Annotated in this window: 59 protein-coding genes and 1 riboswitch (2 of these 60 only partly in view); of the genes, 18 read left to right on the plus strand and 41 right to left on the minus strand. The window is 72.9% G+C overall.

Translation table 11 applies throughout. The annotated features are described in order from the left end of the window. On the minus strand, positions 1-998 hold the 5' portion of the coding sequence (locus tag ACH5HR_RS01280; RefSeq protein ID WP_416475829.1) for an ATP-grasp domain-containing protein. It extends 256 nt beyond the left edge of the window; the window shows 998 of its 1254 coding nt (coding positions 1-998); the start codon lies at positions 996-998; its stop codon lies beyond the left edge, outside the window. A 293-nt stretch (positions 999-1291) separates the two neighbouring features. Between ACH5HR_RS01280 and galE the strand changes: the two genes are divergently transcribed. The 3 genes from galE to ACH5HR_RS01295 are packed head-to-tail and all read left to right on the plus strand — an operon-like array spanning position 1292 to position 2922. Beyond that, positions 1292-2314 carry a UDP-glucose 4-epimerase GalE gene (gene galE / locus ACH5HR_RS01285; protein ID WP_402371849.1) on the plus strand — a complete coding sequence of 341 codons (1023 nt, stop codon included), beginning with the start codon at positions 1292-1294 and terminating at the stop codon, positions 2312-2314. 53 nt (positions 2315-2367) lie between these two features. Next, positions 2368-2670 (plus strand): hypothetical protein, encoded by a 303-nt coding sequence (locus tag ACH5HR_RS01290; protein WP_402371847.1) that lies wholly within the window; start codon positions 2368-2370, stop codon positions 2668-2670. 51 nt (positions 2671-2721) lie between these two features. After that, positions 2722-2922 (plus strand): hypothetical protein, encoded by a 201-nt coding sequence (locus ACH5HR_RS01295; protein WP_416475831.1) that lies wholly within the window; start codon positions 2722-2724, stop codon positions 2920-2922. Here ACH5HR_RS01295 and ald read toward each other — a convergent pair. Then, positions 2906-4018: an alanine dehydrogenase gene (gene ald, locus ACH5HR_RS01300; RefSeq protein ID WP_416475833.1), complete on the minus strand. Its 1113-nt coding sequence runs from the start codon at positions 4016-4018 to the stop codon at positions 2906-2908. The two genes, ACH5HR_RS01295 and ald, sit on opposite strands and share 17 nt — an antisense overlap. Before the next feature lie 171 nt (positions 4019-4189). Between ald and ACH5HR_RS01305 the strand changes: the two genes are divergently transcribed. After that, entirely contained in the window at positions 4190-4711 is a 522-nt protein-coding gene (locus ACH5HR_RS01305; protein WP_402371843.1) for an Lrp/AsnC family transcriptional regulator, read from the plus strand. A 21-nt stretch (positions 4712-4732) separates the two neighbouring features. Here the strand turns inward: ACH5HR_RS01305 and ACH5HR_RS01310 are convergent, their stop codons facing one another. From ACH5HR_RS01310 to ACH5HR_RS01335, 6 genes are all read right to left on the minus strand, one after another. Further along, a complete protein-coding gene (locus ACH5HR_RS01310; RefSeq protein ID WP_416475836.1) occupies positions 4733-5587 on the minus strand; it encodes an alpha/beta fold hydrolase in 855 nt (284 codons plus the stop codon). Continuing rightward, complete coding sequence (locus ACH5HR_RS01315; protein WP_416475838.1) at positions 5587-6615, minus strand: DNA-binding protein; 1029 nt, start codon at positions 6613-6615, stop codon at positions 5587-5589. The genes ACH5HR_RS01310 and ACH5HR_RS01315 overlap by 1 nt, the downstream gene beginning before the upstream one ends. A gap of 140 nt (positions 6616-6755) precedes the next feature. Further along, the gene (locus ACH5HR_RS01320; RefSeq protein ID WP_416475840.1) at positions 6756-8210 is read right to left on the minus strand and encodes a tyrosine-type recombinase/integrase; all 1455 of its coding nucleotides are present in this window, start codon (positions 8208-8210) and stop codon (positions 6756-6758) included. An 88-nt stretch (positions 8211-8298) separates the two neighbouring features. After that, a complete protein-coding gene (locus ACH5HR_RS01325) occupies positions 8299-9039 on the minus strand; it encodes a CPBP family intramembrane glutamic endopeptidase (RefSeq protein WP_416475842.1) in 741 nt (246 codons plus the stop codon). A gap of 136 nt (positions 9040-9175) precedes the next feature. Further along, on the minus strand, positions 9176-9670 hold the full coding sequence (locus ACH5HR_RS01330; RefSeq protein WP_416475844.1) for an Rv1443c family protein: 495 nt from the start codon (positions 9668-9670) through the stop codon (positions 9176-9178). Positions 9671-9691: 21 nt separating this feature from the next. Beyond that, complete coding sequence (locus ACH5HR_RS01335; protein WP_416475846.1) at positions 9692-10171, minus strand: GNAT family N-acetyltransferase; 480 nt, start codon at positions 10169-10171, stop codon at positions 9692-9694. Positions 10172-10343: 172 nt separating this feature from the next. On the opposite strand from ACH5HR_RS01335, the gene ACH5HR_RS01340 reads away from it, so the two are divergent. Further along, complete coding sequence (locus ACH5HR_RS01340; RefSeq protein ID WP_416475849.1) at positions 10344-11093, plus strand: alpha/beta hydrolase family protein; 750 nt, start codon at positions 10344-10346, stop codon at positions 11091-11093. Positions 11094-11164: 71 nt separating this feature from the next. On the opposite strand, the gene ACH5HR_RS01345 is transcribed toward ACH5HR_RS01340, so the two are convergent. Further along, positions 11165-11941, minus strand: coding sequence for an alpha/beta fold hydrolase (locus ACH5HR_RS01345; protein ID WP_416475850.1), 777 nt, complete (start codon positions 11939-11941; stop codon positions 11165-11167). A gap of 61 nt (positions 11942-12002) precedes the next feature. On the opposite strand from ACH5HR_RS01345, the gene ACH5HR_RS01350 reads away from it, so the two are divergent. Both ACH5HR_RS01350 and ACH5HR_RS01355 read left to right on the plus strand, forming a co-directional pair. Then, positions 12003-12530, plus strand: coding sequence for a DinB family protein (locus tag ACH5HR_RS01350; protein WP_402371829.1), 528 nt, complete (start codon positions 12003-12005; stop codon positions 12528-12530). 7 nt (positions 12531-12537) lie between these two features. Then, entirely contained in the window at positions 12538-13557 is a 1020-nt protein-coding gene (locus tag ACH5HR_RS01355; RefSeq protein ID WP_402371828.1) for an LLM class flavin-dependent oxidoreductase, read from the plus strand. Positions 13558-13601: 44 nt separating this feature from the next. Here the strand turns inward: ACH5HR_RS01355 and ACH5HR_RS01360 are convergent, their stop codons facing one another. Then, on the minus strand, positions 13602-14456 hold the full coding sequence (locus ACH5HR_RS01360) for a phosphotransferase (protein ID WP_416475852.1): 855 nt from the start codon (positions 14454-14456) through the stop codon (positions 13602-13604). An 87-nt stretch (positions 14457-14543) separates the two neighbouring features. Between ACH5HR_RS01360 and ACH5HR_RS01365 the strand changes: the two genes are divergently transcribed. The 7 genes from ACH5HR_RS01365 (at position 14544) to ACH5HR_RS01395 (ending at position 21189) form a co-directional block, all read left to right on the plus strand. After that, on the plus strand, positions 14544-15926 hold the full coding sequence (locus ACH5HR_RS01365) for an NAD-dependent malic enzyme (protein WP_402371825.1): 1383 nt from the start codon (positions 14544-14546) through the stop codon (positions 15924-15926). Between the two features lie 85 nt (positions 15927-16011). Continuing rightward, a complete protein-coding gene (locus tag ACH5HR_RS01370) occupies positions 16012-16440 on the plus strand; it encodes an META domain-containing protein (protein WP_402371823.1) in 429 nt (142 codons plus the stop codon). Between the two features lie 55 nt (positions 16441-16495). Continuing rightward, on the plus strand, positions 16496-17431 hold the full coding sequence (locus tag ACH5HR_RS01375) for a methylenetetrahydrofolate reductase (protein ID WP_416475854.1): 936 nt from the start codon (positions 16496-16498) through the stop codon (positions 17429-17431). Beyond that, positions 17428-17871 (plus strand): helix-turn-helix domain-containing protein, encoded by a 444-nt coding sequence (locus ACH5HR_RS01380; protein ID WP_416475856.1) that lies wholly within the window; start codon positions 17428-17430, stop codon positions 17869-17871. The genes ACH5HR_RS01375 and ACH5HR_RS01380 overlap by 4 nt, the downstream gene beginning before the upstream one ends. A gap of 5 nt (positions 17872-17876) precedes the next feature. Further along, on the plus strand, positions 17877-18287 hold the full coding sequence (locus ACH5HR_RS01385) for a VOC family protein (RefSeq protein WP_416475857.1): 411 nt from the start codon (positions 17877-17879) through the stop codon (positions 18285-18287). A gap of 5 nt (positions 18288-18292) precedes the next feature. Further along, the gene (locus ACH5HR_RS01390) at positions 18293-18739 is read left to right on the plus strand and encodes a nitroreductase family deazaflavin-dependent oxidoreductase (protein WP_416475858.1); all 447 of its coding nucleotides are present in this window, start codon (positions 18293-18295) and stop codon (positions 18737-18739) included. Between the two features lie 62 nt (positions 18740-18801). Further along, positions 18802-21189 carry an ATP-binding cassette domain-containing protein gene (locus ACH5HR_RS01395; protein ID WP_416475860.1) on the plus strand — a complete coding sequence of 796 codons (2388 nt, stop codon included), beginning with the start codon at positions 18802-18804 and terminating at the stop codon, positions 21187-21189. Positions 21190-21258: 69 nt separating this feature from the next. On the opposite strand, the gene ACH5HR_RS01400 is transcribed toward ACH5HR_RS01395, so the two are convergent. After that, on the minus strand, positions 21259-23841 hold the full coding sequence (locus tag ACH5HR_RS01400; RefSeq protein ID WP_416475862.1) for a PEP/pyruvate-binding domain-containing protein: 2583 nt from the start codon (positions 23839-23841) through the stop codon (positions 21259-21261). A gap of 122 nt (positions 23842-23963) precedes the next feature. Then, complete coding sequence (locus tag ACH5HR_RS01405; protein WP_402371812.1) at positions 23964-24281, minus strand: DMT family transporter; 318 nt, start codon at positions 24279-24281, stop codon at positions 23964-23966. Between the two features lie 12 nt (positions 24282-24293). After that, positions 24294-24357: riboswitch (guanidine-III (ykkC-III) riboswitch) on the minus strand. A gap of 178 nt (positions 24358-24535) precedes the next feature. On the opposite strand from ACH5HR_RS01405, the gene ACH5HR_RS01410 reads away from it, so the two are divergent. Together ACH5HR_RS01410 and ACH5HR_RS01415 are read left to right on the plus strand one after the other, a co-directional pair. After that, the gene (locus tag ACH5HR_RS01410) at positions 24536-25711 is read left to right on the plus strand and encodes a tyrosine-type recombinase/integrase (RefSeq protein WP_416475864.1); all 1176 of its coding nucleotides are present in this window, start codon (positions 24536-24538) and stop codon (positions 25709-25711) included. A 4-nt stretch (positions 25712-25715) separates the two neighbouring features. Then, the gene (locus ACH5HR_RS01415) at positions 25716-26999 is read left to right on the plus strand and encodes a phospholipase D-like domain-containing protein (RefSeq protein ID WP_402371809.1); all 1284 of its coding nucleotides are present in this window, start codon (positions 25716-25718) and stop codon (positions 26997-26999) included. Here ACH5HR_RS01415 and ACH5HR_RS01420 read toward each other — a convergent pair. The 9 genes from ACH5HR_RS01420 to clsA form a co-directional block, all read right to left on the minus strand. Further along, positions 26921-27643, minus strand: a complete 723-nt coding sequence (locus ACH5HR_RS01420; RefSeq protein ID WP_416475865.1) for an MBL fold metallo-hydrolase — start codon at positions 27641-27643, stop codon at positions 26921-26923. The two genes, ACH5HR_RS01415 and ACH5HR_RS01420, sit on opposite strands and share 79 nt — an antisense overlap. 3 nt (positions 27644-27646) lie before the next feature. After that, the gene (locus tag ACH5HR_RS01425; RefSeq protein ID WP_402371805.1) at positions 27647-28234 is read right to left on the minus strand and encodes a MerR family transcriptional regulator; all 588 of its coding nucleotides are present in this window, start codon (positions 28232-28234) and stop codon (positions 27647-27649) included. A gap of 176 nt (positions 28235-28410) precedes the next feature. After that, the gene (locus ACH5HR_RS01430; RefSeq protein ID WP_416476402.1) at positions 28411-28935 is read right to left on the minus strand and encodes a bifunctional nuclease family protein; all 525 of its coding nucleotides are present in this window, start codon (positions 28933-28935) and stop codon (positions 28411-28413) included. Between the two features lie 90 nt (positions 28936-29025). Next, positions 29026-29772 carry a transcriptional regulator FtsR gene (ftsR, locus tag ACH5HR_RS01435; RefSeq protein WP_416475867.1) on the minus strand — a complete coding sequence of 249 codons (747 nt, stop codon included), beginning with the start codon at positions 29770-29772 and terminating at the stop codon, positions 29026-29028. Beyond that, on the minus strand, positions 29769-30242 hold the full coding sequence (locus ACH5HR_RS01440) for an FHA domain-containing protein (RefSeq protein ID WP_416475869.1): 474 nt from the start codon (positions 30240-30242) through the stop codon (positions 29769-29771). The genes ftsR and ACH5HR_RS01440 overlap by 4 nt, the downstream gene beginning before the upstream one ends. A 104-nt stretch (positions 30243-30346) precedes the next feature. After that, positions 30347-31510, minus strand: a complete 1164-nt coding sequence (locus tag ACH5HR_RS01445) for a DUF881 domain-containing protein (RefSeq protein WP_416475871.1) — start codon at positions 31508-31510, stop codon at positions 30347-30349. Positions 31511-31512: 2 nt separating this feature from the next. Beyond that, positions 31513-31845, minus strand: coding sequence for a small basic family protein (locus ACH5HR_RS01450; protein ID WP_402371798.1), 333 nt, complete (start codon positions 31843-31845; stop codon positions 31513-31515). Continuing rightward, complete coding sequence (locus tag ACH5HR_RS01455; protein WP_402371797.1) at positions 31842-32708, minus strand: DUF881 domain-containing protein; 867 nt, start codon at positions 32706-32708, stop codon at positions 31842-31844. The genes ACH5HR_RS01450 and ACH5HR_RS01455 overlap by 4 nt, the downstream gene beginning before the upstream one ends. Further along, positions 32705-33298 (minus strand): cardiolipin synthase ClsA, encoded by a 594-nt coding sequence (gene clsA / locus ACH5HR_RS01460; RefSeq protein WP_402372086.1) that lies wholly within the window; start codon positions 33296-33298, stop codon positions 32705-32707. The genes ACH5HR_RS01455 and clsA overlap by 4 nt, the downstream gene beginning before the upstream one ends. A 289-nt stretch (positions 33299-33587) precedes the next feature. On the opposite strand from clsA, the gene ACH5HR_RS01465 reads away from it, so the two are divergent. Further along, positions 33588-35408: a DEAD/DEAH box helicase gene (locus ACH5HR_RS01465; RefSeq protein ID WP_416475873.1), complete on the plus strand. Its 1821-nt coding sequence runs from the start codon at positions 33588-33590 to the stop codon at positions 35406-35408. 10 nt (positions 35409-35418) lie between these two features. On the opposite strand, the gene ACH5HR_RS01470 is transcribed toward ACH5HR_RS01465, so the two are convergent. From ACH5HR_RS01470 to ACH5HR_RS01495, 6 genes are all read right to left on the minus strand, one after another. Continuing rightward, complete coding sequence (locus ACH5HR_RS01470) at positions 35419-35883, minus strand: PH domain-containing protein (RefSeq protein WP_416475875.1); 465 nt, start codon at positions 35881-35883, stop codon at positions 35419-35421. A gap of 3 nt (positions 35884-35886) precedes the next feature. Next, positions 35887-36735, minus strand: a complete 849-nt coding sequence (gene hisG / locus ACH5HR_RS01475) for an ATP phosphoribosyltransferase (protein WP_402371792.1) — start codon at positions 36733-36735, stop codon at positions 35887-35889. A gap of 94 nt (positions 36736-36829) precedes the next feature. Beyond that, a complete protein-coding gene (locus ACH5HR_RS01480; protein ID WP_402371790.1) occupies positions 36830-37093 on the minus strand; it encodes a phosphoribosyl-ATP diphosphatase in 264 nt (87 codons plus the stop codon). Between the two features lie 149 nt (positions 37094-37242). Beyond that, the gene (rpe, locus tag ACH5HR_RS01485) at positions 37243-37905 is read right to left on the minus strand and encodes a ribulose-phosphate 3-epimerase (RefSeq protein ID WP_402371788.1); all 663 of its coding nucleotides are present in this window, start codon (positions 37903-37905) and stop codon (positions 37243-37245) included. A 50-nt stretch (positions 37906-37955) separates the two neighbouring features. Continuing rightward, a complete protein-coding gene (locus ACH5HR_RS01490; RefSeq protein WP_416475877.1) occupies positions 37956-39101 on the minus strand; it encodes an RNA polymerase sigma factor in 1146 nt (381 codons plus the stop codon). A gap of 4 nt (positions 39102-39105) precedes the next feature. Beyond that, positions 39106-39513 (minus strand): YciI family protein, encoded by a 408-nt coding sequence (locus tag ACH5HR_RS01495; protein WP_402371784.1) that lies wholly within the window; start codon positions 39511-39513, stop codon positions 39106-39108. A 119-nt stretch (positions 39514-39632) separates the two neighbouring features. Between ACH5HR_RS01495 and ACH5HR_RS01500 the strand changes: the two genes are divergently transcribed. Further along, on the plus strand, positions 39633-40151 hold the full coding sequence (locus ACH5HR_RS01500) for a GNAT family N-acetyltransferase (protein WP_416475879.1): 519 nt from the start codon (positions 39633-39635) through the stop codon (positions 40149-40151). 3 nt (positions 40152-40154) lie between these two features. Here ACH5HR_RS01500 and ACH5HR_RS01505 read toward each other — a convergent pair whose 3' ends face one another. The 14 genes from ACH5HR_RS01505 to carA all read right to left on the minus strand — a co-directional run. Beyond that, positions 40155-41435, minus strand: a complete 1281-nt coding sequence (locus ACH5HR_RS01505) for a HipA domain-containing protein (RefSeq protein WP_416475880.1) — start codon at positions 41433-41435, stop codon at positions 40155-40157. Beyond that, positions 41422-41673 (minus strand): type II toxin-antitoxin system RelB family anti-toxin, encoded by a 252-nt coding sequence (gene relB / locus ACH5HR_RS01510; protein ID WP_402371780.1) that lies wholly within the window; start codon positions 41671-41673, stop codon positions 41422-41424. The genes ACH5HR_RS01505 and relB overlap by 14 nt, the downstream gene beginning before the upstream one ends. An 81-nt stretch (positions 41674-41754) precedes the next feature. Next, positions 41755-43296 carry an RsmB/NOP family class I SAM-dependent RNA methyltransferase gene (locus ACH5HR_RS01515; protein ID WP_416475881.1) on the minus strand — a complete coding sequence of 514 codons (1542 nt, stop codon included), beginning with the start codon at positions 43294-43296 and terminating at the stop codon, positions 41755-41757. Continuing rightward, a complete protein-coding gene (gene fmt / locus ACH5HR_RS01520; protein ID WP_402371777.1) occupies positions 43293-44252 on the minus strand; it encodes a methionyl-tRNA formyltransferase in 960 nt (319 codons plus the stop codon). Before fmt ends, ACH5HR_RS01515 begins: the two co-directional genes overlap by 4 nt. 9 nt (positions 44253-44261) lie before the next feature. Then, entirely contained in the window at positions 44262-44903 is a 642-nt protein-coding gene (locus ACH5HR_RS01525) for an HAD family hydrolase (protein WP_416475882.1), read from the minus strand. Beyond that, complete coding sequence (locus tag ACH5HR_RS01530; RefSeq protein ID WP_416475884.1) at positions 44903-47032, minus strand: primosomal protein N' family DNA-binding protein; 2130 nt, start codon at positions 47030-47032, stop codon at positions 44903-44905. Before ACH5HR_RS01530 ends, ACH5HR_RS01525 begins: the two co-directional genes overlap by 1 nt. A gap of 26 nt (positions 47033-47058) precedes the next feature. Beyond that, positions 47059-48273 carry a methionine adenosyltransferase gene (gene metK, locus ACH5HR_RS01535; protein WP_416475885.1) on the minus strand — a complete coding sequence of 405 codons (1215 nt, stop codon included), beginning with the start codon at positions 48271-48273 and terminating at the stop codon, positions 47059-47061. 75 nt (positions 48274-48348) lie between these two features. Further along, on the minus strand, positions 48349-49584 hold the full coding sequence (gene coaBC, locus ACH5HR_RS01540) for a bifunctional phosphopantothenoylcysteine decarboxylase/phosphopantothenate--cysteine ligase CoaBC (protein WP_416475887.1): 1236 nt from the start codon (positions 49582-49584) through the stop codon (positions 48349-48351). A 22-nt stretch (positions 49585-49606) separates the two neighbouring features. Next, positions 49607-49942 (minus strand): DNA-directed RNA polymerase subunit omega, encoded by a 336-nt coding sequence (gene rpoZ / locus ACH5HR_RS01545; protein WP_402371771.1) that lies wholly within the window; start codon positions 49940-49942, stop codon positions 49607-49609. 100 nt (positions 49943-50042) lie between these two features. Beyond that, positions 50043-50690 carry a guanylate kinase gene (gmk, locus tag ACH5HR_RS01550; RefSeq protein ID WP_402371769.1) on the minus strand — a complete coding sequence of 216 codons (648 nt, stop codon included), beginning with the start codon at positions 50688-50690 and terminating at the stop codon, positions 50043-50045. Between the two features lie 22 nt (positions 50691-50712). Continuing rightward, positions 50713-51024 (minus strand): integration host factor, actinobacterial type, encoded by a 312-nt coding sequence (gene mihF, locus ACH5HR_RS01555; RefSeq protein ID WP_402371768.1) that lies wholly within the window; start codon positions 51022-51024, stop codon positions 50713-50715. Positions 51025-51205: 181 nt separating this feature from the next. Beyond that, positions 51206-52099 (minus strand): orotidine-5'-phosphate decarboxylase, encoded by an 894-nt coding sequence (gene pyrF, locus ACH5HR_RS01560; protein ID WP_416475889.1) that lies wholly within the window; start codon positions 52097-52099, stop codon positions 51206-51208. Then, positions 52096-55476: a carbamoyl-phosphate synthase large subunit gene (carB, locus tag ACH5HR_RS01565; protein WP_416475890.1), complete on the minus strand. Its 3381-nt coding sequence runs from the start codon at positions 55474-55476 to the stop codon at positions 52096-52098. Before carB ends, pyrF begins: the two co-directional genes overlap by 4 nt. Next, positions 55476-55828, minus strand: partial view of a glutamine-hydrolyzing carbamoyl-phosphate synthase small subunit gene (gene carA, locus ACH5HR_RS01570; protein ID WP_402371764.1) — the 3' portion only. It continues 928 nt past the right edge of the window; 353 of the gene's 1281 nt are visible here — the last part of the coding sequence; its start codon lies beyond the right edge, outside the window — the gene reads right to left on this strand; the stop codon is at positions 55476-55478. The genes carB and carA overlap by 1 nt, the downstream gene beginning before the upstream one ends.

The raw sequence follows: 55828 nt of genomic DNA on the forward strand, positions 1-55828 counted from the left end.
TCGGGCTCCGGTGCGAGCAGTTCTGCCTGGAGGGCGAGGTTGACCTCCTCCAGGTTCAAGCCGGCATGCAGCCGGGCCAGCTCGGACACCAGGGCGCCGGGAGCGCGGGCGGCCACCTCGACGACCACCATCTCGTCCTCGCCGATGACGGCGAACTCTGTGTGCACCACGAACGCCCCCTCGCCCCCGAGCGCGGCCACCACGGCGCGGTTGAGGTCCTGGGCGCGCCGGGCCAGTGTGCTGTCGTGCGCGACGGTCCACCCTCCGAGGCGGCGCCCGGCGGGCAGGTCGAGCAGTGGCCCAAGATAGCTGCCCGTCTGGACCGGAGTCGTCGTACCCTCGGTCACCAGGCTGTTCACGTGGTGGAAGGTCCCGTCGAGGAACTCCTCGACCTGCCAGCCGGACTCCCCACGATGCTCGGACAGCCAGTCCCGCAGCTCTGCCTCGGTGCGCAGGATGCTCACACCCCGGGAGTTGGCCTCCCTGCGTGGCTTCGCCACCGCCGGCAGTCCCAGGCGCGCCAGGATTTCCCCGTACACCGTCTCGAATTCCCGCGCTCCGTCGTCGGGAATGGCCAGGAACCGCGGCACGCGAATCCCGGCCGCATCGAGACGCTCCTTCATGACGACCTTGTCGATGTATCGCTCAGGGCATGCAGGGTGCCGGGCGGTCAACCCGAGCTCGCGGCGCAGCTCTGCGCAGGTGAGCAGGCAGTATTCGTCGTTGGTGACGATCTGCACCGGCCGAGTGCCGGCAACGTCCCTGATGACGTCGGCCCACGCGGTATGCGGAGCGCGGTGCACCCGCGGAGGCGGGCCCGGCGCGTCCTCACGCATCACGGCCTCGGCGTCCGCATCGGTGAGAACCACCGTGTCCCACTGCTCCACCGGAAAGACCGCCGTGAGATCGGTTGTGAGCGGTTGACGGGAATGCAGGACCACCGCGAGGGGATGAGTGGATGCCGGGGGCGTCTGCCGAGGAGCTTCGATGCTTGTCATGCCCTACCAATCGTCGACGCCGCAGACAGCGGCACGTGCCTTCTGGCCTGGGGTTCGAGCCTCCCATGTCCCGAACCGCGAAGTAGGAGCCCGCGACGCCCCCGGGATGCCGGGGACGACCGCACGTCGTCAGGGCATGTCACCGTCCGATGCACACCCGCGCGGCGCCGGTCGCGCCATCTAGCTGGGCTTAAGCAACCTACCTGCAAGAATCGACAAACTAGGCTGCACGTCGACAACGTGACCTGCCCGGTCGTCGAGGACGGCGCCAGGCGCGCGATAGGCTCGGCGCCATGCGCGTTCTCGTCTCCGGCGGCGCCGGCTACATCGGCTCCCACACCGTCCTCTCCCTGGTCGCCTCCGGTCACGACGTCGTCGTCGTCGACGACTTCTCCAACGCCAAGCCGGCCGTGATCGGCCGGCTCGAGGCGCTGTCCGGCACTCACGTGCCCGTGCACGCGATCGACCTCACCGACGCCGAGAAGACCGACCTGCTGTTCGCCCACGAGCGCTTCGACGCGGTGGTGCACTTCGCGGGACTCAAGGCCGTGGGGGAGTCGGTCGCCAAGCCGCTGGAGTACTACCGGAACAACCTCGACTCGACGCTGTCGCTGCTGGCGGCGATGCGCCGCCACGACGTGCACCGGCTCGTGTTCTCCTCCTCGGCCACGGTCTACGGCGAGCGGGCTCCCGTGCCCTACCGCGAGGACTGGGAGCACCTGTCGTCCTCGTCGCCGTACGGGCAGACGAAGGTGATGATCGAGCGCATCATGACCGACGTCGCCGCCGCGACCGACGGGCTGCGGATCGCGCTGCTGCGCTACTTCAACCCCGTCGGCGCCCACCCGTCGGGAGAGATCGGCGAGGACCCGCAGGGCATCCCGAACAACCTCATGCCCTTCATCGCCCAGGTCGCTGTCGGGCGTCGCGAGAAGCTGACGGTGTTCGGCGACGACTACCCCACGGCCGACGGCACCTGCGAGCGCGACTACCTGCACGTGGAGGATCTCGCCGCCGGGCACGTCGCCGCCCTGGAGCACCTGGACGCGATGGCCACGCCCGTGCGCGCGTTCAACCTCGGCACCGGTACCGGCACGTCGGTGCTGCAGATGATCAAGGCGTTCGAACGGGCTGTAGGCCGCGAGCTGCCCTACGAGGTCGGTCCGCGCCGGGCCGGTGACCTGCCGGCGTTCTGGGCGGACCCGAGCCGGGCGAACACCGAGCTCGGCTGGCACGCCCGCAAGACCATCGACGACATGTGCGCCGACACCTGGCGCTGGCAGTCGGCGAACCCCCAGGGCTTCCCGGACTCCTGAGCCGGCCGTCCGACCGCTTGCGCGGCGTCATCCCGGGGCGCAAGGATGGTGCCATGACCGACGACGGCCGCACCCGCCCTGACCAGCGCTGGAACCCTGGCGCGCGGTACCGGGCGCCCATGCCGGCACGTCGGCAGGTAGCGGCCACCGCCACGGTCCAGCCCTTGGCCGGGCGTCTGCGCCGCGGCCCGGCACGCCGCACCGCCGTGTTCGACCGCGACGTGTGGCGTCCCGACCTCGCCGGAGTGCGGCCTCAGGTCGCCGAGGCCCTGTCCGTGGCGGCCGACCGATACCGCCGAGGTGCCGTGAGCACCAGCGGCCTGGTCCGCGCCGTGGGGCACGCCCTGGCGTCCTGAGCCGGCGACGACGTCAAGCACACGATCCTGACGTGCCGGCAGGCGGCGTCGGTGGCCGCGAGCGCCGAGGTCCGCCACCTCGTGCCGACGCCCTTCTCCCAGCGGTACGCCGAGCCGGCCGAGCTGCCGCTCGCCTTCGAGCGCGAGGCCCGCAAGGTGTTCGACGGTGAGGTAGCGGTGTCCGCCGACCTGGACCGCGTACCGCTGCCGCCGCGACGTCGGCACGCAGGGGTCGTCACAGCACGTCGCTGAGCGGCACCTGCTCGAGCCCGTGGGCCTCGGCGACGCCCGGGTGAGTGACGACGCCGTCGTGCGTGGTGAGCCCGTGGGCGAGCGTCGCGTCGGCGCGCAGCGCGTCGCGCCATCCGTGGTCGGCGAGAGCAGCGACGTAGGGCAGGGTGACGTTGGTCAGGGCGTAGGTGGAGGTGCGCGGGACGGCGCCAGGCATGTTGGCGACGCAGTAGAAGACGCAGTCGTGCACGCCGTAGGTGGGGTGCTCGTGCGTCGTGGGGCGCGAGTCCTCGAAGCAGCCGCCCTGGTCGATGGCGATGTCGACGAGCACGGCGCCGGGGCGCATGCGGGCCACGACGTCGTCGGGCACGAGCACGGGAGCCCTGGCGCCGGCGACCAGGACGGCACCGATGACCAGGTCGGCCTCCAGCACGGCATGAGTGAGGGTGAGCCGGTTCGAGGAGAGCGTCTGCACGCGCCCGCCGAGCTCGCGGTCCGCGGCGCGCAGCGCGTCGGCGTCGGTGTCCAGCAGGGTGACCCGTGCCCCCATGCCGACCGCGATGCGGGCGGCGTTCATGCCCGACACCCCGGCGCCGATGATGACGGCGTGCCCGGCGGCGACGCTCGGCACGCCGCCGAGCAGGACCCCGCGCCCGCCGGCCGCCTTGAGCAGGGTGGCCGCGCCGACCTGTGTGGCGAGCCGGCCGGCGACCTCGGACATGGGGGCGAGCAGCGGCAGCGATCCGGTGGCCGTCTGGACCGTCTCGTAGGCGACGGCGGTGACGCGGCGCGCCAGGAGCTCCTCGGTGAGCACCTTGTCGGCCGCCAGGTGGAGGTAGGTGAACAGCAGCTGGTCCTCGCGCAGCCGGTGGTACTCCTCGGCCACGGGTTCCTTGACCTTGAGCACCATGTCGCCCGCGGCCCACGTGGCGTCGGCGTCGCCGATGATGTCGGCGCCTGCGTCCGCGTACTCCTCGTCGCTCACGCCGGCCCCGAGTCCAGCGCCCGACTGCACGTGCACGGTGTGGTGGTGCGCGGTGAGCTCGTGGACCCCGGCCGGGGTGATCGCCACCCGGTACTCGTGGTTCTTGACTTCCTTCGGAACCGCGATGCGCATGGTGTGCCGCCTTCAGGTGTGGCTCCGGTCGGAGCGTGCTGGTGCGCGTCGGGGTGTGACGGCGCTCACGTCCAGTGTGAGGCAGAAGTTCGACTGCACGCCACAGATTCGGTGATCGTTCGGTAGGTTGGCGAGATGGTGTCGGATGCTTCAGGAGGCAGGCCGGACAGGGTGGTCGGCCCGAACGATCTTCGGACGCGCGTCGGCGGCCAGTCGGGTCTCGAACGCCGCTCGGCGGCGCCCCTGCGGCTCGACGACGTCGACCACCGCCTGCTCGCGGCGCTGGCCGAGGACGCCCGCCTGGCGAACAACGCGCTGGCCCGGCGGGTCGGGATCGCGCCGTCGACGTGCCTGACCCGGGTGCGACGACTGCGCGAGGAGGGGGTGGTGCGGGGTTTCCACGCCGACGTCGACCCGGCGCTGGCCGGCCGGCCGCTGCAGGCGATCGTCGCGGTGCGGATGCACGGCACCGCCAGGTCGCGGCTCAAGGCGTTCCTGCGCGAGCTCGCCGAGCTACCGGGCGTGATGAACGTCTACCTGCTGGGCGGGGCGCACGACTTCTTCATCCATGTCGCCGCGCCGGACTCGGACGGACTCAACGACTTCGTCATCGAGAACCTGTCCACCAACCCCGGCGTCGCACTGACCGAGACGAACCTGATCTTCGAGCACGCCCGGGCGAGCTGGTACTGATCCCGGCTCGCGGGCAGCAGGTCAGCGAGCGCCCGCGGTGGCGGCGGTCAGCCAGCGGTGCAGCTCGGTGGCGAGCGCGACCGGGGCGTCGAGCTGGATCAGGTGCCCGGCGTCGGGCACGATCGTGAGCGTGCTGCCGTCGATGGCCGCAGCCAGGTGCTCGGCGCGGTCCGGCGGGATCCAGGTGTCCTGCTCGCCCCAGACGATGTGGGTGGGCGCGGTGATCTCGCCGAGGTGCGGCTCGAGCTCGGCGGTGAAGCGCTCGTCGGCCTCGGCGACCTGCCGGTAGAACGCGGCCTGCCCGACGGCGTCGAGCCAGGGGGCGAGGATCGCTGCGGTCTCGTCGGGGCGCAGGCCGCGGTGGCTCGCGCCGGCGACATAGGCCTCGAGCGCGCCGCGGTGCACGGGTTCCGGGAGGCGGGCGAAGGTGTCGGCGTGCTCGGCCACGAGGGTGAAGAACACCGATCCCCACGGACGCAGCGCGACCACGTCGACCAGGCACAAGGACGCGTAGTCCCGGCCGTGCAGCAGGTGGGCACGCAGGGACACCGCGCCGCCGGAGTCGTGGGCGATCACGTGCGGTGCGTCGAGGCCGCAGTGCTCCAGCAGCGCGGCGAAGGCCTCGCCCTGCGTGCCGAGGTCGACCTCGTGCCCGGGGTCCTTGGACGAGACGCCGTACCCGGGCATGTCCCACAGGTGCACGGTGAACTCGGCGGCCAGGGCACGGGCGAACGGCGCCCACAGCCAGGAGGACCACGGGGTGCCGTGGCACATGACCAGCGGCGGCCCCGACCCGACGGCCGTCCAGGCGATCTCGCGTCCACGCCAGGCGAACCGGCGCTCGAGCTCCAGCCCGGTGCCGGGCGCGACGGCCATCAGTCCTGGCTCCCGGACTCGGAGGTACTCGCGTCGGCGCCGCGTGCCTCGAGGGCGAGGCGTAGCCCGGCTGCCTCACCCTCGGCCTGAGCCCGCGCCGCGGCCTCGGTGGCACGTTCGCGCTCCGCCCGGCGGGCCTGATCCCGGGCCTCCTGGAGCTCACCGCGCAAGGTGCTGGTCTCGCCCTCGAGACGCGCGACCGCGGCCTGCGCGGCCGTGCGGTCGGCATCGGCCTGGGCCCGGTCCTCCTGGGCCCGCAGGCTCGCGGCCCGCGCGCGCTCCAGGGCGGTCCGGGCCTCGGCCAGGGCTTCGCGGGTGCCCTCCGCGGATCCTTGCGCCTGGGCGCGGGCCTCGGCCTGCTCGGCCCGGCCGCGCTCCGCGTCGGCGAGGCGGCCGCGCAGGTCGGCGATCTGGGAGCGAGTCTGTTCGAGCTCGGTGCCCCACGTCGCGGCCTGCCCGACGGCCTGGGCGGCCTCGGCCCGCGCCTCGTCGCGCGCGGCGGTCGTCTCGTCCAGCCGCGCTGCCAAGGTTTCCACTTCCGCGTGCGCCGCCAGCAGGTCGGCACGAGTGGCCGCGTGCTCGGCCTCGGCGCCGTCCAGCAGTGCGGCGACCCGGTCGGCGTCTTCGCGGGCGGCGTCCAGCTGCTCGCGCGCCTGGGTCAGCTCGGCGGTGTGGGCGGCCCGGGCGGTGCGTACGGCCTCGGACCACAGCGCCGTGACGCCCCGCTCGACGAGCAGCCCGACGCCGCGGGGCAGCTCGGGCAGCCGTGCCGCCTCCGCCTCGGCCGCCGAACAGTCGGCGCGCCACCGGCGCAGGTAGGTCGTCGCGACAGCGTTGGAGCAGCCCGCGCGCTCGCGCACCGTCGTGACGGTGACGGCGGCGTCCTCGGCCAGGAGCGCGTCGGCGGCGGCGTACACCCGGTCTCGGGCGGTGACCGGCGGCGGCTCGGCGTCCGGGCGGTCCTCGTGCCCGGGGGAGTCGTGCACCGGCCTGTCCGCCGGGGCTGCCGCGGCGATCGTCTCGGTCATCATCACGTCCTGCCGTGGGAGGAATAGGAGAAGTGCGGTCAAACTACTACTACTCTTGGCATTCTTCTACCGACACCCGCTTTTCCAAAGCGGGTGCGCAACGATCCGGTCGTCAGTCCGTCGAGACGTATCAGTGCAGGTCAGCGCGCTGCAATGCGAGGCAGCTGACGGACGCCGGGCGTCGCTTCAGTGGCCTCCATGAGCACATGGTGAGCACCAGATGCAAAGTCCTGCGCTGCGAACTGCGCGGACATCGCCTCGCCCAACCGGTCGAGATCGTCCTCGAACAGGCCGGCGTAGGTGCGCAGCGTGAGCACGGGAGACTCGTGGCCGAGCATGCGCTGGACGGCCTTGACGCTCGCGCCGCCGGCGATCGCCAGCGAGGCGGCCGTGTGGCGCAGGTCGTGCAGGGTCAAGGGCGCGAAGTCCTCCGCCCCGGCACCGAGGGTGAGCCGGGCCGCGACCTCCAGCCGGTGGGTCCGAGCGATCTTCGCGGCGCGGGACAGGTCGTCGCGCCGCCGGCGGTCCGCCTCGACGAGCACCTCCCAGGTGGCGGCGTCGACCACACCCGTGGCCGGGAGCCCGGCCTGCTCCTGGACGCGGCGGACCTGCTCGAGGGTGGCCGCGTCCACCAGGCGGGTGGCCCGCAGCCCGAGCAGCTCCTGCAGCGTCGTGACCGCCGCGCCCGCGGCACGCACCGCCGGGCGGAACGCGTTGCGGTCGAAGCTCTCGCGGCGCAACGCTCCGCCGTCGCGCCCGACGAACAGCAGGCCGGAGCCCCGGGCGGCCAGCAGCACGGACAGGTCCGCGACGAGGACGCCGGGCACCGGCACCTCACGGCGGGCGTGCGTCTTGGTGTCGCCGAGCAGCAGCGTGCCGTCGTCGAGCCGGGTGTAGGCGCGCTCGATCACGACGCGCCCGCGCAGCAGGTCGACGTCACCGGTGCGCAGCGCGGAGAGCTCGCCCCAGCGCAGGCCGGTCAGGCCGGCCAGCAGCACCAGGGTCCGGCCCTGGTGGGTGCGTGCGGCGTCCGCGACGCGGCGCAGCTGTTCGTGGCTCAGGTAGCGGTGCGCCTTGGTCTTCGGCGCCCGGGGGAGTCCGGAGACCTTGCCGGACGGCGTGCGAGCGGGGTTCGCGGTCAGGCGCCGTGAGTCGACGGCCGCGTCGAGCAGCGCCACGAGCAGCCGGACGGCGTCGCGCCGCCTGGCCGGGGAGGCCACCTCGCCGCTGCGCGGTGCCCGCATGCCGGCCGCCCAGCGGGTGACGTCGTCGTGCGTGATGCGGCGCAGCGGTACCTCGCCGAAGGTCGGCGCCACCAGGGAGCGGAACCGCTCACGCTCCGCCTCCAGCGTGCGAGGTGCGCGGTCGGCCCTCGTGGCCTGCCAGTCGTCGAACCACTCGGCCACCGCGATCGCCGACCCGCGCGGGTCCACCCAGGCGCCGAGCTTGCCGGCCTCCTCGGCCCGGCGCGCCTCGGCCAGCGCGTCACGGCGCGAGCGGAACGCACGGGTGCTGCGCAGCCGCCCGTCGACGCGGAACCGGCCCACGTAGGAGGCCGCGCCACCGCGAGTACCGCGCTTCTCCGTGTAGGCCATGGGCCGACCCTACTGGGAGTCGGGCCGCCCTGACCTGCGAGGACTCTCGCCAGACCGCACCCGGCACGACCTCGACCGTGCAGTGGTCTCACTCGGGCTCAGGACGGGACCAGTTCACCGCACGCGGCGACCAGAACGCCATGAGCGTCGTCGCCAGCACGAACGCGCTGACGAACGCCGACAGCATCAGGGCATCGCTGCTGCTCGTGCTCATCCGGTCGCTGAGCAGGCTCTGCGCGACCCCCTGGAACGCCAGAGGGAACCCGATCGGTGTCCACACGCTGCCGGTCTGGAGCCGGAGCAGGCCGAGCACGACGCCGAACCCGAAGAACAGCAGACCCCGCTCGGCCAGGACTCCCCACCCGGCGCTGGCGACCCACAGCGCCACACCGAACACGGTGAAGAGCGCTGCCTGCACCATGGCGGCGGCCCACGGCGCCATCGCGGTCATCAGGTTGCGCTGGAGGTAGCCGCGGAAGATCAGCTCCTCCGGCAGCGCCTCGAAGAAGAAGACGAGCACGACGAGCAGGCCCGCCCATCCGACGATCGTGGACCACGGCACCTGAGGTCGCAGGTCGGTCCATCCGGTCAGCAGAGCCACCGTCAGCCCGATCGCGGACGGCACGAGGAAGGCGGCGACGCCCACCAGGAACGGGCGGGCCGCCCGGGACAGCCGATCCAGTCCGAGCCCCGCCCAGGGGCGACGATCCAGACGACGCCGGGCGACGACCACGAGCGGCACGGCGAGCGCACTGATCAGCACGGCGTTCATCGCACGGACCGGGACCGTCAGGTCGCCGGTGACGACAGTGTCGTTAGGCCAGCTCATCAGGGCCCAGACGGACATCGCACCGAGCAGCACGACGAGGAGGCGAACGGTCAGCGGTGGTCGACGCACCGCGAGGGCGGTGCGATGCCGCCCGGTGCCAGCGCGGCGTCCGTGTCGAGGGCGGAAGACCCCCCGGTCAGGCCGTCTCCGGGACACCGAAGTGGTGGCGCAGGCGTCGGTGCCGATGCTCGAACAGGGCCGTCACCGTCGCCCGGGCGAGGCGCTCGACGCCGGGCACGTGCCTCGGCACGGCGCGGAGCCGGAAGCGGACGGTGTCGCGGACCCGAACCGCACCACGCTCCCCGTCCTCGACCACGCGCTCGTGCTCCCACAACACCGACGTCAGCATCGACGAGCGTTCGAGGAAGCGCCGGCCGGGCTCGAGGTCAGCTATCACGATGTCGTCGTACTCCACGGGCAGCAGCCCGCCCAGGAGCAGCACGCTCCGCCCGAGGCCAGCGCTCGGGGCGATCTCGTCGAGCCGTCGTGCCCGGAGCCCGCGCGGAGTGGTCATGTCGAGCCACGGCCACAGCTCGGCCCTGATCCCTGCGAACGACGTCGCGTGCTGCCACAGCACCGACCGCGGCGCGTCGAGCTCGCTGATCGTCACCACCGGACGTCGCCAGTCCATGACTGAGACCTTAGTGCGGCATCAGGGCAGCGTCAGCGTCATGAAGGTGCTGTGCGGGTCCTCGACGTAGTCGGCGAACGGGCCGCACCCGACGAACCCGTGACGGGCGTACAGGCGGCGGGCGGGAGCGAAGGAGTCCTGCGTGCCCGTCTCCAGGCTGACGCGGGCGTAGCCGCGTGCGGTCGCCAGGTCGAGCAGACGAGCCAGCACAGCAGTCGCCACCCCGCGGCCACGAGCCGCCCGGGCGGTACGCATGGACTTCAGCTCCCCGTGGCCGCCGCCGGGGCCCGCAGCGCCGACCAGCTCGGTCAGCGCGCCGCAGCCCAGCAGGGGGCCGTCTGCACTGCACGCCGTGACGAACGTGACCGACGGCGCCAGCAGCGCCGAGTGGTCCAGGGCGTGGACGGAGTCGGGCGGCGAGGTGGCGAACATGTCGGCCAGGTGCTCGTCGAGCAGCGTGCGCACATCGTCGCGCGCGGGGGAGTCGACCGCGATGGTCACGGCCCCATCATCGCCCGGCGATGTTTCGACGGTGTGTCCCGGCCGGCCGGTCGGACTCGGTGCGTCCCAGCCGCGCGCGGGTGCCGGCCCCCGCGACCCTGGAGCCGACGCGCGTGGACCGCGCGTCGATAACCGATGGACCTGGCGGTACCCCTCGTGCTGACGTGGCAGCGTGCGCATCACCCGAGAGACCGTCGCTGACGGTGTCCGTGAGCAGATCTTTGCGGTGGGGGACGTCCCGGGCGTGCTCTGGACTCCCTCGGCAGCGACAGGGCCTCGGCCCCTCGTCCTGGTCGGGCACGGTGGCGGTCAGCACAAGAAGGAGGGGAGCGTGCTCGCCAGGGCGATCCCGTTCGTCCGGTCGTGCGGCTTCGCGGTCGCCGCGATCGACGCACCCGGAACCGGTGACCGGCCGAGTCATCCCACGATCCGGCGCCTCGTGGCGACGATCGAGGATCGCACGGCGAACGGCACGCCCGTCGGCTCGGCATGGCCGGAGCTGTGCGACACGGTGGCGGCGGAGCTCGTCCCCGACTGGCGGGCGACCCTGGACACTCTCCAGAGCCTGGAGACGGTCGGTCGAGACCAGCCGGTCGGATACCACGGCGTGTCGCAGGGCAGCGAGATCGGCATCCGCCTGACCGCGGTCGAACCACGCATCATGGCTGCGGTCGTCGGCCTGACCGGCAACGAGTGGCTCACACGCCCTGCGGCGCGGGTCACCGTCCCGGTCGAGTTCCTGGTGCAGTGGGACGACGAGGAGGTTCCTCGCGACGGCGCCATGAGAATCTTCGAGGCCCTCGCCACCACCGAGAAGCCCTTCCACGCGAACGGGGGTGGCCACCACCAGGTGCCGCACTTCGAGATCGACAGTGCCATCCGCTTTTTCACCCGGCACCTCGGCACGGGAAGCATGAGCTGATCGCGTCCACCGACGGTGGCGTCCTGAGCCGGACCCAGATCTCGTCCGTACGGGTACGAGGCCGGTCCGCCTCAGGGTGCGTGCACGGCGGGGTCGCCGCGCAGCACGTCGAGCAGCAGGGCGCGCACCGCGTCGGGGCGTTCGAGCGCCGGCAGGTGACCGGCGTCGTCGAGGACGAGGTGCTCGGCCCGGGGGATCGTCTCGGCCAGGTGGGCCGCGACGTGCTGGAAGTGGTCCATGTCCCGGGTCCCGCTGACCACCAGCGTCGGTACCGCGATCGCGGCCGGGTCCACCTCGACGTGGTGCGGCGCCGGCGGGTCCTCACGCGCGTCGGCGGCCAGCTGGACCTCGAACGCGTGGCGCTGCATGGCCGCGAGCGCCTCGCGGACGGACAGGTCGGCGTCGGGCCCGAGCCAGGTGGCGACGTTGAGCCGCACGGCGCCCTCGATGTCGCCGGCCTCCAGGAGCCGGGTCTCGGCGTCGTCGAACGCCTGGGCGGCCGGCGTCGGGGCCAGGCCGTCGTAGGCGGGGTCGAGCAGGACGAGCCGGCGCACGCGGGCCGGGTGGGCGGTGGCGAGCTCGAGGGCGACCTGCCCGCCGAACGAGGAGCCGACGACGGCGACGTCGGGCACGTCCAGGTGGTTCAGGAGCGCCGCGAGGTCGTCGGCGTCGGCGTACTCGCCGCCGGGCAGCGGTGTGTCGCCGTACCCGCGCAGGTCGGGCCGGATCACGCGGAAGGCGTGGCTCAGTGCGGGGACCAGAGGTTCCCACATGCGGCGGTCGGCCACGCCCGCGTGGACGAGCAGGACGGGCGGACCGGTGCCGACGTCGTCGTGAGCGAGGATCACGCGTCGAGGCTACGCGGCGTCCGCGGCGTCGGCACGCGAGCGGCCCGCCTACGCTCGTACCATGTCACCGGACCCCGCGACGATCGGCCCCGACGTGCGCTCCGCGCCCTTGCGTGAACAGCTCGAGGCGTTCCTCGACGAGCACCGACGGCACCTGGCGAAGAGCCTCGACGGACTGACCGAGGAGCAGGTGCGGCGGCGTCTGGTGGCGTCCAAGACCACGCTGCTCGGCCTGGTCAAGCATGCGACGTTCGTCGAGCAGGTCTGGTTCGACGAGGCGATCACGAGGCGCTCGCGGGTCGACATCGGCATCCCGGCCACCCCGGACGAGTCGTTCGACCTGACCGACCGGGACACGATCGACGCCGTGCGGGCGCACTACCTCGAGGTGTGCGCGGCCTCGCGCGAGCGCGCCGCCACGCTCGACCTGGACGACCTGGTGCGCGGCAACCGCCGCGGCCCGCTGCCGCTGCGCTGGGTCTACCTGCACGTGCTGCGCGAGCTCGCCCAGCACGGCGGGCACGCCGACATCCTGCGCGAGCAGCTCCTGGCCCAGGATCCGGGAATGTCGCCCCCTCCGGGGCGTTGACGCCGGTATGAAGCGCATCGGGTTCTTGTCCTTCGGCCACTGGACCGACCACCCGTCCTCGGCGACACGCAGCGCCGCCGACGTCCTGGCCCAGTCCATCGAGCTGGCCGAGGCGGCCGAGGAGGTCGGGGCCGACGGCGCCTACTTCCGGGTGCACCACTTCGCCCACCAGCTCGCCAGCCCGTTCCCGCTGCTGGCCGCCGTCGGGGCGCGCACCCGCCGCATCGAGATCGGCACCGGCGTGATCGACATGCGCTACGAGAACCCCGCCTACATGGCCGAGGACGCCGGTGCCGCCGACCTCATCGCCGGCGAGCGCCTGCAGCTCGGCATCTCGCGGGGATCACCGGAGCAGGTGATCGAGGGGTACCGCCACTTCGGTCACGTCCCGGCACCGGGGGAGTCGGACGCCGACATGGCCCGCCGGCACACCGCCCGGTTCCTCGAGCTGCTCGAGGGCGAGGGGTTCGCCGAGCCGAACCCGCAGCCGATGTTCCCCAACCCGCCCGGGCTGCTGCGTCTGGAGCCGCACTCGCCGGGCCTGCGTCGGCGCATCTGGTGGGGCGCGGGCTCACGCGCCACGGCCGAGTGGACGGCCGCCCAGGGGATGAACCTCATGAGCTCGACGCTGCTGACCGAGGACACCGGCGTGCCGTTCCACGCGCTGCAGGCCGAGCAGATCCAGCGCTTCCGTGACGCGTGGGCCGCCGCCGGTCACGGCTGGGAGCCGCGCGTGTCGGTGTCGCGCTCGATCTTCCCGATCACCGACGACCGCGACCGCGCCTACTTCGGCCTCGAGACGCAGTCCACCGACCAGGTCGGCATCATCGACGGCGGCCGAGCACGGTTCGGCAAGACCTACGCCGGCGAGATCGACGAGATCGTGGCCGACCTGGAGAACGACAGCGCGATCGCCGCCGCGGACACCCTGCTGCTGACGGTGCCGAACCAGCTCGGTGTGGACTACAACGCCCACGTCATGGAGAACGTCGTGGCGCACGTGGCGCCGGCGCTCGGCTGGCGCTAGCGGGCCGGCCGCTCAGTCCCGCCTGACGTGACGTCGCCCCGACGTCAGCCCACCTGCGCCAGGGCCGCGCGGATCAGGCGGTGACCGTGCGCCTCGAACGCGGCGTCACCCACCTGGTAGGCCCACACCGCCGTCCCGATCGCCACGCGCACCAGGGTGCGCCGCCAGACGTCACCGGTGCGCGGGTCGCCCCCGTAGCCGGCCGCGAACGCCGACGCCAGGTCCTCGCGCCCGGCCAGCTGCTGACGGTGCAGGCGGGCGAAGTCCGTGCACGGCGCGCGCCAGCCCGCGCGGCCGAAGTCGATGACACGCACCACGCCGTCCTCGACCACCCAGCTGCGCGGGTGGAAGTCGCCGTGGGTGGGCACCACCCGCACCGGCGGGTGGGCGTGCGCCGCCACCACCGCACGCAACTGCTCCGTCGTCGCCACGTCGATGCGGTGCGGCGAGTCCAGCCACCGCATCGCGCGCGCGTCCTGCGCCGCCTCCCAGTCGCCGTCCACACGCGTACCCAGCGCGTGCAGGCACGCCAACAGCTCGCCCGCCTGCCGGTAGGTGTCCGGCTCCCGCTCGGCCGCACCGCCCTCGACGAGGTCGCCCGGCAGCCACGCGGTAGCCAGCAGGTGGCGCTCGCGGTCGGCGTGCAGCAGCCGCGGCACCCGCCCACCCGGCACCAGCGGCGCCAGCAGCGTCCGATGGGCGACGATCTCTCGATCCAGGTGATGGTCGGCAGGCCCGGAAGCCTTGAGCGCGACGTCGGTGCCGTCCTCGGCGCGCAGCCGCAGCACCGCGGCGTCCCCCGGCCCCCGGGAGTGGTCCGCGACCAGCCTCACGGCACCGAACCAGGACGTGACGAGCTCGTGCTGGACGCCGTCGAGGCCGGGCAGGTCGCTGGTCACCCGTGCACGGTACCCGCCGACGGCATACTGGCCCCGACACATCGGTCCCACCGGGCGGCAGCGCTGCCGCCCGAGAAGGAAGGCATCGTGGCTCTTCCCAGCCCCAGCTACACCATCACCCTGCGCGTGCAGGTCCCCGCCTCCCAGCGCGCGACGAGCACCGTGGTCGGCGCGGTCGCCGACGCCGGCGCGGCAGTCACCGGCGTCGACATCGCCCACTCCACACCCGACGGCCTCGTCGTGGACGTCACCTGCGACACCGTCGACACCCAGCACAGCGAACAGGTCGTGGCCACCCTCGAGGCCCTCGACGGGGTGCACGTGCTCAAGTGGTCCGACTCGACGTTCCTGCTGCACCTGGGCGGCAAGATCGAGATCGCGCTCAAGGCGCCCATCAAGACACGCCGCGACCTGTCGCGCGCCTACACCCCCGGGGTGGCACGGGTGTGCACCGCGATCGCCGACAACCCCGACGACGCCCGGCGTCTGACGATCAAGCGCAACACCGTCGCCGTGGTCACCGACGGCACCGCCGTGCTCGGCCTGGGAGACATCGGCCCGGCCGCCGCCCTGCCCGTCATGGAAGGCAAGGCCGCACTGTTCAAGCAGTTCGCCGACGTCGACGCCTGGCCGGTGTGCCTCGACACGACCGACACCGAGGAGATCATCGCCGTGGTCAAGGCGATCGCCCCCGTCTACGGGGGAGTCAACCTCGAGGACATCTCCGCGCCGCGCTGCTTCGAGATCGAGGCACGCCTGCGCGACGAGCTCGACATCCCCGTCTTCCACGACGACCAGCACGGCACCGCCATCGTGGTGCTCGCCGCCCTGGTCAACGCCCTGAAGGTGGTCGGCAAGGAGCTGTCGCAGGTGCGCATCGTGGTCTCCGGCGTCGGCGCGGCAGGCAACGCCATCATCCGCCTGCTCAAGGCCCAGGGCGCCGAGCACATCGTCGCCTTCGGCCGTGGGGGAGCACTCGGACCCGACACCCTCGACGGCGACCCGCACCGCAACTGGATCTCGGCGAACACCAACGCCGCACGGTTCACCGGCACCCTGCGCGAAGGCCTCGACGGCGCCGACGTCTTCATCGGCGTGTCCGCCGGAAACATCCTGACCGGCGCCGACATCGCCACCATGAACGACGACGCGATCGTGTTCGCCCTGGCCAACCCCGCCCCCGAGGTCGACCCCCTCGCCGCGGCCGAGACCGCCGCCGTCGTAGCCACCGGCCGCTCGGACCACCCCAACCAGATCAACAACGTCCTCGCCTTCCCCGGCCTGTTCCGCGGGCTGCTCGACGTCGGCGCCACCCAGATCACCACCGAGCTGATGCGCGTGGCCGCCCTGGCCATCGCCGACGTCGTCGCCGACGACGAGCTCAACAGTGCGTTCGTCATCCCCGGCGTCTTCGACCACCGCGTCGCCGAAGCGGTCGCCGAGGCGGTGCGCGCCGTCCAGGCCGACTGAGCCCGGCACCCGCCTCGCCCACCGCCAGCCAGGCGGGGGACGCCGCCTGCGAGCGCCGGCCGAGCACCGGCACTAGCCTGGCCCCGTGACCGCACGCCGCGCCCCCCGCCCCCTCCTCGCCGCCCTGCTGACCACCGTGCTCGCCACGACGGCGCTCGCGGCCTGCGCCGGCGGCCCGAGCGACGTCGCCGGCCGCACCTTCGTCGCCACCGACGTCGAAGGCCACGAGCTCGCCGAGGGGACCGAGATCGTCCTGGCCTTCACCGACGACTCCGTGGGCGCCCAACCCGGCTGCAACAGCATGTCGGCCCCGGCCACCTGGGACGACGGCACCCTGCGCCTGACCGGCGAGATGCGATCGACCATGATGGCCTGCTCCGACGAGCTCATGGACCAAGAAGCCTGGTTCAGCGAGCTGCTGCGCGCGGAACCGACGCTCGCCCTCGACGACGGCACGCTCACGCTCACCGGGCCGGACGCGACCGTGACGCTCGTCGAGCAGGACCGCCCCTGACCCTGCCCGGCGGATCCCCACCCCCCGGGCCACGACCGAGGCGCAGGAGGCACACATGGAGCTGACCGAGCAGTCCAGCGGGCGCACGGACGGGCTGCTGATGTTCGCGATCACCCCACCGCGGCGCACCACCACCCCCGCCGAGGCACAACGCATCGCCGACCGCACCGTCGAACGGCTGGCCGACCTCGACCTCGACGCGCTCGTGCTGTACGACATCGACGACGAGACCGACCGCAACCCCGACGAACGCCCCTTCCCCTACCTGCCCACCCTCGACCCCGCCGAGTTCCGCACCCGCCACCTCACCGGTTGGGAACGCCCCGTGGTCGTCTACCGCAGCACCGGCAAGTACAGCCCCACCGAGCTCACCGACTGGGCCGCCGCCCAGGACCCCGACCGCGTCAGCACCGTGTTCGTGGGTGCCTCGACCAGCGACAGCGCCGTGCGCACCACGCTCGGCCAGGCCCAGCGCCTGTGCCGCGAGCACGCGCCGGACCTGGCTCTCGGGGGAGTGGCGATCCCCGAGCGCCACGAGTCCCGCGGCGACGAGCACGAACGCATGCGCCGCAAGCAGGACGCCGGAGTCGGCTTCTTCGTCACCCAGGTCGTCTACGACGTCGGAGCCGCCAAGTCGATGGTCTCCGACTACCACTACGCCTGCCAGGACCGCGGCCAGAAGCCCGTCCCCGTCGTCTTCACCCTCTCGGTGTGCGGCTCGCCCAAGACCCTCGAGTTCCTCGAATGGCTCGGCGTGCACGTACCGCGCTGGATGCGCAACGACCTGCGCCACACCGACGACGCGTTGACCACCTCGTTCAACCAGTGCACAGCCATCGCCGACGACCTCGCCCAGTTCTGCACCCGCCACGAGATCCCGTACGGGTTCAACGTCGAGTCGGTCTCCATCCGCCGCGCCGAGATCGAGGCGTCGGTCCGCCTGGCCAAGCACCTGCGCGCCACGACCGGCACGGCAGCATCGACGTCATGAGCAGCCGCAGCGCCGCCGACCAGCACCTGCGCGACCTCGCGCTGCTGCGCCGCGTGCGCGACCGCATCGACCGCGAGTACGCCCGACCCCTCGACGTGCCGGCGCTCGCGGCCGACGCCGGCCTCTCGGCCGGGCACCTGAGCCGGCAGTTCAAGGCGGCCTACGGCGAGTCGCCCTACAGCTACCTGATGACCCGCCGGGTCGAACGGGCGATGGCGCTGCTGCGCCGCGGCTCCAGCGTCACCGACGCCTGCTTCGCGGTCGGCTTCTCCTCCCTCGGCACGTTCAGCACGCGGTTCACCGAGCTGGTCGGCATGCCGCCCAGCGAGTACCGGCGACGGGCCCAGGACACCGCCGAGCTGCCCTCGTGCGTGACGAAGCAGGTCGCCAGACCGATCAGGAATCGAGAAGCGCCGGGGGTACGGGCGCATCTAGCGTGAGGCGCATGGACATCACCATTCACACCACGTTCCTCCCGCACACCGACCCGGACGCCTCCCTGGCGTTCTACCGCGACCTGCTCGGCTTCGAGGTCCAGGGCGACGTCGGCCAGGGCGACATGCGCTGGCTCACCTTCGTCTCCCCGGCGCAGCCCGACGTCCGCCTCGTCCTGACCCCGCCCGCCGCCGACCCCGGCGTCACCGAGGACGAGCGCCGCACCGTCCTCGAGCTGATGGCCAAGGGCGCCTACCAGTCCATCATCCTGGCCACCCGCGACCTGGACGCGACGTTCGACCGGCTCCAGGCCGCCGACGCCGAGGTCGCCTCCGAACCCACCGAGCAGCCGTGGGGAGTGCGCGACTGCGCCTTCCGCGACCCCGCCGGCAACATGGTCCGCATCGACGAGGTCAGGTGACACCGATGACCACCACCACCCCGCGACGACCCGGACGGTTCTCCCGCTGGCTCCAGCACACCGCCAACGCCCGCACCGCGGCCAAGGTCCGCACCAAGGGCGGCACCCAGATGGGCATGGAGCTGCTCGTGCTGCACACCGTGGGGCGCCGCAGCGGCCACCCACGGCAGAACCCTCTGGCGTTCGTCGACGACGGCGCGGACGGCTGGGTCGTCGTCGCCTCGGGCGGCGGGCAGCGCCACCCCGACTGGTACGACAACCTGCTGGCACGCCCCGACGACGCCACCGTCGAGGTCCACGGCAGCACGCCCGTCCCGATCACGCCGCAGGTGCTCGCCGGCGCACCACGCGAGGCCGCCTGGCACCGGCTGACGCAGGTCGTCCGCAGCCTGACCAAGTACCAGGCCCGGAGCGCGCGCACCTACCCGGTGGTGCGGCTCGCCCGCCGCTAACCTGAGTGACGCCGCACCGCGCCACCGACGGCGCACCACACCCCTGAAGGAGACCCCCGCACATGGCTCCCAGCACCCCCCAGCCGGCGCCAGCCCGACCCGCCGACGCCCACGACGTCATCCGGGTCCAGGGCGCTCGCGAGAACAACCTGCGCGGCATCGACGTCGAGCTGCCCAAGAGACGCCTGACGGTGTTCACGGGGGTGTCCGGGTCAGGCAAGAGCTCGTTGGTGTTCGCCACCGTCGCCGCGGAGTCGCGCCGGCTCATCGACGAGACCTACTCGACGTTCGTCCAGGGATTCATGCCGTCCCTGCCGCGGCCCGACGTCGACCACCTCGAGGGGATCACCACCGCGATCCTCGTCGACCAGGAGCGCATGGGCGCCAACGTGCGGTCCACGGTCGGGACCGTCACCGACGCCAACGCCATGCTGCGCAACCTGTTCAGCCGCATCGGCGAGCCGTACGTCGGCCCGCCCACGGCGTTCTCGTTCAACATCCCGACGTCGAAGGCGAGCGGGGTGTTCCGCACCGACAGGGCCGACGGCAAGACGGAGAAGAAGGTCGTGCGCGACCAGGTCTACCTCGGCGGCATGTGCCCAGAGTGCGAGGGCCGGGGGACCGTCTCCGACCTCGACCTGTCGGTGATCGTCGACGAGTCCCGGTCGTTGCGCGGGGGTGCGATCCTCGTGCCCGGATACAAGGCCGACGGCTGGATGGTCAAGGGATTCACCGAGTCGGGGTTCGTCGACGGCGACAAGCCGGTGCGCGAGTACACCGAGACCGAGCGCCACGACCTGCTGTACCGCGAGAAGGGCAAGGTCAAGGCCCTGGGCATGAACATGACCTACCAGGGCCTCATCCCCAAGCTGCGCGAGTCGCTGTTCTCCAAGGACCCGGAGTCGCTGCAGCCGCACCTGCGGCGGTTCGTCGAGCGGGCGGCCGTCTTCGGTCCCTGCCCCGCCTGCGAGGGGACCCGGCTCAACGCCTCGGCCCGCTCGGCCAAGGTCGAGGGCCGCAACATCGCCGAGGTGTGCGCGATGCAGATCACCGACGCCGCGCAGTGGGTCCGCAGCATCACCGACCCCGGCGTGGCGCCCCTGGTGCGCAGCCTGCTGCACCTGTTCGACTCGTTCGTCGAGATCGGGCTCGGCTACCTCTCCCTCGACCGGCCCGCCGGGACGCTGTCCGGGGGAGAGGCGCAGCGCACCAAGATGATCCGCCACCTCGGCTCCGCCCTGACCGACGTCACCTACGTCTTCGACGAGCCCACCATCGGGCTGCACCCGCACGACATCGCGCGGATGAACAACCTGCTGGTCGAGCTGCGGGACAAGGGCAACACCGTGCTCGTGGTCGAGCACAAGCCCGAGGCCATCGCGATCGCCGACCACGTCGTCGACCTGGGCCCCGGCGCCGGGGCCGACGGTGGAACCATCTGCTACGAGGGCACCGTCGACGGTCTGCGGGACAGCGACACCCTCACCGGCCGCCACCTCGACTACCGCGTGCAGGTCAAGGAGACGGTCCGTGAGCCTGACGGCGCGCTCGAGATCCGCGGAGCGTCCCAGAACAACCTGCGCGACCTCGACGTCGACATCCCCACGGGGGTCCTCACGGTGGTCACCGGTGTCGCCGGTTCGGGCAAGAGCTCGCTGATCCACGGAAACCTCGCCGGCCGCGACGGCGTCGTCGTCGTGGACCAGGGCGCCATCAAGGGCTCCCGTCGTTCGAACCCCGCGACCTACACGGGCCTGCTCGAGCCCGTCCGCAAGGCCTTCGCCAAGGCGAACGGCGTCAAGCCCGCCCTGTTCAGCGCCAACTCCGAGGGCGCCTGTCCCACCTGCAAGGGCAACGGGCGCATCTACACCGAGCTCGGGTTCATGGAGACCGTCGAGACGCCGTGCGAGGACTGCGGCGGAAAGCGCTTCATGGCGGAGGTGCTCGACTACACCCTCGGCGGCAGGAACATCGCCGAGATCCTCGACCTGTCCGTCGCTCAGGCTCACGAGTTCTTTGCGCACGGGGAGGCCAAGATTCCTGCCGTCGCGAAGACCCTCGGTCATCTGAAGGACGTCGGTCTCGGCTACATCCACCTCGGCCAGCCGCTCAACACGCTCTCCGGGGGAGAGCGCCAACGCCTCAAGCTCGCCATGCACATGGGGGAGCGGGGCGGGGTGTACATCCTCGACGAGCCCACGACCGGCCTGCACCTGGCCGACGTCGAGAACCTCCTGGGGCTGCTCGACCGGCTCGTGGACGCGGGCAGGTCCGTCATCGTGATCGAGCACCACCAGGCCGTCATGGCCCACGCCGACCGGATCATCGACATCGGCCCCGGCGCGGGGCACGACGGCGGCACCGTCGTCTTCGAGGGCACGCCCGCCGAGCTCGTGGCCGCCCGGTCCACGCTGACGGGGGAGCACCTGGCCGAGTACGTCCAGGCCTGAGGCCCATCGGAGGACGCCGGCTGGTGGGTGACATCGGCGCAGGGACGCGCCCGACGTCCTCAGCCTTCGTCAGGCGGGCCCGCACACGACGGCCTGGGTCTCGATGTCGGACGCCAGCCACAGGCCGGGGGTCGAGGCGACGTGGAGCACGTCGGCCAGGTCGGCGGCCTCCGGTGCCAGGTCCGCCAACAGGTTCGGCAGGTCGGTCACGCGTTGGGGGCGGACGTCGACGTCAGGTCGCCCGGCGTGCAGGGCGACGTAGAAGATCCCTGCCTCGACGAGGTCCTGGAAGAAGTGGCTGCCGAACGACAGCTCCGGGGCGATGCCCGCATCGGGTGCGGCGACCTCCACGATCCCGACCATCCGGCCGAGCTCGGAGAACCGGACCGGCACGCCGAGCGACGGCGTGGTCGTGCCCCAGCGTCCCGGTCCGACCAGGAGCGTCGGCTGCTGCGCCGCGACGGTCCGGTTGAGCCGGCCGACCGCCCGGGCCACGGCGTGCTTGTGCTGCTCCGGCAGCGCGAGGTACTCGGCGGCACGGACCAGCACGACATGGTCGACGGGCAGGCGCACGTTGCCGCCCATGAAGCTGCCCGTCGCGGCGAACAGCCGCGTGCCGGGGTCGGCACGCGGCATCTGCACCGGTGAGCCAGGTCCGCGCGTCTGCAGCGGCCGACACTGCACGACGTTCATCCGCACCGTGCCGTCGGCGGCGAGGTTGGCGGTGAACTCGATGTCGACGGGGTGGTCGTAGGCCGCCTCGAGCAGGCGCAGGGCACGTCGCACCGTCGCGGGGAGCTCGGTCCGCGTGAGCAGCCCGCGCAGGTCCACGAGCTGCCGGACCGGGCTCGGGCGACCCCAGTCGGCCGCGACGCGCGCGGCCTCCAGGTCCGGGCTCGTCAGGAGCGCAGCGTCCTCGCCCAGGGTTGCGACCGGCTCCTCGCACGGGCGGCTGACCAGCGTGTTCTCACTCAGGCTCAGCAGGTCGACGCGACGCTGCGCGAAGCGCGCCGCGTCGCCGTACAGCGTGGGTGGCACCCGGGCCGGGTCGTCGAGGCAGACGATCCGCGCGTAGTCCTCCGACGTGCGGTCGACCGCGCGGGTCCCCAAGCCCATGACGACGCGCATCATGCCGGCCTCGGCGTCGATCCTCGGGTCCCACAGGTAGAGGTTGCGCGAGACGGCGACGCCGGCCGCGTGGGGGAAGAATCCGTCGCCGTGCCGGTCCCCGGAGACACGCTGCACGAGGATCGCCATCTGCTCGTCGCGGTCCTGCAGGCCACGGGCCGCGCGGTAGGCGAGGGCCTCCGTGCTGAACGCGCTCGCGTAGACGGTGCGCACGGCGTCCTCGAACGCCGCGAGCCGCTCGGCGGGGTCGCCCTGGTTCACGCAGAAGACGCTGTCGTACTTGCCGGCGAACGCGTTGCCGAAGTCGTCCTCCAGCAGCGAGCTGGACCGCACGATGACGGGGGACTGGCCGAAGTGCTCGAGCATCTCCACGAACTGCTCGCGGACCTCGTGGGGGAAGTGCCCGTGATGGATCCGCTCGCGCAGCTCGGCGGCACGGGTGTCGTAGCCCGCCGGGGTGCGCTGCTCGGCGCGCAGCAACCACCACCCGTTCTCGACCAGGTAGGTGTAGAAGACGTCGGAGCCCACGTAGAAGGAGTCGTGCGGTTCGAGCGATCCGACGAGCTCGGCGTCGTCGCTCGCCTCCAGGATCGCGCGTGCGACGAGCATGCCGGCGCTCTTGCCACCGATCGCCCCGGTGCCGATGGACCGGGCGCCCACGAGCAGGAGCTCGGCGAGCGACAGGTACGACTCGGCGAGCCGCGTCATGCGCTCGGAGCCGCCCATCAGCATGTGCACCAGCCCCGTGGCGGCACCGCGTTGGTGCTCCGGGGGCAGGTCGAGGGCGCTGTGGGCCCGGTCGAAGGCAACGTGCCACGGATCGAGCCGGTCGCCCTGCCGCGGGCGCCGGGCGGACAGTCGCGCGAGCTCGACGCTCGAGGTGACCGGGACGGCCGCGTCGCCACGCACCCGGTGGGGGAAGAACATCGTGGGGGAGTGACGCTCCCAGGCCTTGAGAGGGTGGACGTACACCTCACCGTCCATGCGGTACACGTCGAGGAGCACCTGCGTCGTCTCTCGGATGCGCGCCACCGTGCGGTGGGTGTGCCCACCGCGCTCGAGCGCGAAGTACGCGACCGTGTCGAGACGGAACAGGTAGGGGCACGTGACGACGAAGAAGTTCGCGATCATCAGGTCCGAGAACCACCGGGGCAGCAGGTCCGTGAGGCTGTCGAACACGTAGAAGACCCCGGGACCCTCGTCGTTCACGAGGTGGTGGATCCGCAGGGCGAAGCTCTCGAAGCCCTGGTCGGGGTCGATCTCGACCGTGAGCACGCCGTCGTCGTCGGTGAGCAGGCGTTGGTGCTTGCCGAAGCGGACGTAGACCACGCGGCGGCCGTCGGTGACGGCCTGCGTCGCGAACGCACGCGCGACGGTCCGGTAGTCGGCGACGTCGTCGACTCGCCAGACGACGTTGTCACCGATGCGCAGCCCGTCGACCACCGCGTCGAGGCCGGCGAACCCGGTGCTCACGGTGCTCGCGGTGGCAGCGGGTGTGGCGTGGTCCGGCATAGCGAGCATCATGCCGGACCGTCCGTGATCAATCGAGTCGTCTCCGCGCCACTGGGCGCCGATAATGCGCATTATGTCATTACGACGAGAAGAGCGGCCGGCACGCGCCACCGACCGCTCCCCGTGGGCCTGCCTCAGTGCGTCGTCAGCTTCAGTCCCGCCACGCACGCGACGATGCCCAGGATGAGCGCGATCCGCACGACGGTGACCGGCTCGGCGCCGGTCGCCATTGCATAGCCGGCGGTCAGCGACGCGCCGATGCCGACCCAGACGGCGTAGGCGGTGCCGACCGGCAGCTCGCGCAACGAGTACGCCAGGCCGGCCATGCTGGCAGCCAGGCTCACGACGAACACGATGCTGGGCACCAGGCGCGAGAATCCTTCGGAACGGCCGAGCGCCGTGGCCCACACGGCCTCCAGCAGCCCGGAGACGACCAGGACGATCCATGACATGCGGCCCACTCCCCGATGCCGTCTTGTCGCACTCCGGGTACGGCAACCCTCGTCCGGGAGCCATGTCAGGCTCTGCCGAGATCATCGCACGCAACAGCCCGGTGCCGACGGCCGACCCGGCATCGCTGGTCGGCCACGGCTCGCCAGGACGCCGCGCCACCGGTACGCTGAATCGAACAATCAGTACAAACCATTGTGTATGCCGCAACACAGTGGTCTCATCGATGTCGGTACCTCCGCCTAGCCTGACGACGATGACCGTGCAGGTCACAGACCTGCGCTCCCCGGTCGTCCCACCGTCGGACAGGAGGAACCTCATGGTCGCGCCGCCACGGCTCGAACGCCTCACCGTCGCCCAGGCGGCAGACCGCTACCTCGCCTCGGTGCGGGTCGAGACCGTCCGTGGCGTCCTCTCCCCCGCCACCGAACGCTCCTACGCGCGTGACGTCAGCGAGCTCGTCCGGCTGCTCGGCCCCGACCGCGTGCTCGACGACGTCACCGGCGACGACGTCGACGACGCCCTCGTGCGCTACCAGTCGGGCCCGGACGGCCGATACACGGACCCCACCCGCAAGACCGCACCCGGCCGGTCCACCGCCACCGTCAACCGCTTCCGGCAGTCCGTGACCCGGTTCTTCTCCCACTCCGCACGCCACTGCTGGGTGCAGGCAGACCCCATGCAGTGGGCCGCACCACCGGCCAAGGTGCGCGAACGCCTGCGCGTCGAACGCACCGCACTGTCGGCGTCGGCCGCCCAGGCGCTGGTCCACACCGTCCAGGAAGCCGCCGACCGCCCCGGCACGGCCGGCACCACGCGCGCCGACCAGGCGCTCGCAGCCCGCGACCGCCTCGTCGTCGCGCTGCTGATCGTCCTCGGGCCACGCGTCTCAGAACTCGCCCGCGCCGACGTCGCCGACCTGACCCGCGAGCCCGAGGAGACCCGCTGGCGCATCGTCGGCAAGGGCGGCTCGACGAGGACCGTCGCCCTCAGCCCTCCCCTGGCCACCGCGCTGGAGAGCTACCTGACCGACCTGCGCCCCCGGCTGGCCGCGCGGCGACCCGACGACACCGATGCCCAGCGCGCCCTCCTGCTCTCGTGGCGGGGCCGACGCCTCGACACCCAGGCCATCCGGGCGCTGCTGGCGCGCGCGGTGGTACGGATGCCGGAGGCCTACCGCCGACCCGCCACCCCCCACGCGCTGCGCCACACCACCGCCACGCTGCTCGTCGCGGACGGCTGGGACGTCAAGGTGGTGGCCGAGCTGCTCGGCCACGCCTCCATCGCCACGACCGGCGCCTACCTCGACCGGATCGACGGCGAGCTCGCCGCGGCCATCCGCACCCACCCGCTCGCCGGCTCCCTGCGGGACGTCTCACACACCTCCGGGGCGGAATCACCGGGCGCGACGGCGTCGTCGCCGCTAGCGTGAGGGCGTGCCCAGCCCGCAGCAGCAGTCTCTCGCACTCCCGGTCAGGATCCAGGTCGACTGGCGACGCATCCGCAAGGTCGCACGACGCGCCGCGACCGTCGCCTGCGCGATCCCACTCTCCGCCGGTGCCGCGGTCATGGTCACCGACAAGATCCGTGGCCAGCGCCACCCGCTCAACAGCAAGTTCCCTACCGCGGCCCCGCTGTCGACCGAGATCGACGGCACCAACGCCACCCTCTACACCTATGGCGACGACCTCTTCGACGCCATGCTCGAGGCGATCGACGGCGCCCAGCACACGGTCTTCCTGGAGACCTACATCTGGAAGGGCGACGCCACGGGTGAACGCTTCAAGGAGGCGATCTCCCGGGCCGCCGCGCGAGGCGTCGAGGTCTACGTCATCTACGACGGCTTCGCCAACCTCGTCGTCCCCCGGGAGTTCTTCCACTTTCCCCCGCAGGTCCACGTCCTGCGCTTCCCCGCACTGCGACCCGGGCTCCTCACGCTCGACGTGCGCCGCTCCGGGCGTGACCACCGCAAAATCCTCGTCGTCGACGAGGAGGTGGCGTTCGTCGGCGGGTACAACATCGGCGAGGAGTACGCCACCAAGTGGCGCGACACGCACATCCGGCTGGAAGGGCGGGCCGCGTGGGAGCTGCAGAACGCGTTCGTCGACTTCTGGAACCGCTGGCGCACCCACAAACTCCCTGTGCTCCAGGACAAGGGCGCCGAGCACTGGCAGCCCAGCCTCCGGGCGGCCCGCAACGCCCCCAGCGACCTCGTCTTCCCGATCCGGGGCCTGTACCTGGACGCGATCGACCGTGCGACCAGCCACATCTACATCACGCAGGCCTACTTCATCCCCGACCGCGACATCCTCGAGGCGCTCCTGGCCGCCTCAGCACGCGGGGTGGACGTCCGGGTGCTGGTGCCCGAACGCTCCAACCACTCCCTGGCCGACTGGCTGGCCCGAGGCCGGTACACCAAGCTCCTGCGCGGCGGCGTGCGGATCATGCTGTACGAGGGAGCGATGGTCCACGCCAAGACCGCGACCATCGACGGACGCTGGTCCACCGTCGGCACCGCGAACATCGACCGGCTCAGCCTCACCGGCAACTACGAGATCAACCTCGAGATCGTGGACGCCGGCCTGGCGAGCAAGCTCGAAGAGATCTTCCGCATGGACGAGAGCAACTCCCACGAGCTCACCTACGACGAGTGGCGCGGGCGCTCCCTGCTGACCAAGATCGCCGAGCGCGTACTCGAGCCCCTCGAACCGCTGCTCTGAACCCCCGCGCCGAGCCGGCGGTACACGTGCTCACCGCCGAGGCGTGCGGTGTCCAGCCACCGCCGGGTCAGCTCGTGGCCCGTCTCGCTGAGCATCGCGTCGTGCACCGGGACGACCGTCCGGGCGCTCGCGGCCAGCGTGGCGTCGATGGCCTCGGTCAGCCGTAGCCACGGCCCGGACACCGGCAGGCACAGCACGTCGAGCGCCTCCGTGGGCACGTCGAACGAGTCACCAGGATGGTGGACCGTGGCGCCCTCCAGGGTGACCGTGTACGTCCGGTTGGCCACCCGAGGAGCACGCGAGTGGATCAGGGCGTGATCACCGCCACCGACACGCACCAGTGCGGCACCGAGCTGGAGCTCCTCCACCGGTTCGACGGCGTGCAGCCTCTCGCCGGCCGCCCCGGCGTGCAGCAGTGCCTCGACGGCCCCGGCCGTCCCCCGCACCGTCAGCGCGTCGTCGGCACGCAGCGCCGCGACCACCGCCGCGACGTCCAGGTGGTCGGCGTGCTCGTGGGTGATCAGCACCGCCGTGGCGCCGTCCAGCGCCTCGGCCGAGCGGGCGAGCGTGCCCGGGTCGAGCACGATGCGTGAGCCGGCGCCCGTCAGGCTCACGCAGGCGTGGCCGTGGAACGTCAGCCGCACGGCTCAGCCCACGTGCCGTGCCCGACGTCGGGCGGCGAGCTCGTCCTCGCCGTGCGACCGGTCGTCGCCCTCGTCCTCGAGCGACTCGGTCGGCATCTGCGCCAGCGTGCCCTCGATCTCGCGCCACACGCGGCCGACAGCGATCCCGAAGACGCCCTGGCCGCCCTGGACGAGATCGACGACCTCGTCCGGCGAGGTGCACTCGTAGACGGACGCCCCGTCGCTCATCAAGGTGATCTGCGCCAGGTCGTCGACGCCCCGCTCTCGCAGGTGCGTCACGGCGCTGCGGATCTGCTGCAGCGACACCCCGGTGTCGAGCAGCCGCTTGACGACCTTGAGCACCAGGACGTCACGGAAACTGTAGAGCCGGTGGGTGCCGGAACCGCTGGCCGACCGGATCGACGGTTCGACCAGTCCGGTCCGCGCCCAGTAGTCGAGCTGTCGATAGGTGATCCCCGCAACCCGGCAGGCGGTCGTGCCGCGGTATCCGGTGCCGCCGTCCTGCTCCGTGAGGTCCTCACCGAAAAGAAGCCCCTGGGCGCCGGTCGGCGCTGCGCCGGTCTCGACGCTCGCCTCACCGCTGCTGTTCACTGTGCCTCCAAGATGTCGACTCCACGCTAGGACCGCCCCTGGGGGCCGTCAACGACGTAGCGCTCGAGAGGTTCGGCGTGTCGCGGGACGGTGCTGAACCGTGACATGTCGCGGAGCGCTGAACCGTGGCCTTGAACTTCCGGTAGAGGGTTCCTCCACACCATAACCCCCAACCTTCAGGCTGAACCTGAGGGTGGAGGTGGTGTGTCGTCGCCCGGTTCGGTGGGCCCCTCGGGGGTGGTGAAGTCCTCGGCGGTGACGTGGTCGAGAAAGTCGCGAAACTTCTCGACCTCCTTCTGCTGGTCGAGGTCGACGACCTCGACGCCGGCGGCCGCGACCACCTCGGCGGAGCACAGCACCGGGCTCTCGGTCCGCACGGCGAGAGCGATCGCGTCGGAGGCCCGCGAGTCGAGCCGGACGCCGGTGGACAGGACCAGCTCTGCGAAGAAGATCCCGCCGTCGAGCGCGACGATCTCGACCCGGTCGAGGTCGACGCCCACGGCGCCGAGCAGGTCGCGCAGGAGGTCGTGCGTCATCGGCCGCGGCGTAGCGACGCCGGCCTGCGCCATCGCGATCGCGGAGGCTTCGCGGGCGCCGATGACGATGGGCACGGCGAGCTCTGCCGCGGTGTCGAAGAGCAGCACCACGATCTCCTGGTCCCGCTGCTGCTGCCGCACCCCGAGCACCTCGACCGGCACCATCGGGGCCTCGGCCTCGTCGTCGCTCTCCACGCGTCAACGGTATTACGGCACGAGGTCGCACGCTCTGGAAGTCGTGCCGTCGGCAAGGGCTCAGCCGAGGGACGAGGTTCCTTCGCGGACCCAGGCGCTGTGCAGCCGGGCGACGAGGTCACCGAGCTCGTCGGCGAGGCTTGCCGCGTGCGCGCGGCCGTCCGACGTCTGCTGGCTGCGGTACGGAGCGACGACCTGGTCGACGAGGCCGACGTGGCGGTCGGCGGACGAACGCAGCGGCCGCAGGTGCCGGGGCTCGATGCCGTGCTCGGCCAGCCGGGTGGCGAGCCGCACCACCTCGGGCGCTCCGGCATCGAGATATCCCGAGGACGTGCGCAGCAAGCCTGCGGTGATCAGGGACCGGACGAACTCCGGCGGGGTGCTGGTCGCGTCGCAGACCGACTCGACGGTCCAGCGGCGACGGGCCGCGTCGGTCTCCCCCGCGACCGGCGTGGCGAGGCGCGGGGCAGGACCGGGGGCGGGCTCGCCGGCGTCCATCGCGGCGAGCCGTTCCTTGATGACCTTCAACGGCAGGTAGGAGTCGCGCTGCTCCGCCAGGACGAAGCGCAGCCGTTCGACGTCGGCAGGGCTGTACTGGCGGTAGCCGGCCGGCGTACGCACGGGCGTGATCAGCCCCTGCTCCTCGAGGAAGCGCAGCTTGGAGTGCGAGACGGACGGGAAGTCGCCGCGCAGCAGCGCGAGGACCTCGGAGATCCGCATCGAGGCCTGCCTCGAGATCCCGCGCGGCCAGGGCTCCGGGGCGTCGTCGGGCTCCGGGACCGGCTCGATCCCGGCCCCGAAGGTCACGAGACCGGCGCCTGGTCGTCCCGCGGCGCCTGCGGGCTCGCGTGGAAGGACATGCGGAACTTGCCGATCTGCACCTCGTCGCCCGTGGTGAGCTTCGCGGCGTCGATGCGGTCGCGGTTGACGTACGTGCCGTTCAGCGACCCGATGTCGCGCACCACGAACCGGTCGCCCTCACGGACGAACTCCGCGTGCTTGCGCGAGACGGTCACGTCGTCGAGGAAGATGTCCGCCCGCTCGCTGCGCCCCGCGATCGTCCGGTCGGAGTCCAGGAGGAAGCGTTCGCCGACCGCGCCGGAACCGTACTGCACCACCAGCAGGGCGGAGTGTCTCGGCAGCGCGGCCACCGCCGCGCCCTCCTCGGCGGTCAGAGGGATCCGGGGAGCCTGCTCCTCCGCGGGCGCACCGAGCCTACCGAGGTGGGCCGTCGTCTCGACGCCCGTCTCGTGCGGGATTGCGCGGGGGTCCGTCATCAGTCCTCCTGGCTGGGTCGGCCGGTCCGACGTGCGCCGTCGTCCGTCAAACCTACCCTCTCACCGGTCGTGGCGGGAAGCCGCACGAAGCGTCGCGGCGCGACTCATCCCTCGGGTCCTCGGGGCGTGGCGTACTGCGGCTCGGGCGGTTCGCGCACCGCGGTCACCTCGACCTCGTCGTGCTCGGTGATCGTGGCCTCGGCCCCGGCGGTGCGCAGGGTCGCCAGAGCACCGCCGGGGATCTCCAGCGCGGGGCTGAGCGTCGACGGGTCGCCGATGACGGTCCACCGGTACGGCGGGTCGAGCGCCTGGCCGTCGACGACGATCCCCTCGTCCGTGTCGCTGAACGACGTCGAGGTCACCAGGCGGATGCCGTCGAGCTCGACCACTTCCGCGCCCGCGTTGCGCAGCTCCTCGAGCACGTTGAACATCTTCGAGGCGTCCAGGAGGCCGCCCCGGTCGCGCACCACGATCTCCACGCCGGGTCCGACGGCGGGCAGGCGGCCCGACAGGATGCCCTCGGCGCCGGCGCGCTCCTCGGCCAGGTCGACCGCTGCCTGCGCCTGGCCGCTGCCCGACTGCAGCTCGTCGCGCGTCCCGGAGAGCTCGGCGACCTGCTCGGCCAGCTGTTCGGAGCGTTGCGTGACCTCGTCCAGGAGCCGCACGAGGTCGTCCTGGCGCGCGGACGACAGCGGGTCCTGAGCGGACTGCTGCACCTGGACGACGAGGGCGAAGCCCAGCGCGGCACACAGCACCGCGGCCAGGAGCTGCGACCGGTTGGCGCGCGGACGCATCGCACCGACCAGGGCTCGCCACCCGTCGGGCGGCGGCACGGCCGACGCGGCGCCGTCGTCGCCCCGCTCGTTCGCGTCGTGTCCTGCGGCGAGGTCCGGCACCTCAGGCACCGCCGGGACCGCACCCGTGCCCGGGCCGGGCCACGTCCCGGGGACGCTCGGGCTACCCGCGGAGGACGGCGAGCCCGCGCCGCGCTCGCGCGACTCCTCGGCGACCTGCGGGCCGGTGATCGTGGCCACGGGGACGGACAGGTCGAGGGGGTCCGGCGGGCCGGAGTGCTCGGCGGGACCGGCATCCTCGGCCCGGTCCGGCCCGTCGGCCTCCTCGGGGGCGCTCTGCGCGGAACCCGCCCCGTCCGGGGTCGCACCGGAGCCCGACGCGTCTCCCCCGCCGACCGGCGACGCATCGTGCTCGGCCTGCGACTCGGGAGGTGTGTCCGCCGAGCCGTCGTGCTCGCGGCGTTCGTCGCTCATGCTCACGCCCTGAACAGGTGCCGTCGGATCGCTGCGGCGTTGGAGAAGATCCGGATGCCGAGCACGACCACCACCGCCGTCGACAGCTGGGAACCGACGCCCAGCTGGTCGCCCAGGAAGACGATGAACGCCGCCACGAGAACGTTCGACAGGAACGACACGACGAAGACCTTGTCGTCGAACAGCCCGTCGAGCTTGGCGCGCAGCCCCCCGAAGAGCGCGTCGAGCGCCGCCACCACGGCGATCGGCAGGTACGGCTGCAACGCGACCGGCACCGTCGGGTGCAGGACCATCCCTGCCACGACACCGATCACCAGCCCGACCACGGCGATCATGGAATCTCCTCCTGGCTCTCGTCCACGTCCGGCTCCACCGGTTCTGCGTAGCGCAGACCCTGCCCACCCACGCTCGGCAGGTCGATCTCGTCCACCGTGGCCATGCTCGACCCGATGCCCCACTCCGAGGACAGGTACTGGGTGTACGCCGGAGCGCCGGTCCGAGCGTACGCGGCCTGCATGTCCTCCGGGTCACCGACGGCGCGTACCACGTACGACGGGCCCGGCAGCGGCACCAGGTCGACGAGGATCGCCTCGCCCGCGTGCCGGATGGCCGACAACGACGTCAGCCGCTGGCCCCCCACGCTGACGGCCTCGGCACCCGAGGCCCACAACGCGTTGACGACCGTCTGCAGGTCGACCGCCTGGACTCGCGTGTCCGAGGCCGCGACGTCCGGGTCCAGGTCCGCGTCGCTGTCGCTCAGGGTGAGCTCCAGGCCCGGGCCGGACACCGCCGTGGCGCCCGTCACGACGCCGTCCAGACGCAACCGGTCCAGCAGCCCCTGGTCCGCGGCAGACAGCGCCGCCGACTGCAGCTCCTCGATCTCCTCGTTGAGCGCGACGGTCTGCGCCCGCAGCTCGTCCGCCGACTGCTGCCGCTCGGAGATCTCCTGCTCCAGCAGCTCACGGGCCGACGGCCCGTCGGACGGCGCCCTGAGCTGCTGCGCGGCCGCCACCGTCATGAGGCCCAGCAGCACGGCGACCAGCAGCAGCAGGAGCGTCCCCGCCCCCCGCGCAGGGGCCTCACCCGCCGCACGACGGCGGGCGGCCTCGGCGTAGCCCGCGTCCAGCGGCTTCTCCATGACCTCGACCAGGAGCGTCATGGACGCGTCCGGCCGCCGGTCCGGCGGTACCCGGGTCATCCCGGGCCCTCCTGACGATCACCCTGCTGCAGGACCAGCCGGCGCGTCTGCACGACGTAGTGCCAGCCGGCCAACCAGTACAGCCCGATGCCCCACCAGGCGAACGCCCAGCCCACCGCGTGGGAGACGGTGCCCACCGCCCCCGGCGTCTCGGCGAGGAGCAGCAGCGGGAAGGCGTACAGCAGCGCGAACGTCCCGGCCTTGCCGGTCATGCTCACCGCCAGCGGACCGTAACCGTGCCGAGCGAGGACCGGGGCGAGACAAGCCAGCAGCACGTCACGCAGCACCACCAGGGTCAGCACCCACCACGGCACCACGCCGCGCCACAACAGCCCGACGAGCGTGACCAGGATGAACAACCGGTCCGCCGCGGGGTCCAGCATCTGACCGAGCTTGGTCACCTGGTTCAGCCGCCGCGCGAGGAACCCGTCGAGCCAGTCGCTGGCGCCGGACACCGCCAGCACCACCAACGCCCACACGTCCTCGCCCGAGACGATGAGCACGGCGAACACCGGGACGAGCGCCAGGCGCGCCATGCTCACGACGTTCGGCACCGTCCACACGGCTGCGTCGCCCTGCCCTGCCTGCACGATCACCGCCTGTGTCCACCGAGTCCCCTGCCGCGCACATCCTACGCAGGACCGGGCAGAGCCTGCGGCAGTGGGCAAACTCACCGGGCACCTCACCACCGCCCGGCGCTCGCGACCCGTACGATGGGACCAATCCATCGGAGTTCGTCGTCCTCCCGCGTGTTCGTAGGCCCTGGCAGTCGATCAGACAGCCAGCCAGGTGCAGGTGTGTGTACGGGATCGAGCGACCGCCGTGCCGCAAGGCACGGCAGGACTCCCACCCCGCACCCGACGAAACGGTCACTTCGCCATGAGCACCCCTGACTCCACGCTGCCCACCGAGGCCCAGGTCACCTTCGCCGACCTCGACCTTCCCGCACAGCTGCAGAAGGCCGTCGACGACCTCGGCTTCACCACCCCCTCCCCCATCCAGGCCGAGGCGATCCCCGCCCTCCTGGCCGGCCGCGACATCACCGGCGTCGCCCAGACCGGCACCGGCAAGACCGCCGCCTTCGGCATCCCGCTGCTCGCCGCCGTCGACCCCGCCGCCGACGTCTCCCGCGGGCACGTCCAGGCCCTCGTCCTGGCCCCCACCCGCGAGCTCGCCATGCAGGTCGCCGACGCCGTCGAAAGCTTCGCCGCCCACATGCCCGGCGTCCGGGTGCTGCCCGTCTACGGCGGCGCGCCCTACGTGCCCCAGCAGCGCGCCCTGCGCGACGGCGTCCAGGTCGTCGTCGGCACGCCCGGCCGGATCATGGACCACCTCGAGCGCGGGTCGCTCCACCTCGACACCGTCAAGTTCCTCGTCCTCGACGAGGCCGACGAGATGCTCCGCATGGGCTTCGCCGAGGACGTCGAGAAGATCTTCGGCCAGGCGGCCACCGAGCGGCAGGTCGCCCTCTTCTCCGCGACCATGCCGCCCGCCATCCGCGCGGTCGCCGACACCCACCTGAACAACCCGGTCCAGGTCGCCGTCTCGCGCCAGTCCAGCACCGTCACCGCCGTCGAGCAGACGTACGCCGTCGTGCCGTTCCGCCACAAGGTCGGTTCCCTCGTGCGCGTCCTCGCCACCTCCGAGGCCGACGCGACCATCGTCTTCACCCGCACCCGTGCCGCCGCCGAGGAGGTCGGGGTCGCCCTCGTCGAGCGAGGCGTCTCCGCCGCGACCATCTCCGGCGACGTCGCCCAGAAGGAGCGCGAGAAGATCGTCGAGCGACTGCGCAACGGCTCCCTCGACGTCCTCGTCGCCACCGACGTCGCGGCCCGCGGGCTCGACGTCGACCGCATCGGCCTGGTCGTCAACTTCGACATCCCCCGCGAGCCCGAGGCCTACGTGCACCGTGTCGGGCGCACCGGCCGCGCCGGACGCACCGGCCGCGCGCTGTCGTTCGTCACCCCCCACGAGCGCGGCAAGCTCAAGCACATCGAGCGCACCATCCGGGCCAAGCTCACCGAGGTCGAGATCCCCTCCCCCCGCGACGTGTCGGCACACCGGGCCCGCACCATCCTCGGCACCGTGCCCGCACGCCTCGAAGCCGGCCGCCTCGATCTCTACACCGAGCTCCTGAGCGAGCACCTCGCCCCCCGCGAGGACGGCACCGCACCGGACGCCGCGCAGGTCGCGGCCGCGCTGCTGGCGCTCGCGGTCGGCGACGACGGCCCCGCGCACCGTGCCGCCCAGGAGGAGCACGAGCGGGAGCGCGCCGAGGTCAAGGGCGGGCGCACCCGCGAGACGCACCGGGCGGAGCGTGGCGACCGGGACGGCGACCGCACGCGTCGCCACCCGCGGGCCGACCGTGACGGCCGTGGTGAGTCGGGCCGCGGCATCCGCCGTCCGGCCGAGGGCACCCGCTACCGCATCGCCGTCGGGCACACCCACGGTGCCCAGCCGCGCGGCATCGTCGGTGCGCTGACGAACGAGGGTGGTCTGCGCGGTGGCGACATCGGCAAGATCGACATCTTCGGCAACTTCTCCCTGGTCGACATCACCAAGCCGCTGGACGACGCGGCGATGAACCGCATCGGCCGCGCCAACGTCGCCGGTCGGCAGCTGCGGATCTCGGTCGACAAGGGCGCCCCGGAGCGTCGCGCACCCCGCACGGAGCGCCGACCGGCGCACGCCGCGCACTGAGCGAGGCAGGTCAGGGGCTGTCGGGGGCCTCGCCGAGCTGACGGGCCAGTGCCTGCAGCCGGCGGGCCTCCGCCATCCCCCGCTCGCCGTCGGCACGCTGGATCCCCATGACGGCCAGCGTGCCGCCGTCGGCGAGGTCGAGGATCACCCACGGGTCGTTCACCGTCAGCCGGACGGCGACCACCTCGGGCCACGCGACGCGCCGTCGGCGGACGATGTTGCGCACCGTGAGCCCTTCGGCGTCAGGCTTCGCGTGCACGCCACCCAGCCGCCAGAGCAACCACACCGCGAAGATCGCGAAGGCGACGAGCGAGACGCGCGTCCCGGCACCGAGCAGGACACCCTGCTCGGCGAACAACGCCACGAGCAGGCTCCCGCCCGCGGCGACGACGCCCGTCACGACGACCGCGACGCGCGTCCACCACGGACGGAAGGTCCGGAACCGGTCCTGCTGCTGCGTGCCGTCGTCACTCATCGTCTACAGACGGCTCGCGTGGATACGGGTCACCAGGATGCCGCGCGCTCCGACGTCGTACAGCGCGTCCATGACCCGGTTGGTCTCCGAGCGCCGCACCATCGAGCGCACGGCGGCGGACTGCCCGTTGTGCAGGGGTGACACCGTGGGCGACTCGAACCCCGGCGTGACGGCCACGGCCGCGTCGAGCAGCTCGGTCGGCACGTCGTAGTCCAGCAGGACGTACTCCCGCGCGGTGATGACACCCTGCAGCCGACGGGTGAGGATGTCGATCCCGTTCGGGACCTCGTCGCCGGACCGGCGGATGAGCACGGCCTCGGAGCGCAGGATCGGCTCGCCGAAGACCTCGAGCCCGGCGGCCCGCAGCGTGGTGCCGGTCTCGACGACGTCGGCGATCACGTCGGCGACCCCGAGCCGTACCGAGCTCTCCACCGCGCCGTCGAGGTGGACGATGGCCGCGGGCTCGACGCCCTGCCGCGCCAGGTACCGCCGCACGATCGTGGTGTACGACGAGGCGACACGCTTGCCGGCGATCTGGGCGACCTCCTCGATCGTCCCGGCGGGAGCGGCGAACCGGAAGGTCGACCCGGCGAATCCGAGCGGGAGGTGCTCCACGGCGTCGGCGTCGGAGTCGAGCATCAGGTCGCGCCCTGTGATCCCGACGTCCACCGTTCCGGCACCGACGTAGACGGCGACGTCCCGCGGACGCAGGAAGAAGAACTCGACGCCGTTGTCGGCGTCGGCGAGCACGAGCTCGCGGCTGTCGCGGCGCTGGCGGTAGCCGGCCTCGCGCAGCATGTCGGTGGCTGGAGCGGAGAGCGAGCCCTTGTTGGGGACGGCGATGCGGAGCAACGGGTTACCTCGTTCGGATCGGGCGGGACGACGGCGATGGTGCGGATCGGAGCGCGCGCTGCGGTCCGGTGTCGGGCGACACCGGACCGGGCGCTCACAGATGCGCGTACACGTCGTCCAGCGTGAGCCCCTTGGCGATCATCAGCACCTGCAGGTGGTAGAGCAGCTGCGAGATCTCTTCCGCCGCAGCCTCGTCCGGCTCGTGCTCGGCGGCCATCCATACCTCGGCGGCCTCCTCCACGACCTTCTTGCCGATCGCATGGATGCCGGCGTCCAGCTGAGCCACGGTCCCCGACCCCGCGGGTCGGGTGCGGGCCTTCTCGGACAGCTCGGCGAACAGGGAGTCGAAGGTCTTCACCCCACCAGCGTAGACGCCGACCCCGGTCGTCCAGGCTTTGTCCCGGTGCGCGGGACGGAGGTCACAGGTGTGATATCGGCGCTTGGCACACTATTTCTATTGAAGGAACAAGGCTCCCCTGCTGCGGAGATGCTCGCTGATCCCCCGCCTCAGTGCGTGTGCTTGCTCGCCAGGTCCCGGAGCACGTCGATCTCCGCCGGGACGTCGTCCGCCCCGAACACCGCGGATCCCGCGACGAAGACGTTCGCCCCGGCGTCGGCCGCCCGCTCGATCGTCTCCCGCGACACTCCCCCGTCGACCTGGATGTGCACGTCGAGCCCCGACTCGCTGACGGCACGGCGTGCCCGCCGGATCTTGGGCAGGGTCCCCTCGATGAAGGACTGGCCGCCGAACCCGGGCTCGACCGTCATCACCAGGATCAGGTCCACCTCCGCCAGCAGGTCCAGGAAGGGCTCCACCGGGGTCGCAGGGCGCAGGGCGACGCCCGCCCGGGCACCCAGCCGGCGCAGCTCGCGTGCGAGCCGCACAGGCGCCCGTGCGGCCTCGGCGTGGAACGTGACCGTCGCCGCGCCCGCCTCGGCGTAGGCGGGCGCCCAGCGGTCGGGGTCCTCGATCATGAGATGCCCGTCGATCGGCACCGGAGAGATCTGCACCAGCCGCTCGAAGACCGGCAGGCCGAGCGTCAGGTTGGGCACGAAGTGGTTGTCCATGACGTCGACGTGCGCGGCGTCCGCCGTCGCGATGACCTGGAGGTCACGCTCGAGGTTCGCGAAGTCGGCCGACAGGATGCTCGGGTTGATCAGGGCTGCCATGGCTACCAGCCTAGAGCCGGGCGCCGGTCGGCACGTCCCGGCTCGCCCGCTCAGGGACCACGTCGGGCGTTGAGCCGGGCGGCCTGGCGCACCAGGTGATCGCGCTCCGGCAGGCTGGACGCCGCCCGCGCGGCGTCGGCGTAGAGCCGTGCCGCGGTCGCCGGGTCCCCGTCTCGCTCGTGCAGGTACGCGGCCGCCGCGGTGAACCGCGGCAGGGCAGGGTCGAGCTCCTCCAGCGCGGCGAGGCCGGCTCTCGCGCCGTCGGCCTCGCCCACCGCGACGGCCCGGTTGAGCCTGACCACCGGGCTGTCCCTGACCCGCAGGAGCTCGTCGTACCACTCGACGATCTGCACCCAGTCGGTCTCCTCGGCCGTCCGGGCATCCGCGTGGAGCGCGGCGACGGCGGCCTGAGCCTGGAACTCGCCGAGCCGGTCCCGCACGAGCGCCGCCTGGAGGATCTCGACCCCCTCGGCGATCAGGCGTGCGTCCCACCGCCCGCGGTCCTGGTCGGCGAGGGGCACCAGGCTCCCGTCGGCCCGGGTCCGGGCGGCACGGCGGGCGTGGTGGAGCAGCATGAGGGCGAGCAGTCCCGAGACCTCCGGATGGTCGACCTTCGCGCGGAGCTCGCGCGTGAGGCGGATCGCCTCGGCGGCCAGGTCGACGTCGCCCGAGTACCCCTCGTTGAAGACGAGGTAGAGGACACGCAGGACGGTCGCCACGTCACCCGCACGGTCCAGCCGGACACCGGCGACCGTGCGCTTGGCACGGCTGATGCGTTGCGCCATCGTCGCCTCCGGCACCAGGTAGGCCTCGGCGATCTGCCGCGTCGTCAGCCCGCCGACGGCCCGCAGCGTCAGGGCGACCGCCGAGGCGGGTGAGAGGGCGGGATGCGTGCAGAGGAAGTACAGCCGGAGCGTGTCGTCCGTCGATCCTCCCGGGCCCGGCGGCGGCTCGGCCCCGACCCGGGTCTCGCGCTGCCGACGGGACGCGTCCGCGCGGACCATGTCGAGGAACTTGCGCCAGGCGACCGTGACCAGCCACCCCTGCGGGTCCCGGGGCGAGCCGTGCGGCCACCGGCGCACGGCCTCGACCAGCGCCTCCTGGACGGCGTCCTCTGCCGTCGCAAAGTCGGCTCCGCGACGGCAGAGGACGCCGATCACCGTGGGCGTGAGCGCCCGCAGCAACGCTTCGTCCACCGGCTCACTCCATGACGGTCGGCGGTTCGGTGAGGAACGGCCGCAGCTCGAGCCACTCGTGGATCGGACGGCCCCCCGCACCGGGCGCCGCCGACAGCTCCCCGGCCAGCTCCACGGCTCGTTCCTGGCTCTCGACGTCGATCACCATCCAGCCCGCGATCAGGTCCTTGGTCTCCGGGAACGGGCCGTCGGTCACCGGCTGCCGCCCCTCGCCGTCGTACCGCACGAACATGCCCTCCGGGGAGAGAGCGTGACTGTCGACGTACTCGCCGGTGCCCTCGAGCCGGGCCGCGAAGTCGTTCATGTACTGGACGTGCGCGGAGACCTCGTCGGGCGTCCACCGGTCCATCGGCACGTCGTTGACCGAGGCCGGCGCACCCCGGTAGTGCTTGAGCAGCAGGTACTTCGCCATCGTTCGCTCCTTCGTCGTGGCGGCCGTCGTGGCCGCTCTCGTCCCGGGGACGGAGCCGAGCCGGCATTCTCGACATCCGGTCACGCACCATCCTGACCGGGCCCCGGTACTCTCGCGCCGTGGACACACCCGCCGCCCGGCCGCTCGTCCGTCCCGCCACCCCGGACGACCTGCCTGCCGTCGCCGCGATCCTCGAGCCGTACGTGCTGGGCACCGCCGTGACGTTCGACGAGGATCCTCCTGGGGTCCCGGCCTGGGAGGCCCGGCTGGACGACCTGCACGACCGTGGGCTGCCGTTCCTCGTCGCGGAGGTCGACGGCGTCGTCGTCGGGTACGCCTACGCCGCTCCGTGGCGTCCGAAGGCGGCGTACCGGCACACCGTCGAGACGACGGTCTACCTCTCCCCCGTGGCGCAGCGGCGCGGGGTCGGCACCCGGCTGCTCTCCGCGCTGCTCGACGCCTGCTCCCTGGCCGGCGTGCGCGAGGTCGTCGCCGTCGTCGCGGACGACCCGGCAGCGGCAGGATCGCTGCCGCTGCACCGCCGCCTCGGCTTCGAGGTGGCCGGCGTGCTGCGCGACGTGGGGGTCAAGCACGGGCGCAGCGTCAGCACGATGCTGCTGCAACGCTCCCTCCACTGACGCTCAGCCCACCGACGTCCGCAGGACGTCCGTGTGGTCGACGACGGTCCGCCAGGCCTCGGCCGGGACGCCCGGGTGCCGGCCGCGGTCGATCTCGTCCAGCGCGGTCCTGAGGTCGTCGAGCGTCCGCGCGACGACGCGTTCGGCACGACGGCGCGGCAGGCCCCACGAGACGCCCTCCGCGACGAGGTGCTCCCCCGTGATCGAGTCCATGTCCCGCTCCCCCGCGACGTCCATCGCGAAGACGCGCGAGGCGTGGGAGTGGTGCAGGTGCATCGAGACGTCGTAGGCGGGAGCGAGCGCGACGGTGCCGTCCTCGCGGCGGAGCAGCGAGATGTTCTTCGCATGGGCGTCGGTGTTCCCGAGCGCGAGGTTCAGCGCGGTGAGCGCCAGCAGCCGGTCCGGCCTGGCGCCGTCGTCGCGCAGGACCTGGGCGATCCGGGCGAGCGACGGCAGGGCGCGCCCGTGCTGGAACTTGCGCTCCGGGTCGCGGGTGTTGATGCCGAGCGCCTGGGCGGAGTCCTCCTGGTGGATGCGTCGCAGCCCGCCGGGCACGCCGTCGTCGGGCACCCGGTCGTAGCGGGAGACGACGATGCAGCGCATGTCGCCGAACGTCTCGACGCGCGCGTCGACCGTCGTCAGGCCGATGCGACGGGCGAGGTCGAGCGAGGCGGCCTCGGTGTCGACGAGGTCGGCGGTGGGCGATCCCGCGGCGCGGGCGACCTTGAGGATGTGGGTGGTCGGCTGCTCCGGGGAGGCCCGCCACCACCCGCCGTCGGCGTGGACGAGGCCGATCTTCGGCTCCATCCCGGGCAGCGAGCTGGTGAGACGTTGCGTGCGGCCCTGCCCTCCGGCACGGGCGACGCTCGCACGCAGGAGTGTGGCGATGCCCGCCCCGTCGAGCGGCTGGTCGCTGACGGTGCCCGATCGCGGCGCGGCACCGACGGGGACGAACTCGAGCGCACCGACGGTGTCCCCGCCGTAGGCACTGAAGAAGCCGACGACGTCCTCGGGGTCGACTCCGGCGTCCATGGCCATGTGGTCACGGACGCGCCCTTCGGGCATCAGCCCGTCGAGCCACGCGGTGACGCGGGCAGGCGGCGGAGGATCGTCCGGGTCCATGGGCAGGAGGTGGGAGAGCACCCGGGCGCCGTAACCCCAGCGGACGACGGCGTCGGGGTCCCAGGTGAGCTCGACGCGGGGTGCGGCACGACCCACGTCGCGCGCGGTGAAGCGCGCAACGCGACTGCCGTACAGCCAGGCGTCCAGCTCAGGCGTCAGCATCGGCCGTCCGCTCCTCCAGGCGTACGTCGATGCCGAGCTCGTCGAAGATCTCGAAGAGCCGTGTGATGTAGAGGTTCCCGACGCCGGACTCCACCTCGGAGACGTACTGCCGGGTGAGGCCGAGCTCGTCCGCGAGCGCCACCTGGCTGAGGCCGCGTCGTCGGCGCGCCTGCTGGACGAAGCGTCCGAGGTCGCGTGGTCCTCGTGGCTGGGTCCAGCGGGACGGTTCGCCGGGCATGGCTCCTCCGATGACAGGCTATTCTGGCAGAAACGTTCTGCCACTTTATCCTGGCGAACGCCAGATGGCAAGGAATACCTGTCAGCCCGTCCGGCGCAGCAGCGTCAGGTGCATCGCGTCGGTGCCGTGCACGTGCGGCCAGAGCTGCACGTCGAGCCCGTCCGCGCCGCCGCCGTCGGCCCCCAGGTCGATCTCGGCGTCCGGGACGAGCACGTCACGCACCGCGGCACGGGCGTCGAGGCGTTCGACGTCGTCGCGCCGGCGCAGCACGTCGTCCACCACGAGGCGGGTCTCGGCCAGGTGGGGCGAGCACGTCACGTACGCCACCACTCCCCCGGGTCGCACGGCGTCGAGGGCGGAGGCGAGCAGCTCGCCCTGCAGCCCGGTGAGCGTGCCGAGGTCGGCGGGCGTGCGCCGCCACCGGGACTCGGGTCGCCGGCGCAGCGCACCCAGGCCGGTGCACGGCGCGTCGACGAGCACGCGGTCGTAGGCGCCGGGTTCGTCGGAGCCCACCTCACGGCCGTCCCCGGTACGCACGGCCTCCACCGTCTCCTGGGGCACGGCGCGCAGCCCCTGGCGTACGAGACGTGTGCGGTGCGGTTGGACCTCGTTGGCCACGAGCCGGGCGCCCTGCCGGGCCGCGAGCGCCCCGAGGAGCGCGGCCTTGCCGCCCGGTCCGGCGCACAGGTCGAGCCAGCGTTCGTCGCGGCCCTCGAGCGGCGTGGCAGCCAGCGCGAGGGTGACGAGCTGGGACCCCTCGTCCTGCACGCCGGCGCGTCCGTCGGCCACCGGCTCGAGGGCGGCAGGGTCGGTCCCGGAGGCGAGCACCTGTGCCGTGGGTGCCCAGCGGCCGGGCGTGAGGCGCACGTCGGTCTCCGCGCTGCCGGTCAGCTCGTCGGGTCCGACCAGCCCGGGCCGCACGACGAGCGTGACGCGCGGTGCGGTGTTGTCGGCCTGCAGCAGGTCGGCGAGCTCGTCCACGGAGCGTCCGGAGCCGTGCAGGGCCTCGCGCAGGGCGCGGGTGATCCACACGGGGTGGGAGCCGGTCAGCGCGAGCGCGGTGGTCTCGTCCGGGGCTTCGGTGCGCAGCCGGTCGAGCCAGTCGTCGAGGCTCGTGCGCCCGACGGCGCGCAGGACGGCGTTGACCATCTGCGCCGGGCCTGCGCCGACGCGGTCGCGGCACAGCCCCACCGTCTCCGAGACGGCGGCGTGGGCGGGCACCCGCATGCCGAGCACCTGGTGGGCGCCCAGGCGCAGCACGTCGAGGACCTCGGGGTCGAGCCGGTCCAGGGGCCGGTTGACGCAGTGGGCCAGGATCGCGTCGTAGCGGCCCTGCAGGCGCAGGGTGCCGTAGGCGAGCTCGGTGGCGAACGCGGCGTCCCGGCCGGTGATGCGGCGCTCGCGCAGCAGCGGCGGGAGCACGAGGTTGGCGTAGGCGTCCGAGGCGTCGACCTCGCGCAGCACGTCGTAGGCGGCGGTGCGGGCCGGGTCGGTCGCCCGGCGGCGCTGCGAGGGTGCCCGGGAGGTGCGGTGTCCTTGGCTGCGGGAGCGGGCCGCACCGCGCTGGCGGCCGCGCGCGTCCCGCCGGTCGCCGTCCCGGTCCTCGTCACGGTGGGCGTTCATCGCGTGCCTCCCAGGGCTGCGTCGGCGGCGAGCACGGCACGGCCGGCGCCGCGTGCCCAGTCGGCTGCCGGCATCGGCCGCTTGCCGACCGGCTGCACGTCGCCGAGGGCGACGGCGTGCGTGGCGGTGCCCACCAGCACCTCGGTCCTGGTGGCACGTACCCGGCCTGGCCCGAGGTCGGTGACCTCGGGCCGCGGGCGCACGGGTCCGACGCCGAGACGTGGCCCGGGCGTGTCGTCGTCGGCCGGGAGCGTGGTCCACGCGCCGGGGGCCGGCGTGACCGCACGGATGCGCCGGTCGACCGCGAGCGCCGGCTCGTCCCACTGCACCAGGGCGTCCTCACGGGTGATCTTGGGGGCGACCGAGGCGCCCTCGGCGGCCTGCGGCCGGGGTGCGAGCCGGCCGGCGCCCAGCGCGTCCAGGGTCGCCACGAGCAGCTCCGCACCGGAGACCGCGAGCCGGGCGAGCAGGTCGCCGGACGTGTCGCGGGGGCGGACGGTCTCGGTGGCGGTGCCGAGGACGGGTCCGGTGTCCATGCCCTCGTCGAGCAGGAACGTGGTGGCGCCGGTGACCTCGTCGCCGGCGAGGATCGCGTGCTGCACCGGGGCGGCACCGCGCCACGCGGGCAGCACCGAGAAGTGCAGGTTGACCCACCCGAGGCGGGGCACGGCCAGGACGTCGGGGCGTAGCAGGTGCCCGTAGGCCACCACGGGGGCGACGTCGACGTCGAGGTCGCGCAGGCGGGCGACGAAGTCCTCCCCGCGGGGCACGTCCGTGATCACCTCGATGCCCGCCTCCTCGGCGGCGACGCGCACGGGGCTCGGCACGAGGCGGCGACCACGTCCGGCACGGGCGTCGGCCCGGGTCAGGACGGCGGCCACCTCGTGCTGGGAGTCGATCAGCGCACGCAGCGCGGGGACGGCGGGTTCCGGGGTTCCGGCGAAGAGCAGACGCACCGCACAAGTCTAGGGCCGGCGCCGCACCGGGACGCCGAGGTCGGCGAGCGCCGTCCGCAGCGCGGGCGTGCCGGTGAAGTGCACGGCCTGGAACCCGACGGTGCGGGCGGCCTCGACGTTGCGGGCGGTGTCGTCGACGAAGACGGTGCGCCCCGGGTCGACGGCGAAGCGTCCGGCGGCGAGGCGGAAGATCGCCGGGTCGGGCTTGGCGACGCCCACCAGGCCGGAGACGACGACGTCACCCAGCCGACCGATGGCGGGTGCGGCCGGCACCGCGTGGTGGAAGGTGTCGGCGGCCCAGTTGGTCAGCCCGTACAGGCGCAGCCCGAGCTCGTCGAGCTCGTCGACGAGCTCCGCCGACCCGGGCACGGGGCCGGTGAGGGTGCCGGGGTACGCGGTGCGGTAGCGCTCGGCGTACGCGGCGAGGTGCGGTCGGGTGGCCTCCAGGTGGGCGACCGCCTCGGACCACGTGCGGCCCGCGTCCTGGGCGTGGTTGAACGCGGCGAAGTCGACGTCGGCCATCCAGTCGTCGACGGCGGCGCGGTCCAGGCCGTCGAACGCCCCGTAGGGGTCCCATCCCACCAGCACGTTGCCGAGGTCGTAGATCACGGCCTCGACCGGGCCGCGGGCGGTCGCGGGGTCGGTCGCCATCAGAGCATCTCCGCGGGGTCGAGCTGGACACGAGCGCTGCCGCCCTCGCGGCGGGCGGCGCGCACGGCCATCGAGGCGCGCAGCTGGTGGGCGAGCTCGGTGCCCTGGGCGAGCGGGACGCGCACCACGACACGTACCGCCGGCTCGAGCCGGGTGCCGTCGTCGGGCAGGTCGACCGGGCCGAGCACGGTCTCGGGCGTGGCGAGCCCGACGCGGGCGACGACGGCGCGCACCGCGTCGACCTGACCGGTGACGGCGGCGACGCGCACGGCGGGCGGCAGGTCCAGCTCGCGGCGCTCGTCCAGCTCGCGCTCGGCCAGTCCCGGCGCGTCGAAGCGCACGAGGGCGCTGGTCGGGGCCGGCGCGGCGTCACCCACCAGCAGGACCTGCCCCTGGGGCGCGGGTCGCACCAGGGCGGCGGCGGCGAGCCAACGGTGCGCCGCCTCGGTGGCGGTGGCCAGGCCGGTGCCCGCCGTGGCGACCGCTGCGTCGAGCAGCAGCGCGGCGGCGTACCCGTCCTCGGCCACCGGTTCGGCGCCGGGAGTGGCCACCACGAGCGCCCGGGCCGCGTCGACGTGGTCCAGCACACCGCCGGGCGCGGAGGACGCCGACACCCGCACCGGGACGCCGGGGAAGGCGCGCCCCAGCTCCTCGGCCGTGCGCTCCGAGCCGACCCGCACGGCCCGCACCCGGTCGTGCCCGCACTCGGTGCAGCGCCACCCCCCGGCGAGCCGGCCGCACCAGGTGCACTGCGGCGTCGCGCTCGCCCCGCGCAGCCCCAGCGGGCCGTGGCAGTGCTCGCAGCGTGCCGCCGTCCGGCACCGCGCGCACGCCACCACCGGCAGGTAGCCGGTCCGGGGCACCTGGACGAGCACCGGGCCGTGGGCCAGCGCGTCGCGGGCGGCCCGCCAGGCCGCGCTCGGCAGCCGCGCGGCCGCACCGGCGCCCTCGCGGGCCAGCTCCACGGACGTCAGGGCGCGCACCCGCGGCGCCCGGGAGCGTACGACGTCGCGCGGGGCGCCGATCTCCTGCGCCCAGCCGTGCGCCAGCAGCGCCTGCGCCTGGACGGTCCGGCCGGGCGAGCCGAGCAGGAACGCCGCGCCCTGCAGCTCGCTGCGCAGCGCCAGGACCTCCCGGGCGTGCGGGTACGGGGCGTGCGGCTCGGCAAGCGTCTCCTCGCCGTCGCCCCACAGCACCACGAGGCCCAGGTCCGGCACGGGGGCGAACATCGCCGCGCGCGTGCCGACCACCGCCGCCGCCAGACCGTGCCGTGCGTGCAGGAACGCCCGGTAGCGCGGCGCGGGGCCGTCGTCGGCCTGCAGCCGCACCACGTCGGGCACGCCCGCGACGGCCAGCGCGGCGCACACCCGGTCGACGTCGCGGGCGTCGGGCACCACCACCAGGGCGCGACGCCCGCCCGCCAGGCACGCGCGCACGGTGTGCGCCACGGCGGCCGCCCAGTGCGGCGTGCGCGCCGGACCCTCGGGGCCGGCCGCCAGGCCCGGCAGAGGCGTCCACACGGCCCGCGGAGCCTGTCCGGCCAGCACCCGGCGACTGAACGCCTCCCCGCCCCGGTACGGCGCCCACACGCCCGCCCAGCCGTCACCGTCGGACGGGAAGGCAGGAGGCGGTGCCTGCCCGTCGTTCGTCTGCTCGGCGAGCGCGGCCAGCACCTCGGCCTCGACGCGGGCATGCCGCGGTGGCACCGCGAGGCGCAGCACGTCCGACAGCGTCCCCGCGTACCGCTCGGCCACCCGGCGTGCCAGCGCCAGCACCTCCGGGGCCAGCACGGGATCGGGCGAGACGACACGCCGCAGGGCCACCAGCCGCCCGTCGTGGTCGGACGTCGCCGCGCGGCCCACGAGATAGCCGCCGACCTCCTGCGGGCCGAACCGCGCGCGCACCCGCACGCCCGGCACGGCGTCGTCGGCCAGCGGGGCGGGGACCAGGTAGTCGAACTCGCGGTCGAGGTGGGCCGGGGCCAGGTCGAGGACCACCCGGGCCACCGGGTCGACGGCGGCCGGACCGGCAGGCTGCTTCGCGCGGCCGCGCCTGCGGGGCGCCGGGGCCGCCGGCACGTCGTCGAGCCCGAGCAGCGCGGGCTGCTCGGGCTCGTCAGCGGTCGTCACGGGACCATGCAACCACGCACCGGCGCTCACACCGCGGCGCGCAGCGCGTCCACCCGGTCGGTGCACTCCCAGGTGAAGCCGTCGAGCTCACGACCGAAGTGCCCGTAGGCCGCCGTGGTGGCATAGACGGGACGCAGCAGGTCCAGGTCGCGCACGATCGCCGCCGGGCGCAGGTCGAACACCTCGCCGATGGCCGCGCTGATGCGCTCGGGTGCGACCGTCTCGGTGCCGAACGTCTCGACGTACAGACCGACCGGGTGCGCCTTGCCGATCGCGTACGCCACCTGCACCTCGCAGCGCCGCGCCAGACCCGCGGCCACGACGTTCTTGGCCACCCACCGCATGGCGTACGCGGCCGAGCGGTCGACCTTCGAGGGGTCCTTGCCGGAGAAGGCCCCGCCGCCGTGCCGAGACATCCCGCCGTAGGTGTCGACGATGATCTTGCGACCCGTCAGCCCGGCGTCGCCCTGCGGCCCGCCGACGACGAACTTGCCGGTCGGGTTGACGATGAGGCGCACGTCGGACGTCGCCAGGCCCACGGACGCGGCCACCTCGTCGACCACGGGGTCGATCACGTGGTCGGCCACCTCGCGGAAGAGCTTGTCCTGCTCGATGTCGGCGTCGTGCTGGGTGGACAGCACCACCGTGTCCAGGCTCACCGGCCGGTCGCCGTCGTAGCCGATCGTGACCTGCGTCTTGCCGTCGGGCCGCAGCCCCGCCACCGCACCGGACTTGCGGACCTCGGCCAACCGCTCCGCGAGGCGGTGCGCCAGCCAGATCGGCAGCGGCATCAGGGACGGCGTCTCGTCGGTGGCGTAGCCGAACATGAGCCCCTGGTCGCCCGCGCCCTGCGCGTCGAGCAGGTCGTCCGCCGTGGCCTCGGCGGCGCGGGTGCGGCGCTCGAGGGCGGTGTCGACACCCTGGGCGATGTCCGGCGACTGCTGCCCGATGGACACCGACACCCCGCACGAATCACCGTCGAACCCGATCGCCGAGGAGGTGTAACCGATGCCTCGGACCACCTCGCGCACGATCTGGGGGATCTCGACGTACGCCTCGGTGGTGACCTCGCCGGCCACGTGCACCAGCCCGGTGGTCACCATGGTCTCCACCGCCACCCGCGAGCGGGGATCCTGCGCGAGGAGCGCGTCCAGGATGGCGTCGGAGATCTGGTCGCACACCTTGTCCGGGTGACCCTCCGTCACGGACTCGGACGTGAAGAGGCGCAGCGCATCGCTCATGCCGCCCAGCCTACGTCCCCGGATGCCGTAGACCCAGCAGATCCACCCGAAAACGTCTCACAGCATGAGAACGTCTCACATGTCGGTCAGAATCTTGGCCACAGCGTCCCAGAGCCCGTCCGCGACCTCGCGCTTGGAGCCCGCGACGGCGGCCACCGTCTCACCGTGCGCGTCCAGCACCGTCACCTCGTTCACGTCCGTGCCGAACCCCAGGTTCTCGCCCACCGCGTTCACGGCCAGCAGGTCGGCGCCCTTGCGCCGTGCCTTCGCGCGCCCGTGGTCCAGGACGGAGGTCCCGTCGCCGCCGGTCTCGGCCGCGAAACCCACCACGACCTGGTCGGCGCGGAGACGATGCGCAGCCAGCTCGGCCAGGATGTCGGGATTCTCCACCAGCTCGATCGGGGCGGGCGACGTACCCGCGACCTTCTTGATCTTGGCCCGCGGCGGGGCGCTCGGACGAAAGTCCGCGACGGCCGCCGCCATGACGACGACGTCGGCGCTCTCGGCCGCGGAACGCACGGCCTCGCGCAGCTCGGCCGTCGAGCCGACCGCCCGCACCGAGACGCCGGCGGCGACCAACGGTGCCGTCAGGTCCGCGGCCAGGTTCGCCGCGACGAGCGTCACCTGCGCGCCCCGCGCCGCGGCCGCCTGCGCCAGCGCGACGCCCTGGCGTCCGCTGGACCTGTTGCCGATGAAGCGCACCGGGTCGATCGGCTCGCGCGTGCCACCACCGGACACCACGACATGCCGGCCGGCGAGGTCGTGCCGGACGGAGGCGTCCGCCCCCACCGCCGCAGCCTCCAGCGCCGCACGAGCGATGTCCTCGGGCTCGGGCAGGCGGCCCGCTCCGGTGTCGGCGCCGGTCAGCCGACCGCTGGCCGGCTCGATGACGTGCACGCCCCGGCCGCGCAAGGTCTCGACGTTCGCCCGCGTGGCCGGGTGCTGCCACATCTCGGTGTGCATGGCCGGGGCCATCACGACCGGGCAGCGGGCGACCAGCAGGGTCGAGGTGAGCAGGTCGTCCGCGCGGCCGGCCGCGGCCCGGGCCAGCAGGTCCGCGGTGGCCGGTGCCACCACGACCAGGTCGGCCTCCTGGCCGAGCCCGACGTGCTGGACGCCCGGGACGTCGTCGAACACCTCGGTGCTGACGGGCTCGCCCGAGAGCGCCTCGAACGTCGGCGCGCCCACGAACCGCAGCGCGGCAGCGGTCGGCACCACGCGCACCGCGTGCCCCTGCTCGCGCAGGAGCCGCAGCAGAAGCACCGCCTTGTAGGCGGCGATGCCGCCGCTCACTCCGAGCAGGATCCTCATCGCGGCGCGCCGGGGGGCCGGCTCAGACGATCTCGTCGCCGGCGGCCTGCTCGGAGTCCACGACCTCGACGCCCTCGGGGAGCGACGGCGTGGTCGGCTGCTCAGGAGCCGGCTCGGCGGGCTCCGCCGTGAGCAGGCCCTGGTTGATCTCGCGCATCGCGATCGACAGCGGCTTCTCCTGGATGCGGGTGTCCACCAGCGGCCCGACGTTCTCCAGCAGGCCCTCGTTGAGCTGGGCGTAGTACGCGTTGATCTGACGGGCACGCTTGGAGGCGTACAGCACCAGGCCGTACTTGGACTCGCTGTGCGTGAGCAGGTCATCGATCGGCGGGTCGGTGATGCCGATGGGCTGGGGCACGGTTCCGGCCATGAGTGTCACTCCAAGCAGACGTACGGACCGGTGGCGGGGGCCACCGGAAGTTCAGGGGGGAAGTCGTCGCCCAGTCTACCCGCCGCGATCAAGCAGACCGGGAGGTCGCGGGTGCGCCGTCCTGGGCTCGCACGCCCAGCAGCCGCGCCAGCTCGTCCGTGGCCCGCGTGACGTCGTCGTTGACGATCGTCACGTCGAACTCGGGCTCGGCCGCCATCTCCACCGCGGCCGTGGCCAGCCGGCGCTCGCGCTCGGCAGAGCTCTCGGTCCCCCGCCCCACGAGCCGGCGCACCAGCTCCTCGTGGCTCGGCGGGGCCAGGAACACGAACTGCGCGTCGAGGCCCGCCGCACCCATCGCGTCGCGCACCTGCCGGGCACCCTGGAGGTCGATCTCCAGCAGGGTGGGACGGCCGGCGGCCAGATGCTCGGCGACCGGGCCGCGAGGGGTGCCGTAGCGGTGGCGGCCGTGCACCACCGCCCACTCCAGCATCTCCCCCGCGGCGACCATCCGGTCGAACTCCTCGGGCTCGACGAACAGATAGTGCACACCGTGCACCTCGCCCGGCCGTGGTGGCCGCGTCGTGGCCGAGACCGACAGCCACACCTGCGGGTAGCGGGCGCGGATGTCGGCCGAGACGGTGCCCTTGCCGACGGCCGTGGGTCCGGCCAGCACGGTCAGCCGTGCCGGCCCTCGCAGGGCGTCGTCGTCAGGAGCGGCGCCTCGGGGAGCCGGCACGCCGGCAGGTGATACGGAAATCTCAGCCAAACCTCTCGATGAGCGCCTGGGCCTGATGCGGCCCGAGGCCACGGACACGGCGGGTCTCGGCGATCCCGATCTCTTCCATGATCGCCCGAGCCTTCACCTTACCGACTCCGGGGAGCGACTCCAGCAACGAGACGACCTTGAGCTTGCCCACGACGTCGTCCGCCTGGCCCTGCTCGATCACCTCCCGCAGCGACCCCTGGGAGTACTTCAGACGGTTCTTGATCTCCGCCCGGACGCGTCGTGCCTCGGCCGCCTTCTCGAGGGCCGCCGCACGCTGTTCCGGGGTGAGTGGAGGAAGGGCCACGCAAGTCACCTACTCAATCGAACCGACAGGACGTACTGCTCACTCGAAAGTAGCCACGACCTGCGGCGGCGGCAATCGCTGGGGCCTCCTGCGGCGCGACGAACGCCAGATTCCACCCCGCATAGCGACTCAAACGCGGCGAACCGGGCGTGCCGTGTGACTCTTCCGACATCACCGCCGGTCAGGGCCGCGGGCGCAGCGCCGCCCGGACCTCCGCCGTCGACCGCTGCGCGGCACGCAGCAACGCCGTCGGGTCGGGACCCGCCGCAAGGACCCCGCGCGAGGACGAGGCGAGCACGTTGCGGCGCACCGCACCGAACACGTCGGCCAGCTCACGCTCCCCCGCTCCCTGGGCTCCGACGCCCGGGGCGAGCAGCGGGCCGCCGACCGCCTCGAGGTCGGCCCCGGTGCGCCGCGCCGCGTCGCCGATCGTCGCGCCGACCACCAGGCCGACAGAACCCATCGGCAGACCGGCCGACACCGCCGGGGCGTTGAGCGCCGACGCCTGGGCCGCGACGTTCGCCGCGACGCTGACCCCGTCCGGACCGACGGCGTGCTGCACCTCGTGACCCTCCGCGTTCGAGGTCAGGCACAGCACGAAGATGCCCCGGCCCGTGGCCGCCGCAAGATCCGCCGCGGGGGCCAGGGACCCGAAGCCGAGGTACGGCGAGAGCGTCACCGCGTCACCGGCGAGCGCGGAGCCGTCGGCGAGGAACGCCTCGGCGTACCCGCCCATCGTCGAGCCGATGTCACCGCGCTTGGCGTCCACGATCGTCAGCGTGCCCGCCGTCCGCGCGGCGGCGACCACCTCCTCGAGGGCGGCCACCCCCGGGGAACCGTGCCGCTCGAAGAACGCCGCCTGCGGCTTGAGCGCCGCCACGTGGCCGCCCAGCGCCTCGACGACGCGCAGGCCGAACCGACGCACGCCCTCGGCGTCGTCGGGCAGCCCCCAGTCGGCCAGCAACGACGGGTGCGGGTCGATCCCCACGCACAACGGGCCGAGCTCGTCCATCGCGGCCGCGAGCCGGGCCCCGAACGGGAGCCGCGCGGCACGCGGCACGCTCGCGGCGCTCACGCCCCGGCCCCGGCGACCGCCCCGTCGAGCCCACGGCGCACCTGCGCCGCCGCGTCGTGCTCCTGCAGGCTCGCCACGGCGAAGGGCCCGCCCCTGACCGCCTCGATGGCCTGCACCGCCGCGGCCAGCTGGTCCACCGTGGTGGCCATCGGCTTGTCCGCCGCGGTCGTGGCCGCCCGGATCTCGTAGCCGTCGGCCCGCGCGCCCTGGCCCGACGGGGAGTTGACCACGAGGTCCACCCTTCCCTCGCTGATGAGGTCGACCACCGTCGGCTCGCCGCCCGGGCCGGCACCGTCGGAGTGCTTGCGCACCGTCGTCGCCTCGATGCCATTGCGTGCCAGCACCTGGGCCGTGCCCGCCGTCGCGAGGATCTCGAAGCCGATGTCCGCCAGGCGCTTGACCGGGAACACGATCGACCGCTTGTCGCGGTCGGCCACCGAGACGAACACCGTGCCCGACGTCGGCAGACCGCCGAACGCCGCGGCCTGCGACTTGGCGAACGCGTGCGGGAAGTCCTTGTCGAAGCCCATGACCTCGCCCGTGGAACGCATCTCCGGCCCGAGCACCGTGTCCACCACCTGCCCGTCGGCGGTCCGGAACCGCTTGAACGGCAGCACCGCCTCCTTGACCGCGAGCGGCGCACCCAGATCGAGCGTGCCGCCGTCGCCCACCGCCGGCAGGATGCCCTCGGCCCGCAGGTCGGCGATCGACTCGCCCACCATGACCCGGGCGGCAGCCTTGGCCAGCGACGCCCCGGTCGCCTTCGAGACGAAGGGCACCGTCCTCGAGGCGCGCGGGTTCGCCTCGAGGACGTAGAGGACGTCCGAGACGAGCGCGTACTGGACGTTGAGCAGGCCGCGCACCCCGACGCCGCGCGCGATCGCCTCGGTGGAGCGACGGATCCGCTCGATCTCGGACTCGCTCAGCGAGACGGGAGGCAGCACGCAGGCGGAGTCGCCCGAGTGGATGCCCGCCTCCTCGATGTGCTCCATGACGCCGCCGAGGAAGAGCTCCTCGCCGTCGAACAGGGCGTCGACGTCGATCTCCATCGCGTCGTCGAGGAAGCGGTCGATGAGCAGCGGCGCGGGCAGCGTGCCCGGTGCCTTCGCCGCGGCCACCGTGGCGGCGTCCGCCAGCGCTCGCTCGACGTAGCCGGTGAGCTGCTCGGCGGAGTACACGATCTCCATCCCACGGCCGCCGAGCACGTAGGACGGACGCACGAGGACGGGGTAGCCGATCCGCTCGGCGACCTCCTGGGCCTGTCCCAGCGACCGGGCGGTGCCGAACGCGGGTGCGGGCAGACCGGCGTCGGCCAGGACCTGGCCGAAGAGCCCACGGTCCTCGGCGGCGTCGATCGCCTCGGGCGTCGTGCCGAGGATCGGCAGGCCGGCGTCCGCGAGGCGCTGCGCCAGGCCCAGCGGCGTCTGGCCGCCGAGCTGGACGATGATGCCCTTGACCGGTCCCGCGGCAAGCTCGGCGGCGTAGACCTCCAGGACGTCCTCGAGGGTGAGCGGCTCGAAGTAGAGCCGGTCCGAGGTGTCGTAGTCCGTCGAGACCGTCTCGGGGTTGCAGTTGACCATGACGGTCTCGTACTCGTCCTTGAGCGTCAGCGCCGCGTGCACGCACGAGTAGTCGAACTCGATGCCCTGCCCGATCCGGTTCGGCCCCGAGCCCAGGATGATGACCGCCTCGCGCTCGCGCGGTGCGACCTCCGTCTCCGTGTCGTAGGACGAGTAGTGGTACGGGGTGGTGGCGGCGAACTCGGCCGCGCAGGTGTCCACCGTCTTGTACACGGGACGGACCCCGAGCCCGTGCCGTGCCTCGCGCACCGCGGCCTCGCCGCCCGGCCCCATCTTGCGCAGCTGCGCGACCTGGACGTCGGACAGCCCGTGCCGCTTGGCCCGGCGCAGCACGTCCGTCGTCAGCGTCTGCGACGCAGCGGTCTCCTCGGCCACCTCGTTCATCAGCAGGATCTGGTCGAGGAACCACGGGTCGATCTTCGTGGCGTCGAAGACCTGCTCGAGCGTGGCGTGGCCCGCGACGACGGAACGCAGCGCCTGCTGGACTCCCACGAGCCGCTGCTCGGTCGGCCGTGCGATGTCGGCGAGCAGCTCGGCCAGCGCGTCACCGGACGGCGCCGCGCCCTGCCAGTGGAAGTCGACGCCGCCCTTGTCGATGCTGCGCAGCGCCTTGCCGAGCGCCTCGGTGAAGTTGCGGCCCAGGGCCATCGCCTCGCCCACCGACTTCATCGTGGTCGTCAGCGTGTCGTCCGCGGCCGGGAACTTCTCGAACGCGAAGCGCGGCACCTTGACCACCACGTAGTCCAGGGTGGGCTCGAAGCTCGCCGGAGTGACCCCCGTGATGTCGTTCGGGATCTCGTCGAGCGTGTAGCCGACGGCCAGCTTCGCGGCGATCTTCGCGATCGGGAAGCCGGTGGCCTTGGACGCCAGGGCCGACGAGCGCGACACGCGCGGGTTCATCTCGATGACGATGACGCGCCCGGACTCGGGGTCCACCGCGAACTGGATGTTGCAGCCGCCGGTGTCGACGCCGACCTCACGGATGACGGCGATGCCGATGTCGCGCAGGTTCTGGTACTCGCGGTCGGTCAGCGTCATCGCGGGGGCGACCGTGACCGAGTCGCCCGTGTGCACGCCGACGGGGTCGACGTTCTCGATGGAGCACACCACGACGACGTTGTCGTCCTTGTCGCGCATGAGCTCGAGCTCGTACTCCTTCCAGCCGAGGATCGACTCCTCCAGGAGCACCTCGGTGGTCGGCGAGTAGTGCAGCCCCTGACCGACGATCCGGCGCAGGTCGGACTCGTCGTAGGCCAGGCCGGACCCGAGGCCGCCCATCGTGAACGACGGGCGCACGACCATCGGGTACCCGAGGTCGTCCGCCGCCACGACGGCCTCGTCGACCGTGTGGATGATCTTCGAGCGGGCCGACTCGCCGCCGCACAGCTCGACGACGCCCTTGAACTCCTCGCGGTCCTCGCCCTTGCGGATGGCCGCGATGTTGGCGCCGATCAGCTCCACGCCGTACTCGTCCAGGACGCCGGCCTCGTGCAGCTCGATCGCCGCGTTGAGGGCCGTCTGGCCGCCGAGGGTGGGCAGCAGCGCGTCGGGCCGCTCCTTGGCGATGATGGTGGTCAGGACCTCCCGGGTGATCGGTTCGACGTACGTGGCGTCGGCGAACTCGGGGTCGGTCATGATCGTGGCCGGGTTGGAGTTGACCAGGACGACCCGCAGGCCCTCCTCCCGCAGCACGCGGCAGGCCTGCGTGCCGGAGTAGTCGAACTCGCAGGCCTGGCCGATGACGATCGGGCCGGACCCGATGACCAGGACGGAGGTCAGGTCGGAACGGCGGGGCATCAGTTCTCCTTGTCGCCGGAGCCGCCGGCCAGCAGCGCGAGGGCGCTGGCAGGCACGGTCACGGGCTCGCGGGTGGTCATGAGCTCGACGAAACGGTCGAACAGGTAGGCGCTGTCGTGCGGTCCGGCAGCGGCCTCCGGGTGGTACTGCACCGAGAAGGCCGGCAGGTCGAGCGCGGTGAGTCCCTCGACCACCTGGTCGTTGAGACCCACGTGGGACACGATCACGCGGCCGTACCGGGCTCCTTCGGCGCCCTGGTCGTCTCGCTCCAGGTCGTAGGGCGCGGTGCTCACCGCGTCCAGCGGGGCGTCGACGGCGAACCCGTGGTTCTGGGCGGTCACCTCCACCTTGG

The organism is Isoptericola maris (assembly GCF_048065335.1).
Lineage (GTDB): Bacteria > Actinomycetota > Actinomycetes > Actinomycetales > Cellulomonadaceae > Isoptericola > Isoptericola rhizosphaerae.

Coding starts and splice junctions, on each gene's coding strand:
- galE (WP_402371849.1), top strand. CDS start 1,292: ATGCGCGTTCTCGTCTCCGGCGGCGCCGGCTACATCGGCTCCCACACC.
- ACH5HR_RS01290 (WP_402371847.1), top strand. CDS start 2,368: ATGACCGACGACGGCCGCACCCGCCCTGACCAGCGCTGGAACCCTGGC.
- ald (WP_416475833.1), bottom strand. CDS start 4,018: ATGCGCATCGCGGTTCCGAAGGAAGTCAAGAACCACGAGTACCGGGTG.
- ACH5HR_RS01310 (WP_416475836.1), bottom strand. CDS start 5,587: ATGGCCGTCGCGCCCGGCACCGGGCTGGAGCTCGAGCGCCGGTTCGCC.
- ACH5HR_RS01315 (WP_416475838.1), bottom strand. CDS start 6,615: ATGACCGAGACGATCGCCGCGGCAGCCCCGGCGGACAGGCCGGTGCAC.
- ACH5HR_RS01320 (WP_416475840.1), bottom strand. CDS start 8,210: ATGGCCTACACGGAGAAGCGCGGTACTCGCGGTGGCGCGGCCTCCTAC.
- ACH5HR_RS01325 (WP_416475842.1), bottom strand. CDS start 9,039: ATGAGCTGGCCTAACGACACTGTCGTCACCGGCGACCTGACGGTCCCG.
- ACH5HR_RS01330 (WP_416475844.1), bottom strand. CDS start 9,670: ATGGACTGGCGACGTCCGGTGGTGACGATCAGCGAGCTCGACGCGCCG.
- ACH5HR_RS01350 (WP_402371829.1), top strand. CDS start 12,003: ATGTCACCGGACCCCGCGACGATCGGCCCCGACGTGCGCTCCGCGCCC.
- ACH5HR_RS01355 (WP_402371828.1), top strand. CDS start 12,538: ATGAAGCGCATCGGGTTCTTGTCCTTCGGCCACTGGACCGACCACCCG.
- ACH5HR_RS01375 (WP_416475854.1), top strand. CDS start 16,496: ATGGAGCTGACCGAGCAGTCCAGCGGGCGCACGGACGGGCTGCTGATG.
- ACH5HR_RS01380 (WP_416475856.1), top strand. CDS start 17,428: ATGAGCAGCCGCAGCGCCGCCGACCAGCACCTGCGCGACCTCGCGCTG.
- ACH5HR_RS01385 (WP_416475857.1), top strand. CDS start 17,877: ATGGACATCACCATTCACACCACGTTCCTCCCGCACACCGACCCGGAC.
- ACH5HR_RS01390 (WP_416475858.1), top strand. CDS start 18,293: ATGACCACCACCACCCCGCGACGACCCGGACGGTTCTCCCGCTGGCTC.
- ACH5HR_RS01395 (WP_416475860.1), top strand. CDS start 18,802: ATGGCTCCCAGCACCCCCCAGCCGGCGCCAGCCCGACCCGCCGACGCC.
- ACH5HR_RS01400 (WP_416475862.1), bottom strand. CDS start 23,841: ATGATGCTCGCTATGCCGGACCACGCCACACCCGCTGCCACCGCGAGC.
- ACH5HR_RS01405 (WP_402371812.1), bottom strand. CDS start 24,281: ATGTCATGGATCGTCCTGGTCGTCTCCGGGCTGCTGGAGGCCGTGTGG.
- ACH5HR_RS01410 (WP_416475864.1), top strand. CDS start 24,536: ATGACCGTGCAGGTCACAGACCTGCGCTCCCCGGTCGTCCCACCGTCG.
- ACH5HR_RS01430 (WP_416476402.1), bottom strand. CDS start 28,935: ATGGTGCCGGTCGAGGTGCTCGGGGTGCGGCAGCAGCAGCGGGACCAG.
- ACH5HR_RS01440 (WP_416475869.1), bottom strand. CDS start 30,242: ATGACGGACCCCCGCGCAATCCCGCACGAGACGGGCGTCGAGACGACG.
- ACH5HR_RS01445 (WP_416475871.1), bottom strand. CDS start 31,510: ATGAGCGACGAACGCCGCGAGCACGACGGCTCGGCGGACACACCTCCC.
- ACH5HR_RS01450 (WP_402371798.1), bottom strand. CDS start 31,845: ATGATCGCCGTGGTCGGGCTGGTGATCGGTGTCGTGGCAGGGATGGTC.
- ACH5HR_RS01455 (WP_402371797.1), bottom strand. CDS start 32,708: ATGACCCGGGTACCGCCGGACCGGCGGCCGGACGCGTCCATGACGCTC.
- ACH5HR_RS01465 (WP_416475873.1), top strand. CDS start 33,588: ATGAGCACCCCTGACTCCACGCTGCCCACCGAGGCCCAGGTCACCTTC.
- ACH5HR_RS01470 (WP_416475875.1), bottom strand. CDS start 35,883: ATGAGTGACGACGGCACGCAGCAGCAGGACCGGTTCCGGACCTTCCGT.
- rpe (WP_402371788.1), bottom strand. CDS start 37,905: ATGGCAGCCCTGATCAACCCGAGCATCCTGTCGGCCGACTTCGCGAAC.
- ACH5HR_RS01495 (WP_402371784.1), bottom strand. CDS start 39,513: ATGGCGAAGTACCTGCTGCTCAAGCACTACCGGGGTGCGCCGGCCTCG.
- ACH5HR_RS01505 (WP_416475880.1), bottom strand. CDS start 41,435: ATGCTGACGCCTGAGCTGGACGCCTGGCTGTACGGCAGTCGCGTTGCG.
- relB (WP_402371780.1), bottom strand. CDS start 41,673: ATGCCCGGCGAACCGTCCCGCTGGACCCAGCCACGAGGACCACGCGAC.
- ACH5HR_RS01515 (WP_416475881.1), bottom strand. CDS start 43,296: ATGAACGCCCACCGTGACGAGGACCGGGACGGCGACCGGCGGGACGCG.
- ACH5HR_RS01525 (WP_416475882.1), bottom strand. CDS start 44,903: ATGGCGACCGACCCCGCGACCGCCCGCGGCCCGGTCGAGGCCGTGATC.
- metK (WP_416475885.1), bottom strand. CDS start 48,273: ATGAGCGATGCGCTGCGCCTCTTCACGTCCGAGTCCGTGACGGAGGGT.
- coaBC (WP_416475887.1), bottom strand. CDS start 49,584: ATGAGGATCCTGCTCGGAGTGAGCGGCGGCATCGCCGCCTACAAGGCG.
- carB (WP_416475890.1), bottom strand. CDS start 55,476: ATGCCCCGCCGTTCCGACCTGACCTCCGTCCTGGTCATCGGGTCCGGC.